The sequence below is a fragment of the Streptomyces sp. MP131-18 genome (assembly GCF_001984575.1).
Classification (GTDB): Bacteria; Actinomycetota; Actinomycetes; order Streptomycetales; family Streptomycetaceae; genus Streptomyces; species Streptomyces johnsoniae.
The window spans coordinates 1,258,581-1,313,656 of sequence record NZ_LZNS01000001.1; the positions used below are offsets into that span (position 1 = coordinate 1,258,581).

At 71.8% G+C, this 55,076-nt stretch carries 59 protein-coding genes and 1 pseudogene (2 of these 60 cut by a window edge); 38 read left to right on the top strand and 22 right to left on the bottom strand.

What is annotated here, in order from left to right:
• The 6 genes from STBA_RS05435 to STBA_RS05455 all read right to left on the bottom strand — a co-directional run.
• Positions 1–250, bottom strand: the 5' portion of a protein-coding gene (locus tag STBA_RS05435) for a hypothetical protein (RefSeq protein WP_143659431.1). It extends 38 nt beyond the left edge of the window; the window shows 250 of its 288 coding nt (coding positions 1–250); its start codon is at positions 248–250; the stop codon falls past the left edge of the window.
• Positions 251–475: 225 nt separating this feature from the next.
• On the bottom strand, positions 476–691 hold the full coding sequence (locus STBA_RS05440) for a hypothetical protein (RefSeq protein ID WP_077058148.1): 216 nt from the start codon (positions 689–691) through the stop codon (positions 476–478).
• Complete coding sequence (locus STBA_RS37050) at positions 688–915, bottom strand: hypothetical protein (RefSeq protein WP_143659432.1); 228 nt, start codon at positions 913–915, stop codon at positions 688–690. The genes STBA_RS05440 and STBA_RS37050 overlap by 4 nt, the downstream gene beginning before the upstream one ends.
• The gene (locus STBA_RS05445; protein WP_077058149.1) at positions 912–2,711 is read right to left on the bottom strand and encodes a hypothetical protein; all 1,800 of its coding nucleotides are present in this window, start codon (positions 2,709–2,711) and stop codon (positions 912–914) included. Before STBA_RS05445 ends, STBA_RS37050 begins: the two co-directional genes overlap by 4 nt.
• A gap of 41 nt (positions 2,712–2,752) precedes the next feature.
• Positions 2,753–3,580 carry an N-acetylmuramoyl-L-alanine amidase gene (locus STBA_RS05450; RefSeq protein WP_077058150.1) on the bottom strand — a complete coding sequence of 276 codons (828 nt, stop codon included), beginning with the start codon at positions 3,578–3,580 and terminating at the stop codon, positions 2,753–2,755.
• Positions 3,580–5,406 (bottom strand): hypothetical protein, encoded by a 1,827-nt coding sequence (locus STBA_RS05455; protein WP_143659433.1) that lies wholly within the window; start codon positions 5,404–5,406, stop codon positions 3,580–3,582. The genes STBA_RS05450 and STBA_RS05455 overlap by 1 nt, the downstream gene beginning before the upstream one ends.
• A gap of 2,245 nt (positions 5,407–7,651) precedes the next feature.
• On the opposite strand from STBA_RS05455, the gene STBA_RS05460 reads away from it, so the two are divergent.
• The 21 genes from STBA_RS05460 to STBA_RS05550 all read left to right on the top strand — a co-directional run bounded on the left by STBA_RS05460 (position 7,652) and on the right by STBA_RS05550 (position 19,744).
• A complete protein-coding gene (locus tag STBA_RS05460) occupies positions 7,652–8,167 on the top strand; it encodes a hypothetical protein (protein ID WP_143659434.1) in 516 nt (171 codons plus the stop codon).
• Positions 8,168–8,256: 89 nt separating this feature from the next.
• Complete coding sequence (locus tag STBA_RS37055; protein WP_143659435.1) at positions 8,257–8,499, top strand: hypothetical protein; 243 nt, start codon at positions 8,257–8,259, stop codon at positions 8,497–8,499.
• Positions 8,496–8,960 (top strand): hypothetical protein, encoded by a 465-nt coding sequence (locus STBA_RS05465; protein ID WP_077058153.1) that lies wholly within the window; start codon positions 8,496–8,498, stop codon positions 8,958–8,960. Before STBA_RS37055 ends, STBA_RS05465 begins: the two co-directional genes overlap by 4 nt.
• A 69-nt stretch (positions 8,961–9,029) precedes the next feature.
• Positions 9,030–9,257, top strand: coding sequence for a hypothetical protein (locus STBA_RS05470; protein WP_077058154.1), 228 nt, complete (start codon positions 9,030–9,032; stop codon positions 9,255–9,257).
• A 70-nt stretch (positions 9,258–9,327) separates the two neighbouring features.
• Positions 9,328–9,546 carry a hypothetical protein gene (locus STBA_RS05475; protein WP_077058155.1) on the top strand — a complete coding sequence of 73 codons (219 nt, stop codon included), beginning with the start codon at positions 9,328–9,330 and terminating at the stop codon, positions 9,544–9,546.
• Positions 9,547–9,548: 2 nt separating this feature from the next.
• Positions 9,549–9,782 carry a hypothetical protein gene (locus STBA_RS05480; protein WP_077058156.1) on the top strand — a complete coding sequence of 78 codons (234 nt, stop codon included), beginning with the start codon at positions 9,549–9,551 and terminating at the stop codon, positions 9,780–9,782.
• A gap of 68 nt (positions 9,783–9,850) precedes the next feature.
• Positions 9,851–10,102, top strand: coding sequence for a hypothetical protein (locus tag STBA_RS05485; RefSeq protein ID WP_077058157.1), 252 nt, complete (start codon positions 9,851–9,853; stop codon positions 10,100–10,102).
• A gap of 26 nt (positions 10,103–10,128) precedes the next feature.
• Positions 10,129–10,305 (top strand): hypothetical protein, encoded by a 177-nt coding sequence (locus STBA_RS37605; protein ID WP_171987649.1) that lies wholly within the window; start codon positions 10,129–10,131, stop codon positions 10,303–10,305.
• Between the two features lie 27 nt (positions 10,306–10,332).
• Positions 10,333–10,572, top strand: a complete 240-nt coding sequence (locus STBA_RS05490; RefSeq protein ID WP_077058158.1) for a hypothetical protein — start codon at positions 10,333–10,335, stop codon at positions 10,570–10,572.
• Between the two features lie 134 nt (positions 10,573–10,706).
• Entirely contained in the window at positions 10,707–11,132 is a 426-nt protein-coding gene (locus STBA_RS05495; RefSeq protein ID WP_077058159.1) for a hypothetical protein, read from the top strand.
• Between the two features lie 2 nt (positions 11,133–11,134).
• On the top strand, positions 11,135–11,347 hold the full coding sequence (locus STBA_RS05500; RefSeq protein ID WP_077058160.1) for a hypothetical protein: 213 nt from the start codon (positions 11,135–11,137) through the stop codon (positions 11,345–11,347).
• A gap of 74 nt (positions 11,348–11,421) precedes the next feature.
• Positions 11,422–11,631, top strand: coding sequence for a hypothetical protein (locus STBA_RS05505; RefSeq protein ID WP_077058161.1), 210 nt, complete (start codon positions 11,422–11,424; stop codon positions 11,629–11,631).
• A complete protein-coding gene (locus tag STBA_RS05510) occupies positions 11,628–11,864 on the top strand; it encodes a hypothetical protein (RefSeq protein WP_143659436.1) in 237 nt (78 codons plus the stop codon). Before STBA_RS05505 ends, STBA_RS05510 begins: the two co-directional genes overlap by 4 nt.
• A gap of 428 nt (positions 11,865–12,292) precedes the next feature.
• Entirely contained in the window at positions 12,293–12,985 is a 693-nt protein-coding gene (locus STBA_RS05515) for a DUF5753 domain-containing protein (RefSeq protein ID WP_077058163.1), read from the top strand.
• Positions 12,958–13,140, top strand: coding sequence for a DUF397 domain-containing protein (locus STBA_RS05520; protein ID WP_077058164.1), 183 nt, complete (start codon positions 12,958–12,960; stop codon positions 13,138–13,140). Before STBA_RS05515 ends, STBA_RS05520 begins: the two co-directional genes overlap by 28 nt.
• Complete coding sequence (locus tag STBA_RS05525) at positions 13,124–13,366, top strand: hypothetical protein (RefSeq protein WP_143659437.1); 243 nt, start codon at positions 13,124–13,126, stop codon at positions 13,364–13,366. The genes STBA_RS05520 and STBA_RS05525 overlap by 17 nt, the downstream gene beginning before the upstream one ends.
• Positions 13,367–14,129: 763 nt before the next feature.
• Positions 14,130–14,303 (top strand): helix-turn-helix domain-containing protein, encoded by a 174-nt coding sequence (locus STBA_RS39435; protein WP_366510918.1) that lies wholly within the window; start codon positions 14,130–14,132, stop codon positions 14,301–14,303.
• Positions 14,233–14,952 (top strand): hypothetical protein, encoded by a 720-nt coding sequence (locus STBA_RS05535; RefSeq protein WP_171987602.1) that lies wholly within the window; start codon positions 14,233–14,235, stop codon positions 14,950–14,952. Before STBA_RS39435 ends, STBA_RS05535 begins: the two co-directional genes overlap by 71 nt.
• Before the next feature lie 201 nt (positions 14,953–15,153).
• Positions 15,154–17,172 carry a recombinase family protein gene (locus STBA_RS05540; protein ID WP_077058168.1) on the top strand — a complete coding sequence of 673 codons (2,019 nt, stop codon included), beginning with the start codon at positions 15,154–15,156 and terminating at the stop codon, positions 17,170–17,172.
• Between the two features lie 413 nt (positions 17,173–17,585).
• Positions 17,586–18,428, top strand: coding sequence for a nitrilase-related carbon-nitrogen hydrolase (locus tag STBA_RS05545; protein WP_077058169.1), 843 nt, complete (start codon positions 17,586–17,588; stop codon positions 18,426–18,428).
• Complete coding sequence (locus STBA_RS05550; protein ID WP_253194540.1) at positions 18,425–19,744, top strand: aspartate aminotransferase family protein; 1,320 nt, start codon at positions 18,425–18,427, stop codon at positions 19,742–19,744. Before STBA_RS05545 ends, STBA_RS05550 begins: the two co-directional genes overlap by 4 nt.
• An 82-nt stretch (positions 19,745–19,826) precedes the next feature.
• Here STBA_RS05550 and STBA_RS05555 read toward each other — a convergent pair whose 3' ends face one another.
• The 4 genes and pseudogenes from STBA_RS05555 to STBA_RS05570 all read right to left on the bottom strand — a co-directional run bounded on the left by STBA_RS05555 (position 19,827) and on the right by STBA_RS05570 (position 22,525).
• Positions 19,827–20,714 (bottom strand): SAM-dependent methyltransferase, encoded by an 888-nt coding sequence (locus STBA_RS05555; RefSeq protein ID WP_077058170.1) that lies wholly within the window; start codon positions 20,712–20,714, stop codon positions 19,827–19,829.
• A 115-nt stretch (positions 20,715–20,829) separates the two neighbouring features.
• Positions 20,830–21,045, bottom strand: a complete 216-nt coding sequence (locus tag STBA_RS38650) for a hypothetical protein (protein WP_171987603.1) — start codon at positions 21,043–21,045, stop codon at positions 20,830–20,832.
• Positions 21,046–21,070: 25 nt separating this feature from the next.
• Positions 21,071–21,640: pseudogene (locus STBA_RS38655) on the bottom strand (DUF4037 domain-containing protein); the annotation flags it as partial.
• A gap of 57 nt (positions 21,641–21,697) precedes the next feature.
• Entirely contained in the window at positions 21,698–22,525 is an 828-nt protein-coding gene (locus tag STBA_RS05570; protein WP_077058173.1) for a methyltransferase domain-containing protein, read from the bottom strand.
• A 29-nt stretch (positions 22,526–22,554) separates the two neighbouring features.
• On the opposite strand from STBA_RS05570, the gene STBA_RS05575 reads away from it, so the two are divergent.
• Positions 22,555–24,066 carry a PLP-dependent aminotransferase family protein gene (locus STBA_RS05575; protein WP_077058174.1) on the top strand — a complete coding sequence of 504 codons (1,512 nt, stop codon included), beginning with the start codon at positions 22,555–22,557 and terminating at the stop codon, positions 24,064–24,066.
• Between the two features lie 14 nt (positions 24,067–24,080).
• Here the strand turns inward: STBA_RS05575 and STBA_RS05580 are convergent, their stop codons facing one another.
• Entirely contained in the window at positions 24,081–25,178 is a 1,098-nt protein-coding gene (locus tag STBA_RS05580; RefSeq protein WP_077058175.1) for an epoxide hydrolase family protein, read from the bottom strand.
• Positions 25,179–25,312: 134 nt separating this feature from the next.
• Between STBA_RS05580 and STBA_RS05585 the strand changes: the two genes are divergently transcribed.
• The gene (locus STBA_RS05585) at positions 25,313–26,287 is read left to right on the top strand and encodes a WYL domain-containing protein (RefSeq protein ID WP_253194542.1); all 975 of its coding nucleotides are present in this window, start codon (positions 25,313–25,315) and stop codon (positions 26,285–26,287) included.
• Between the two features lie 33 nt (positions 26,288–26,320).
• Here the strand turns inward: STBA_RS05585 and STBA_RS05590 are convergent, their stop codons facing one another.
• The 3 genes from STBA_RS05590 to pdxA all read right to left on the bottom strand — a co-directional run bounded on the left by STBA_RS05590 (position 26,321) and on the right by pdxA (position 29,111).
• Entirely contained in the window at positions 26,321–27,100 is a 780-nt protein-coding gene (locus STBA_RS05590) for an SAM-dependent methyltransferase (protein ID WP_077058177.1), read from the bottom strand.
• A complete protein-coding gene (locus tag STBA_RS05595; protein ID WP_077058178.1) occupies positions 27,097–27,972 on the bottom strand; it encodes a helix-turn-helix transcriptional regulator in 876 nt (291 codons plus the stop codon). Before STBA_RS05595 ends, STBA_RS05590 begins: the two co-directional genes overlap by 4 nt.
• Positions 27,973–28,070: 98 nt before the next feature.
• Positions 28,071–29,111, bottom strand: coding sequence for a 4-hydroxythreonine-4-phosphate dehydrogenase PdxA (gene pdxA, locus STBA_RS05600; RefSeq protein WP_077058179.1), 1,041 nt, complete (start codon positions 29,109–29,111; stop codon positions 28,071–28,073).
• 227 nt (positions 29,112–29,338) lie between these two features.
• Here pdxA and STBA_RS05605 point away from each other — a divergent pair, with 227 nt between their 5' ends.
• Positions 29,339–30,451 carry a histidine kinase gene (locus tag STBA_RS05605; protein WP_077058180.1) on the top strand — a complete coding sequence of 371 codons (1,113 nt, stop codon included), beginning with the start codon at positions 29,339–29,341 and terminating at the stop codon, positions 30,449–30,451.
• 54 nt (positions 30,452–30,505) lie between these two features.
• On the opposite strand, the gene STBA_RS05610 is transcribed toward STBA_RS05605, so the two are convergent.
• Positions 30,506–31,078, bottom strand: a complete 573-nt coding sequence (locus STBA_RS05610) for a hypothetical protein (RefSeq protein ID WP_077058181.1) — start codon at positions 31,076–31,078, stop codon at positions 30,506–30,508.
• A complete protein-coding gene (locus tag STBA_RS05615; protein WP_077058182.1) occupies positions 31,063–32,157 on the bottom strand; it encodes an alpha/beta hydrolase family protein in 1,095 nt (364 codons plus the stop codon). Before STBA_RS05615 ends, STBA_RS05610 begins: the two co-directional genes overlap by 16 nt.
• 424 nt (positions 32,158–32,581) lie before the next feature.
• Between STBA_RS05615 and STBA_RS05620 the strand changes: the two genes are divergently transcribed.
• Both STBA_RS05620 and STBA_RS05625 read left to right on the top strand, forming a co-directional pair.
• Entirely contained in the window at positions 32,582–33,184 is a 603-nt protein-coding gene (locus tag STBA_RS05620) for a class I SAM-dependent methyltransferase (RefSeq protein WP_171987650.1), read from the top strand.
• Between the two features lie 146 nt (positions 33,185–33,330).
• Positions 33,331–33,831, top strand: a complete 501-nt coding sequence (locus tag STBA_RS05625) for a methylated-DNA--[protein]-cysteine S-methyltransferase (RefSeq protein ID WP_077058184.1) — start codon at positions 33,331–33,333, stop codon at positions 33,829–33,831.
• A gap of 70 nt (positions 33,832–33,901) precedes the next feature.
• Here the strand turns inward: STBA_RS05625 and STBA_RS05630 are convergent, their stop codons facing one another.
• The 4 genes from STBA_RS05630 to STBA_RS05645 form a co-directional block, all read right to left on the bottom strand.
• On the bottom strand, positions 33,902–34,984 hold the full coding sequence (locus STBA_RS05630; RefSeq protein ID WP_253194544.1) for a Gfo/Idh/MocA family oxidoreductase: 1,083 nt from the start codon (positions 34,982–34,984) through the stop codon (positions 33,902–33,904).
• Positions 34,981–35,655 (bottom strand): ThuA domain-containing protein, encoded by a 675-nt coding sequence (locus STBA_RS38660; RefSeq protein WP_253194547.1) that lies wholly within the window; start codon positions 35,653–35,655, stop codon positions 34,981–34,983. Before STBA_RS38660 ends, STBA_RS05630 begins: the two co-directional genes overlap by 4 nt.
• A gap of 214 nt (positions 35,656–35,869) precedes the next feature.
• On the bottom strand, positions 35,870–36,418 hold the full coding sequence (locus STBA_RS05640; protein WP_077058187.1) for a snapalysin family zinc-dependent metalloprotease: 549 nt from the start codon (positions 36,416–36,418) through the stop codon (positions 35,870–35,872).
• A gap of 144 nt (positions 36,419–36,562) precedes the next feature.
• Positions 36,563–37,786, bottom strand: a complete 1,224-nt coding sequence (locus tag STBA_RS05645) for an alanine racemase (protein ID WP_077058188.1) — start codon at positions 37,784–37,786, stop codon at positions 36,563–36,565.
• A 52-nt stretch (positions 37,787–37,838) separates the two neighbouring features.
• On the opposite strand from STBA_RS05645, the gene STBA_RS05650 reads away from it, so the two are divergent.
• From STBA_RS05650 to STBA_RS05660, 3 genes are all read left to right on the top strand, one after another.
• Positions 37,839–39,149: a D-arabinono-1,4-lactone oxidase gene (locus tag STBA_RS05650; protein ID WP_077058189.1), complete on the top strand. Its 1,311-nt coding sequence runs from the start codon at positions 37,839–37,841 to the stop codon at positions 39,147–39,149.
• 167 nt (positions 39,150–39,316) lie between these two features.
• Positions 39,317–40,963: a glycoside hydrolase family 13 protein gene (locus STBA_RS05655; protein WP_077058190.1), complete on the top strand. Its 1,647-nt coding sequence runs from the start codon at positions 39,317–39,319 to the stop codon at positions 40,961–40,963.
• A gap of 134 nt (positions 40,964–41,097) precedes the next feature.
• On the top strand, positions 41,098–41,850 hold the full coding sequence (locus STBA_RS05660; RefSeq protein ID WP_077058191.1) for a 2OG-Fe dioxygenase family protein: 753 nt from the start codon (positions 41,098–41,100) through the stop codon (positions 41,848–41,850).
• An 18-nt stretch (positions 41,851–41,868) separates the two neighbouring features.
• Here STBA_RS05660 and STBA_RS05665 read toward each other — a convergent pair whose 3' ends face one another.
• Positions 41,869–43,206: a cytochrome P450 gene (locus tag STBA_RS05665; protein ID WP_077058192.1), complete on the bottom strand. Its 1,338-nt coding sequence runs from the start codon at positions 43,204–43,206 to the stop codon at positions 41,869–41,871.
• A 292-nt stretch (positions 43,207–43,498) separates the two neighbouring features.
• Between STBA_RS05665 and STBA_RS05670 the strand changes: the two genes are divergently transcribed.
• The 4 genes from STBA_RS05670 to STBA_RS05685 all read left to right on the top strand — a co-directional run bounded on the left by STBA_RS05670 (position 43,499) and on the right by STBA_RS05685 (position 45,989).
• Positions 43,499–44,902, top strand: a complete 1,404-nt coding sequence (locus tag STBA_RS05670; protein WP_253194549.1) for an APC family permease — start codon at positions 43,499–43,501, stop codon at positions 44,900–44,902.
• 87 nt (positions 44,903–44,989) lie between these two features.
• Positions 44,990–45,409, top strand: a complete 420-nt coding sequence (locus STBA_RS05675; protein ID WP_077058193.1) for a phage holin family protein — start codon at positions 44,990–44,992, stop codon at positions 45,407–45,409.
• Positions 45,406–45,726, top strand: a complete 321-nt coding sequence (locus tag STBA_RS05680) for a DUF3618 domain-containing protein (protein ID WP_077058194.1) — start codon at positions 45,406–45,408, stop codon at positions 45,724–45,726. Before STBA_RS05675 ends, STBA_RS05680 begins: the two co-directional genes overlap by 4 nt.
• Positions 45,723–45,989: a DUF4235 domain-containing protein gene (locus STBA_RS05685; protein WP_077058195.1), complete on the top strand. Its 267-nt coding sequence runs from the start codon at positions 45,723–45,725 to the stop codon at positions 45,987–45,989. The genes STBA_RS05680 and STBA_RS05685 overlap by 4 nt, the downstream gene beginning before the upstream one ends.
• Before the next feature lie 61 nt (positions 45,990–46,050).
• Here the strand turns inward: STBA_RS05685 and STBA_RS05690 are convergent, their stop codons facing one another.
• A complete protein-coding gene (locus STBA_RS05690; RefSeq protein WP_077058196.1) occupies positions 46,051–46,941 on the bottom strand; it encodes a DUF4231 domain-containing protein in 891 nt (296 codons plus the stop codon).
• 92 nt (positions 46,942–47,033) lie between these two features.
• Here STBA_RS05690 and STBA_RS05695 point away from each other — a divergent pair, with 92 nt between their 5' ends.
• The 5 genes in view from STBA_RS05695 to STBA_RS05715 are tightly spaced (at most 59 nt apart) and all read left to right on the top strand, a layout consistent with a single transcriptional unit that may run on beyond the window.
• Positions 47,034–49,820 (top strand): NACHT domain-containing protein, encoded by a 2,787-nt coding sequence (locus tag STBA_RS05695; RefSeq protein ID WP_077058197.1) that lies wholly within the window; start codon positions 47,034–47,036, stop codon positions 49,818–49,820.
• The gene (locus STBA_RS05700) at positions 49,817–50,749 is read left to right on the top strand and encodes a MoxR family ATPase (RefSeq protein ID WP_253194551.1); all 933 of its coding nucleotides are present in this window, start codon (positions 49,817–49,819) and stop codon (positions 50,747–50,749) included. The genes STBA_RS05695 and STBA_RS05700 overlap by 4 nt, the downstream gene beginning before the upstream one ends.
• Positions 50,746–51,777, top strand: a complete 1,032-nt coding sequence (locus STBA_RS37615; RefSeq protein WP_077058198.1) for a hypothetical protein — start codon at positions 50,746–50,748, stop codon at positions 51,775–51,777. The genes STBA_RS05700 and STBA_RS37615 overlap by 4 nt, the downstream gene beginning before the upstream one ends.
• Positions 51,774–54,077: an alpha-glucosidase C-terminal domain-containing protein gene (locus STBA_RS37065; RefSeq protein ID WP_077058199.1), complete on the top strand. Its 2,304-nt coding sequence runs from the start codon at positions 51,774–51,776 to the stop codon at positions 54,075–54,077. The genes STBA_RS37615 and STBA_RS37065 overlap by 4 nt, the downstream gene beginning before the upstream one ends.
• A 59-nt stretch (positions 54,078–54,136) precedes the next feature.
• Positions 54,137–55,076, top strand: the 5' portion of a protein-coding gene (locus STBA_RS05715) for a toll/interleukin-1 receptor domain-containing protein (protein WP_077058200.1). The gene runs 371 nt beyond the window's last position; the window shows 940 of its 1,311 coding nt (coding positions 1–940); the start codon lies at positions 54,137–54,139; the stop codon falls past the right edge of the window.

Here is a 55,076-nt window from a genome sequence, read left to right on the forward strand (position 1 = left end):
CGTAGTTTCGGGTCGCCCTGGAGGCGCCAGGAACATTGGCCATGCGCTCCAGGGCGGGGATCGCAGCAATCAGGTTCTGCATGTCCTCATCCGGCTGGGGCGAGAGGTTCAGGGCCTCAGGGCCGGGGCCCGCCCCCACGGCGGCCCCGGCGGTCACGGGTGTGCCCGGCTGGGCGCTGGGCTCACCAAAGCCCACGAGCGCGGACAGGTCGATACCCGGACCGGCGTCCCCGCCGGGGGTCTCCGACATGGGCGCAGCCTGCTGCATCGCCTGCGACTCCACACCGGAGCCATAGGACCCGCCCGTGGGGACACGGACGGGTTGGCCCCCCTGAGGGCCGTCAGTGCGCTGAGAGAGAGGGCCAGGGCCACTGACCGGCGCCCCTCGTTCGGGCTGCCGGTAGCCGCCCCGACCGGGGGCCGGGGTCGTCATCTACGCTCCTTGATCACTTTACGGATGCCCGTAAAGTGATGGTCAGTGAACCGGGTTGCTGTTCGCCGGGGCGGCAGCGGGAACAGGCTCCAGGAAGGACGTCCAGCTCTTGCCGATGTTGTCGGCCGCAGCCGTGCGGGGGTTGTCGTGGCTCACGCTCTCCAGCGGCATGAGCATGATGTCGTCCAGCGGTTCGCCCTGAAGGGACTCCTGCGGCCGAGCCGCACCGTCGTGGAAACCGTCTCCGAGGTGACTCATGATTTTCTCCTGGTCGTCTTGTGGCCTGAACAGAACTTGGCGGGCCGGGGGCCCTTGCTGACCATCCGGGGGTTCGTGCAGCCATCCTTGGCGCAGGTCTCCTGATCAGGCTTTTCCCCGGTGTCACGAAAAAGGTCGGCCTGCGACTGTCGTCGCGCCGGGCAGCCGATGTGATGCCCCTGGTGGCCGTTCTCGGCGGCCTTGCCGCATCGGTCGCAGCTCATGCGGGCACTCTCCTGGAGACAGAGGCGGACAGCTCAGGACTGCCGCCGGACGTCAGGCCGGCGAGGAGCTGCATCATGTCGGGGGCTCCGCCGGGCCCCAGCTGGGCCTGGCCCGGCGCTACGCCCGCGGGGCCGGGAGGTGCGCCACCCGGAGCGCCACCACCCATAAGGGCGGCCAGCGGATCTGCCGGCGCGGCCTCCTCTTCCTTGGGCTCAAACGCCTTGAGGTACGCCTCATGGAAGGGCAACTTCTGCCGGAGCTTGATCAGCTCCGCCGTCTGGCGCAGGACCTGCGTGGGGTCCATGCCCTGCTGCATCATCACGCCCAGGCTCGCGAGCATGGCGTACAACCCCTGCTTGAGGGCGTCTTCAACACCCTCGTTGTCCACCTGGCGCTGAAGCTCGGCGACGTCCACATCCATCGGCAGCTGGCGCTGCACGAAATCCCTCGGTACCAGCTGGTCGCCGCGGAGCTGGAGCAGGAACACCAGCGCGTTGTGTTGGTTCATGCCCGAGGCGAAGCCGTAGCTGCACGACACGCGATAGCTGCCCGCGATGTCCTTCGAGGGCGTGTACTTCTCCTCGAAAGGCGTTCCGTTGATGACGCCGGAAATCTGCTTCTCAGCGTCAGGCCAGAACTTCTCATCCATCTCAAAGGCCAGCTCAAGCGCCTGCTCCAGCGCATAGCCAATCATGAGCTGGCCCGTGGCGATCTGAGTGTCATAGCCGGCGCCCAGGGCCTCAACGCCCTTACCGGTGATGATGCTCGCGTCGATGTCGCCAGTGGCCGCGCGGGGCGTTCGCGTTCCCCGCTGAACCTCCTCGGCCAAGAGACTCTGCTGCTGCCATGCGGCAGTAGGCATGTCCTGGCCTACGCGGATAACGTCCCGGGGGGACCGGGTGCGGATTACCGCGTCATCACCGAAGGCGATCTTCGTGACATCCTCGGGTACCGCGAGAGGCGCCCTCACGGATTTCTGCGTGGCCTCCAGGCCAAACATCGCCATCTTGCTCTGGGCCAGGTGTGGATAGACCACGTCGTCATACTGGCCGCGCTCCTGGTCATCCCACTTGGGCTTTTCGGCAATGGCTACCATGACCTTGCCCAGCGGGTTCGGGGCCTGGAGAAGGACATGATCCCGGCGCTCTGGCATGTAGAGGACTCGGGTTTCCGAGTCCTCGTACCGCACGACCTCAAGTAGGGAATCCGGAGAGCAGCCCTTGTCAAAGGTGCTGGTTCCGTAGATGGCGGCAGCGTGCTCGGGGTACGCCGCGGCCAGCTTGCCCGCGGCCTCGCGGTACACCTTCACGTACGTGCGGACCTTGCCCCATCGGTCGCACTCGACGTAGGTGTTCATCGGGTTCTCGATGCGGAACCTGGGTGCGCCGACCGCGAAATCCGGTTCCACGATGATGGGCATGCTGGCGTAGGTGTTGTACCAGTCCGCCCCGGTGGGCAACTGCTTGCGCAGGCCGGAGTCGATGACGTAGGAGTACGCGATCTTCGTGCGCTTCGCCACGCGGCGCTTTGCGGACTCGGTGGTGGCCGTGCCAGAGGCGCAGTTGATGGACGGCAAAGCCGCCAGATTCTCCGCCAGCTGGCGCGCGGCGTTATCAATGGCGTTCGCTGTTATCGGGCGCGGCCACGCGTCCGGCAACGACCCCGGAGCGATGTTGTCAATACGCTGTGCGCGAGCGTCGGTGACCAGCTGGTGACGCGCATCGCGCTCGGAGTGCTCGCGCCGCAAGGCGTCAACTCGACTCGCTATGTGCTTGATGTCGCCGTAGCCGTCCATGTCACCACCTCTCAAAGCTCAAGCTCACTTGAAGTATGCCCTCACTCGGCGACAATGCGCACATCCAGCGCCGAGATTCGCTCCTCAATGCGCTGGATCAGGGCGTCCACGTCGATCGCCTCATCTCGGGAGGCGAGAGCCTGGACGAGTTCCCGAATGGTTTCCTGCTGCGCCTGGACCTGCTTCACGCGCCCGCGGACCTCGCGCAGCACATTGCCGGTGTCGGTGATGATGTTCCCAGCCGCCCAGTGCGGGTTCTGCGTGGTGCCCCAGGGCACGTCTATCAGGTGATCCTTCACCCACACGCGCTCGGCCGTCAGCTCGGCGAGCTTCTTCATTTCGGCTTCAGTCACCGGTTCCTCCTTGTCCGAGCGCGGCGCGCCGGCGCGCACCCACGCATACAGCTCAGGCCCCGGGCAGGCCGTGGCGTAGCCGTCCTTGTGTCCTTTGATTTCGCTGCCACAGGGCCCGTTCTTGCGGCAGTAGTCGATGGCGTCCCTGATGCCGTCCAGCAGCTTGGCCCCAGGCTCGCCGGAGTTGGTTCCGTGCAACCCCAGCACTGCATAGTGCTGTTCGTTGAGGCTGGTGTTGCCATTCGCGGAGTTCCGGCGCTTCAGGCCGCGGCCTTCGTAGACGGTGCCGTGCGTGCAGACCACGAACGAATAGCCAATGTCACTCCAGCCATTGCCGTTCATGTGCTGGTTCTGGATCTGGCGCACATAGGCGCTGCACTGGCTGTGCGGGCGGTCCGAGTAGGCCCCACCCAGGTAATGCACCTTCACGCCCTTCCGGGGGCGCGAATACTGGATGGCCCCGGAGGGCTGCCGGTAGGCCCTGGCGCCCCAGCCGGCGCGACTGACGTACTCCACTAGTTCCATCTCCCATCCCAGGCAGCCGACGAGCTGCCTTGGAGCATGAAGTCAAAGTCCAGGACGACTTGCGATTCTTTGTCTCGGGCGGACAGGAATTCGTTGGCGCCCAGGTGGAAGTCATTCCCCATAGTCGCCATCAGCTCCCGGCAGCGGATCTCCACGAACCATGCGGCCATGACCGTGTCCGTGAGTCCTTTGGTCTCGGGGAACCATGCGCACAGCTGCTCCACGAAGGCGCGAACATGCTCCGATTGCGCCTGGCTCGGCAGCCGGATGAGGTTGCTGCCGTCCTGCCACCCCTCGAACAGCGTGGCCATGCTGGCTACGCCGAAATCGCTGTCCCACTTCTTCGCGTCGGTGTGGTGCGGAGAGATCAGGCAGCCGAGAGCCGCCAGGCGCTGACGGATCTCCCGGTCCTGCACGATGCTCATCTGGTACGCGTTGCGCTCCACACGCCATTCCTGGATGCCGTACCGCTCGGTGAGGCGGAACATCTCCGCCCGCATCTCGTGCGGCGGCATAGCCCGCCGATTCACGATGTCCAGCACCCATCGTTCGCCAGTGCGGCGGTCCAGGCCCCACACCTGCATGGCGGTGAAGCCGGCGGCAGCGGGGTCCAGCCCCCCCAGAACGGTCAGGCCCTCCATCCCATGGCCGCGGTGCTGTGGTTGGCCGGCGAAGAGGCGCCCCGGGTAGCGGGCCCGATCGATGCAGCCAGTGACGGCGGCGACCTTGAATACGCTGTCGTCGCTCACCTGGTCCTGCATGTAGACCATGGACCAGTTCCGCGGCGTCATCTTCGCCCGCTTGCGGGCAAGAGCCGGTCCATCCCACATCGGCCAGCGGCCGTCCTCGTCCGCCTGGACGAGCCTGCGGGCCGCGATGGTCACCGGCGCGCGGTTGGTCTTCGGCCAGAACGTCACCCAGTCCGCAGGGTCCTCGGCGTACTCCAGAACCGCGGGCTGAGTCAGGTAAGTCCAGGGGCTCGTGCCCTCGTTGTAATACTCCCCCTTGCGGATCTCGGAGTAGAGATCCTGCGATTCCAGCCGGGTGCCGATGAGCACCATCTTGCCGCCGACGTCGGCCACGCGGGACTGGACCTGGTTCTGAATCCAGTCGATCTGTTTCACGTAGTCCTGGTGATTCGTGTGGTCAACGCAGTCATCCATGATGACGAGGTCGGCGCGGGCGCCGTAGATGTGCCCCTTGATGCCCAGCGCCCAGACGGTCGGGTCCTTCTGGTCCGAGCTGCGGCCGTTCACGTAGATCTTGTCTGCCGTCCAGGCGGCGGCGCCCTCGCCGCCGTAGCCTCCGGCGGGGCCGAAGTCCTCCTGGAGGCTGGCGAACTGGTCGGACTCGGCCAGGCGCTCCTTGATGGCAAGCAGCATTTTGCGGGCCATCTCCTGTGTCTTGGAGACGATGACCACCCGGACGTTGGGGTCCTGGACGATGCGCCACACCGTGTACCCCACGGTGAATGTGGTGGTCTTTGAGCCCTCGGGCGGGGTGTTGATCAGCAACATGTCCGGGTCGTTCGCCTCGAACATCTGCCGCGGGTGCAGCTCGCGGGGCTCGCGGCCCTCCAGGAGGTCAAACCACTGCTGGTGGTGCCAGAACAGCTCGTTGCCCAAATACTTTTCCGAGAACTCCGGAAAGTCGGGAACCTCGGGCCTGGCCCCCTCCCTCTTCGCGGTCACGGCCGCCAGGGCGGCATCCGCCGCGGCGCGGAACTCGGAGTCGGACTTGCGGTAGTACTCGTAGGTCTTGCGGACCTTGTTCACCGACTGGCACGCCTCAGCCACCGTGTAGCCGGTGCGGAGCATGGTAAGGATCGTCTTCTTCGCGTCGGCGGAAGACAGCCGGCTGGCCCGCCGGTCCCGGGAGGCAACTTTGCCTTCGGAGGGAAGTCTCACCCTCGCCATGCCGTCACCGTTACCTCCCGGGGCCCTGGGGGGCCCTCTGGGGGCCGCTCGCGGCGGCGAGGGTAACGGAGGTCGCACGCGTGTTCTAATCGCCTCAGAGAGGCGCACAGGGCCTCGGACTCAATAAGCGGAGGATTCTCCGCTTGGACTCTCGAAGGCGTGTTCGAGTAGGGTCGGTATCGCCGGGTTGAGCACGCTCCCCGGACCCCCGCTCGCACCGGGGAGTTCCCCGTCAGATGGGCGGTGGAACCGACGAAATTTCCAGTCGGCAGCGCAACGACCGACACCCCGGGATTGGAACCCCGAGAACCACGAGGGCCAGGCGTCCGGAGGTCGGAGCGCCGTGGCGGACATACACCAGACCTGAGCCCACATGCCGCGCTGAGCAGGAGTAACGCCCTGCTTCTCCCCCCAGAAGAGGGCTCCATGTTCCCGCCGGCACGGCGGGAGGAATCCGCGCCTCAGGCGCGCAGTAAAGGGCGGCTTCCAGGCCGCCCAGACCTCTCGCCCGACCGGGCGAAGGAGAGGGAACAGGTTCCCCTTGGAGCCGCTTCCGGCGGCTCCAAAAGAAAAGAGAATAGGCGGCCCTTCAGGGCCGCCATAAAGACTAGGGAGTTTGGGCGAGATCAGTGAATGGATACCATTCACTGGAGCGAGCTACGAATTTAAAAACCTGGGGTCAAAGACCCCAGAAATAGGACATAGAGGGCCATAAAGAGCTACTACGTAGCTCGCTCCAGTGAAATTCAGGGGACTCTCCGACCAGCAGAAACATGCTGGCCATCGAGTCCGAATACATGTGGCCTACGGCCACAGAACACGTACATATATGGGCTGGCCACAGGGCCAGCCCTATGCGTGTGCGCATACGCGCACGCATACGCGCGTACACGCGCGTGCGAATGGCTCGTTCCTCGCCGGATACACACACCCCCGCTCAGCGGCGGGTGTGCAGAGGGAATGTCTCTGCCGTCCCTCCGGACGGCTCTTGTCCGGCCAGCACTCAGGCCGGACAGAACACGCGCATGCGTGCGCGAGGGCACCTCTGCCACCTTCCGCACACCAGAGCCGCGCTCTGGGGGCTCTCGAACGCCTGCACGCCCCTGTGGGGCTCTTGCAGACACCTTCCGGCACTGGGCAGCCACCTGCCCCTGGGAGAGCTTCTGATGGGCCCTCAGGGGCCTTCTGTGCCCCTGCCCGTGCTTCGGCCGTGCGCCGGTGCGCCCCTGATGTCCCCTTGTGCCACGGAGGTGACACCTTGTGCCCCTGAGGGCGCATCCGTCACTTTGGGTAATTCCTCTCCGCAGCCTCTCCACAGGGCCGTCACGTCTGTGACCGGCATGAATGTGTCAAGGGGGCGTCCACCCAGTGGACATGTCAGCCCGTCAGAGTCACCACCGGTGATGGGGAATCGCGCGGAGACTCGGTCATGAAGAAAACTGTGTGCATCGCACAACCTTTCGGGCGCAGCTCGTTGACCTGCGGTGGAGCATGATTTTTTGCGGCTTTACCAACTCTTGACTTGACCGGGAACCCGGTCAAGCGAGAGGCTGTGGCCACTCCACCACGGAGCACCGCAACAGCGGAGGATGTGGGAGGTCCCGGGAGGTATCCGGTAACGGGTGCTGAACAGAGGACATGCGGAGTCGACAACTTCAGGCACCCGCCTCACGGCGGGGAAGCGGCGGCCGGTGAGGCCAGAACATCACCGGGCAGGCATGCGGAGAGCAGCAGCGCGAGCGATCAACCTCCGGTGACCGGTTCTGAGCGGTGAACACACCCGCTCCCGGATCTCACCCGACGCGACGACCACCAAAGCCCCGTGCCTGAATGCCACGGCCGTACGAGCGGCCTTAAGAGGCGTCCTGTCGGTGGGACCACCGATGGCGGTACGCCACTCGTCATGCAGGCAGGGAGAGTTGATGAACGGCGGGGCACACGCGGCTATCAACGTGAGGGGAAACCCAGAGCGATGCCACAGGGAGAGCGCGGACGCTACGGGGTACCGCGAAGAACCGTGCCAACGGAAGCCCATACCCATGTGGTGTAGAAACCCCTCACAAGGGGGTTTCCACGAAAAATGCCTAACACTCTCCCTGCCTGCTTGATGAGTTCATCGTGATCTTTTGGAGAGGGGATCATGAGCATGAGCATTGATGAGATTCTGGCGAGCGCGAGTGGCGAGCAGATCACCGAGGCTCGCGACTGGGCAAGCGACTGCCTGGGGATGGTCGGCGACACGGCAAGCGCCGAGCGCGCCGTCCGGTACGTGGAGAAGCACTATCCGGGCGGGTGGACGGCATTCGTCGCCGAATGCTGCAACTTTGTCATTGGTGAACGCACCAATGAGATTGTCCACTCCGCGGGCCGCAGTCACTCGCGAGTGATCAACGGCGTGCGGTACCACTTCGCACGCTCCGCCGGGCGACTCCTCGTGCAGCGCGAGAATAGCCACACCGGTGAGTACGTCATGGTCCACGAATGGACTGCCCCGGAGACCCGGACGTACCTCGCGGCCAACGGCCACCGGATGACGTATGCGATCATCCGGCATGATGTCGATGGTGAGCCGGTGCTCAGTCAGTGGGACGCGGAACACGCAGCCGACTGCCCGTGTCGCGACGTTGAGGATGGCGCCCCTTGGGGCCTGCCCGACTGGTGACCCTGCCGGAGTATCGAGCGGCCCGCAACTGCCATTGCGGGCCGTTGGCTTGCTCTTACAGGGAGAGCACGTGATCTAGGAGAGGGATCATGAGCGAAACCGACTACACCATTGTCATTGACAATGGTGACGGAGAGGCACCGTACCTGTACGTCGTGCGCGCTCCGTCACTGACGACAGCGAAAATAATCGCTTGGGCGGAACACATCGGCGCCGGTGAGGCGGAGATGGACGATAGTGCCGTTCGGGTTCAGGATCACCTGTGTCACGAGGGAACCCCTTCCGCTGCTGTGGGCTTTTGGAACGACTTGCGTGAAGGAGGCGCGGCGTGAACTCATACATCGCGCTCAGGGCGCTTGAGGCGGCTGGCCTCAGCTGCACCGAAGCGCAGGCGGAGGCATTGCGCCAAATCGCGGAGCGCGGATTCTGGCCGAACCGCGCACTCGATAGGCGCGTAGTTCGTAACCTACTGAGGGCAGAGCTGGTTGAGCCTTTCTGGTACAGAGGGCTCCGTCACCTTGAAGACTGCCTGCGCCTCACCCGCCGCGGGATGGCCGCTGTGGACCGCGCCAATCTATGGCCGTACGTCGCGGAGGTGGATAGCGACATGGGGTGCAGACAGGTAGGGAGTGCACCGCACCCGCGCGTGGCCGCTGAGCTGCTGTGGAACCCCGCCCTGGCGGCAGGGCTCTATCAGAGCGATATGTCCGGCCACTTGAGGGACTTGGCCTTGGGCCACGCGGTGATGGCCGAGGATGGCACCACCTTCCGTGTCCGTCAGGCAACGGCCTGACCCTGCCGGACCTGAGAGCCTACGGCCACGCCGTAGGCTCGACTGGCCTTACAGGGAGAGAGGGAGAGCATGAGCGCTCTGGTTGACATGAACAACGAGTACGAGAGCCTGACTGGTGAAGAGGTCTACCTCTACGCCAGCACCCCGGGCGACAACCTGGGGACCCGCTACGTCTTCGTGGACGGCACGGTGTTCGGGCAGGCAAAGGCGGAGGGGTACATGCAGGCCCTGTTGGATGCCGCCAGGAAGGGCAAGAGCCACAGCGATGCGCGGCAGGCAGTGACACTGCCGCGCTGATCCTGCCGGATCATCGGAGCCACGGGTCACCGTGGCTCCTGTTGGTCTTACAGGGAGAGGGAGACTGATCATGAGCACGTACACGCTCGGAACGCCGGAGATGCTGGCCCACGTGATTCGTGAGCTGCCGGAGAGGTACGAAATGAGCCTCACCCCCACGGACATGGAGGTGATCGTCACGGTCCTTGCCGCCCAGGCGGGATTCGTGGAGATCTCCGAGGACATGCAGGACAGGGCCGCGTCGATGTTCGCCAACATCGCCGAGATGCTGGGCATTGAGGGGGTCTGATCATGGGCGTTGAGTTCAGGGTGTGGAACGAGGGCGGCGATCTGCTGGGGGAGTTCGACAACCAAAACGATGCCGAAGCATTTGCCGAGCGAGAGCGTAAGGCGTGCTCTGCGAAGTGCGGAATGGGCGAAGATCGCGACCGTCTTTGCGGCGCCGTGAATCCGCACGGCATCTCCGTGCAGATCGTTGAGGACGGCCAGGACGTCACGGGGCACGACCACGGACAGTACCGCTAGCCTGCCGGACCATCGGGCGCACACCTTGATGTGCGCCCCCTTGGTCTTACAGGAGAGGACAGATCAGCATGAGCACGAACATGACCGATGCGCAGCGCGAGGCGCTGGAGAGCGGACGCAACCGCGGATGGGACCACGCGAACTACTCGGAGAACGTGACCGGAGAGGATGCGGACCCCCTTGCGGGCCCTTCGTCCCTGGACATTCCGGGGTACATCGCGAGGGATGCGGTGGACTTCTTCAAGTCCGGATGGGAGGAAGGCGTCCGTAACTATCTGGAGGGGCTGTCATCGGACGGAACGCCTCAGGATGACGACTGACATCGGTCACCAGGGAGAAGCAAAACATGGAGACCATCACCGCAACTGAACTCGCTCGCAACTCTCGCGTGATCATCGAGCGCGGCGAGCAGCCCTATCTAGTGGATGCGGTCGCCGACATGCCGAACGGCGCCGTCCGTGTCACCTATTCGTCTGGCGACACCATCGAGTACGCCGCCGACACCGAAGTGACGGTGCTCTGACGCACTGCCGTAGCGAGGGGAGAGGGAATGACCGAATGGAACGCGCCCCCGGGCAACGCCATCTGGTACGTGGAGGTCATTGCCGGTCGGGACGTGACTGACGCGGAGATTAACCCCACCCACCAGGTGGGCGAATGGTTGGGGACAGAAACAGAGAGCTTCGACGGATACACCATGCAGGAGGGGAGGCCGACCCTGGCGGAGCGTGACGAACTCCTTCCGGAGGGATGGGTTCGTATTGAGAGCACCGTGAAGCGCCTCCGTTAGCCCTGCCGTAGCGACTTGGCCCCCGTACCCCCACGCGGGGGCCTTATCGCTGCTACAGCGCAGCACAGAGGGTCCGGGATGGCAGTCCACGGACCCTCTGATCGAACGACTCATGACCTTTGGAGAGGTGAGTCATGAATGAGGGTAGCAAGGTCAACCTGACCAAGTGGCCTCACGAGCTGGTTACGACCAGCAACGACGCTTGGCACTCGGAGGGGATCACCAGCGTCACGGTCTATGCGACGGAGGGGTTGGCCGTGGCCGCCCTGGCGAAGCTCGGGAAGGCTACGCCGGGCAAGGGGGCGTTCGTTCGCTGTGCGCCCCAGTGGGAGGTCTCTCACGAGTGGGTTGACGCCTCTTGGCCCATGCTTCGGGTGACCGTACGTGGGCCCGGCTGGGCCCGTGACCGGGAGTTCAGCGCCAAGGCGGTTGGTCGCGCACGCAAGGTGGCGCGGGAGGACGGGTTGCGCGCGGCGCGCATCAGCTCCGGCGCGACGGTCACCGATCGTGGTGCTCGGGTTGAGCACCGATTCGTCTACGCAGTCCGGGCGGGTGAGTGAACATGGCCGAGGTCATCAACATGGCAGCAATTCAGGCGATGAACAGAGGGCTGATCCCCGGCCAGAGCATTCGCGTCGAGCTTGTCTCACCGGCCGGAGTGGAGCTGGTTGGCTCGTTGGTCGGTGCTGGCAGCAAGCTGGCCATTCAATCGTGGGGGGCCCTCGTGGAGGATCTTCCGATTGGCTGGGTTCGCAGCGTAGTGGTGGTGGATTGACCCTGCCGCATCAGACTGCCGGGCACCCTAACCCCCTGGGGTGCCCGGCTCTCTGGAGCTACAGGGAGGGAAGCATGATTACTGAGGTTACTTGGCGCCACCGCAAGGAGATTAATAAGGGCCAGCTTGACGCCGACTTGGTCCGCGCCGCGGAGCGCGGTCTTTCTGTGCACGACCGGACCGACCGCGACCCCAGCGGGCAGCCCGTTCGGGTCGTGTGGGTCGCCGGTTCGCAAACAGGCGTTCTCGTCGGCGCTTACGAGATCACGGGAGAGGACTCATGAACGAACGCAGGATGGATGAGGGCACCGCCGCGCTCGCTCGGGCGACGGCGGAGCACGCAAGGACGTTGCTGGACCAGTGGCAGCACGAATATCCGAACGTGGCGGACTACCGCATCAACGACGCCCTGAGCGGCCTCAGGCTCGCCGTGAAGGCGCTGGATCACCTCTATAGGGATGAGCAGTACCCGGAGCACGTGGCGGCCCGCCAGGCGCTCGCTGAGCGCCTGAGCTGACCTGTTGGCCCAGACTGCCCCAGCGTGTCACACCTCCTGGATACGCTGGGGCTCCTTCTCCGTGGCGTCAGACGCCCGTACATGCGGTTGCAGGCTCCCCGCCTGCCTCTCCCTCCTCTCCCAGGTGGGGCGCCTCCTGTATGTGCGGGCATCTGAACTCATGAGAGAGGAGAGGATCGTGCCCACCGTAATCGGACTGCGCTTGGCCCCGCTTCTGCGGGGATGGCCCCCGCCAAGGCGGGGGCTTCTTCATTTCTGAAACCCCAGACACCCCCGGCCGGCGGTGGGATCATCCTGTCAGCCGGGGGTCACGGCAGGCATATGCCTGTGCACGATCGCGTGAAGGGTGTAAGCCAGACTGACAACAGTCTGGCGTGAGGGAGTAACTATCTGCTACATCTGACTGGCTCTACGGAGAGGAGAGTCACATGAGTGTGCATGCACGCGCCCAGGCGCTACGTGCAGACGATCAGCGCGGCATCTGGCGCACGGAACGCCTTGACACCGTCGACAGCACCATCAATCGGTTGATCGACCTGGAGGCCGCGAGCGACATCGTCAGGTCGTACGATCTGCGATTCGTTCCCGGTCTATTGCAGGTCCCCCACTACAGCCTTGGGGTCATCCGAGGCACGAACCGCCGTCTGTCCATGCAGGTCGCACGCGAGCGCATGTACATGAAGAGCATGCGCACCGAGGCGTTCCTTCAGCGGCTGCGAGAGCTGCCACGAGAGACGAGCGACCCGCACGCGCGCTTCATTGTCGGTGAACTAGCGCTCACCCAACCGTGGAGCATCGACTCACACGAGCAGCAGCTTCGCCACTTGCTACATCTGGCCACATACCCGCAGGTCCGGCTACAGGTGCTACCGCTGCGCACACGCGCGGCTGCGAGCAGCGCGCACTTCACCCTCTACTCCGGGCTGCACGGCGACAGGCGACAGTACGTCGGCTACTCCGAGGTTGATGCCGGAGGGGTGATCCATGCCCACCCGGACGATACGATTTGCCTGCTGGGGGTCTTTGCGGACCTGTCCAGCGACGCCCTGGGAGAGGGCGAGAGTATGCAGGTCATCCAGAGGGAGCTAGACAGATGGACCGTAAAAGCACGACGTTCGTGAAGTCGTCCTACTCTGATCATCAGTGCGTTGCCGTCGCCCGAGAGAGCACGGTTGGCGTCATCGACACCAAGGACGAGACCGGCTCCGTCCTGACGGCTACCCCCGCCGCCTGGCGGGCGTTCCTCGCGGGGGTCACGGGTGAGCGGCAGAGCTAGCCTGCGCCCCCTGCCCGTCATTGTGGCGTGGGCGGCTGTCATGGCCGCCCTGGCGGCCCTCGCAGGGGCCGTGATGTCCGTGGCGGACAGCGATCCGGCGGCCGGCGTGATGCTCGTGCTAGTCGCCGGATTTCTGCTCCTCGTGGCTCGTGCGGGCTGGCGTTCAGCTCGCGGCGAGCAGCAGGAGCCGGGGCTCCGCCAGGAGCCCGGCCGCCCCTGGCGGTGATAACTGCACAGATCAAGGCCCCCGTTCGCGGGGGCCTTCTTCGCGCCTAGGCCCCGCTCCCTTCCGGGGGCGATGGGCGTCGCGCCGGGCGCTCCTCCCGACGTTGGCTCCGGCTTGGCACCACCGGTGACGCGAAACGGTGCCACATGGATGGAGAGGTGAGCGTAGACGGTTCGATTCCGTCAAGGGGTGGTTCCCGGTCCGGGTTCGATTCCCGGTTCGCTGAGGCAGACCAATAGGGCCGACGGGCCCGCGCAGAGGGGTTCGACTCCCCTCCCATCCACGAGGGGCCCAGCTCCGCCGGAGGAGAGTGCAACCCTCGCAACAAAACGCCGCATGCCTCCGGGGGTCGGCCGCTTGACCCGCAGGAGCGGTCCTCTGCGCCCGGAGGGTGAACGGGTACCCGTAACAGGGCTGGGTCTGGTCCACCCGGAACGGACCAACAACACGTCCGCCCCAGCCCCACACCGGGGCGGGCTAGACCATCCCCACAGCACCCAGATCATCACGGGGAGGTGATGCAACCAGCCGATCGGCGTCAAGAGTCGGCCAAGAGAGTGACGCACTAGGGGCCCGCTGCACCACGCGAGCCGGCACAGCGCCATACTCAGGCAACCCTTACCGACGCTGATCTTCACAACTCAGGAGTCCCCCGATGCCGCCACGACGACGGAGGCGCGTTTTGTCCGCAGAGGAGCGTGCGGCGCTGCTCGCACGCATCGAGCTGAAGCACCAGATCTTCCGGGACTCCGAGGAGTCCGCTATGCAGGAGATCGTGCAGGGCTCCGAGGACCTATCACAGCAAGAGATTGCCGACCGACTGGGGGTGCCAAAGAGTACGGTCGGCGACTGGATCAGGAGATGGAATGGCAGGCAGGGCGGCGAAGGCCGTGGCGGATCTGCTGACGGACCCGGAGAACGACCGCCGGACAGCTGAGGAGCTGGCCGAGCTGATCGTAGGAGCCCTTCGAGAGGGCATCGAAGCGGAGCTTGAACGCCGCTTCGCTCCACGCGCTCTGCGACGCGAAGCGAAGGCCGTGTCCGAGGTCATCAGGATGGGCCTGGATGACAACCTCTCTCCCGAAGAGGTGGCCGGCGAGGCGACGGAGAAGATACGAGAACTGGACAGTCAGACCGACCGTGTCATGGTGGTTGGACAGATCCAGGAAGGCCCCAGGCCGCCGCTCACGGTGGCACTGGGGCCCTTCTCGTCCCGAGGCAAGATAGACAGCCCTCAGGCGTTCCTGAGGGCCACAGCGGGCGGCACGGCCGCCCGAGCGGCAGCCGAGGGCCTGGCCTGGAACCCCTCCACGAAGCTAGGGAAGGGGCGCTTCATGCTCGCGCCGATCTTCCGCAGCCCACGCGAAGCGTGGGCGTTCTACAGCCAGCTCCCCGTCGAGGGGCGGCCTGCCGAGTCCGATCTGTACGCCGCAGCGCGGGAGATGACCGCGTGGGACCCGGAGGCCATCGAGCCGGCGTGCGTGTGCGGGCTCACGCATCAGCATCCATGCCCGACGTGCGGCCAGCTGGCCGCGCACTACTGCCACAAGCACCAAAGAGGCGAGCAGCACAGCTGCCGCCGGTAGCCCAGGCTCACGTCTGGGGCGGGGAGGTAGCACCATGCAGGACGGGGAGCGAGACAGAGCCGACATAGCAATTGAGTGGCTGCATGATAATGCCGATGCGGCCACGCGCATTCAGCTCTCCAACGAGCCCGTGACAGACGTCGACTACAAGCGGATACTGCACATCCTCTTCGGTCCGCAGGAAGTGCAATAGGGGAGAAAATGGCTACCCAGCGCCTGGAACTGCTGGACAACACTAGGCCGAACTTGCGCGCGGCGGGATATCTCAGGGTATCCACTGAGGATCAGCTGTTGGGGCACGGACTTGCTTACACGGAACGCAAGGTCAAGGACTATGCGTCTCGCAAGGGCTGGGGATATGTACAGACGTTCGCGGATGAGGGCGTGTCCGGCACCCTCCCAGCGGAGGAACGCCCGGACCTCTCCCGGTTGATTGAGCACGTGCACCGCACTCCGCGGCCGTTTGATGTGGTCGCGGTCGTGGAGGGGCGACAGATAGGCCGCAACGGCCGGGCATTCTGGCCCTGGGTGTGGCGCCTGGAGGATCTAGGCGTATTCACCGCTATCACGTCTCTCCAGATCGACAACACCACCGAGCGCGGGCGGGACGCCATGCGCGAGGAGGCGGACTACGCCGAACGGGAGTGGAACCGGCTCCGCCGGCGACTCCAGGGCGGAATCCAGGAAGCCGCCGAACTCGGCGGATACCCCGGTGGCACCATCCCATTTGGCTGGCATGCGCCGAAGCTGGAAAAGGGCAAGCTGACCCGATATGAAATCCACATCAAGGAGGCGGCCTGCATCAGGAGGGCGGCTGAGCTTTACCTATTCGAACGCTCCTGGGAGCGCACGGCCAGGATGCTCAATGCCGAGGGGCATCGCACCCGCGGCGATGCCCTGTGGACGAGGAAGAACCTCAAAATGCGCATGCTCGGGCATGCCATCCAGTCCAATGAGGTGATCTGGCGTGGAAAGGGCGCTCTCGTGGACCACGCTGGCGAGCCCGTTTTTGGTCGGCAAGTTGTCATCAAGCTCCCCGTGATCCTCGATGCCGATACAGCCAGGGCGCTGCGCGAGACGCCAGCGCGCAAGACCTGGCGACAGCCCGAGAGGTTCCGGGTCTACTCCCTCACTGGACTCATGACAAGTCAATGCGGCAGGCGCTACAGCGGCACAAACAGGCGTGACGACTACTACGATTACGTCTGCTCTGGTCGCAGTCTCCCCTTCGGGGAGCGGTGTAAGTGCCGACCTGTACCGGCGGAGGATACCGAGAACCGCGTCTGGAGTGAAGTGCGGCAGCTGGTCACCGATGCCGACCGCATGGAATCCATGGCTCGGGACTGGCTCAGCGCGGCCCCGGAAGTGGATTACGCCTCGCGCATTGACGATCTCACACAGCAGATTGAGCAGCAGGAGGCCGCCATTGCGGCAAGCACCGCCGTGGCCGCGAAGATGGCGGCAGCTCGGGGGCTCCTCGGGCAGGACGCGGAGCGAGCGGTGGAGAAAACCACCACTCCCCTGTTCCGCGAGCTTGAGGACCTGGAGAAGCTGCGCCGAGAGGCGCAGGGGTGGCTACGAGACCGCCAGGAGGCCGCTGAACGGCTTGAAACGCTCCGAGCCATGGCGGACAAGGCCCGGAGCCGTCTCGGCTCTCTCGGCCCCGCTGAACAAGCAGAGATGCTGTCCCTTTTCGGTGTACGGGTTCGGGTATTGGAGCCGCCAGCGTCGAGACGGGGAGTCCCGTGCGACCTGCGGGCCTGGTTCGTCGAGCACAAGCGAGACGTGCCAGTGCTGTCTGATGCAGCCTGGGTGCGGGCGTGGCCCATCTTGTGCGTTCCTCAGCTCACGGAGGAGCACGGTCGCCTTCTGTTGGGGGCGATGCTGTACAAGGCGGCGAACGGCGGCCGATGGGTGGACATCGGTCCTCGCTTTGGCGCCCGCGGCGGCCGACTCCAGGTGGCCGCACACCGCTGGCGCAAGAGCGGGCGATGGGATCGCGTCATGGAGGCGCTGCGGGGTCTACCTGCGGTTCCGGTCTGGTCCGGGCCTCCGGCCCGGCTGGAGATCACCGTTCGTCCACTGGGTGAGTTCAGTAGTGAAGATGGGGAATGCAGCGGTTGCTCATGGGGTTCCCGATGCAGATCTCGGTGCGCTCGCCGAAGCCCTGCCGTGCGCTCTCGCCCGATATCAGCTGCGCCTTGGCGCCGCAGTTCTTGATGGCGGCGGCCAGTTCGAGCAGGGCGAAGACGTCGTTGCGGCCGACGGCGCCTTCCGGGCCGGCGTCCCGGCCGACCACGAGCAGGCACTCGGAGTTCTCCGGCAGCCCGAAGAAGGTCTGGAGGCGGCGCAGCGAACGGTCCCGCCGGTGGGCGTGGAGGAACCAGCCCAGCAGGAGCGCGGCCACCGCGGTGGCGGCCACGGCGATCAGGAGCGAGCGGACGTCGTCAGTCATGGCCGGGAATCTACCGGTGGGGCGGTCGGCGGACGAGCCCCGTGCCGCCGGTCCCGGCGGCGCACGCGGGCGCCGATCCGGCGACGTTGCGCCCACACCCTTGCCACGGAGCGTGACGAATCCTACCGTTCCTCCTGTCGATCCACCTGTCGATCCCACGCGAGTACGGGAGCAGTACATGGCAGAAGCAGTGCGTGCCGCGCTGGTACAGACGACCTGGACCGGTGACACGGAGTCGATGATCGCCAAGCACGAGGAGTACGCGAGGGAGGCCGCCCGCCGGGGAGCGCGGGTGATGGGCTTCCAGGAGGTGTTCAACGCACCCTACTTCTGCCAGGTGCAGGAGCCGGAGCACTACCGGTGGGCGGAGGAGGTGCCCGACGGGCCGACGGTCACCAGGATGCGGGCCCTGGCCAGGGAGACCGGCATGGTGCTGGTGGTGCCGGTTTTCGAGGTGGAACAGGCGGGCCACTACTACAACACCGCCGCGGTCATCGACGCGGACGGCACGTTCCTCGGCAAGTACCGCAAGCACCACATCCCGCAGGTCCGCGGCTTCTGGGAGAAGTTCTACTTCCGGCCGGGGAATCTGGGCTGGCCGGTCTTCGACACGGCGGCGGGCCGGATCGGCGTCTACATCTGCTACGACCGGCACTTCCCCGAAGGCTGGCGGGCGCTCGGCCTGGCCGGGGCACAGTTGGTGTTCAACCCCTCGGCGACCTCGCGCGGCCTGTCGGCGCACCTGTGGCAGCTGGAGCAGCCCGCCGCGGCCGTCGCGAACGAGTTTTTCGTGGCCGCGATCAACCGGGTCGGGCGGGAGCCCTACGGGGACAACGACTTCTACGGCACCAGCTACTTCGTCGACCCGCGCGGGCAGCTCGTGGGCGGCGCGGCGAGCGATACGGAGGAGGAGCTGGTCGTGCGGGACCTGGACTTCGGCCTGATCGACGAGGTGCGGCAGCAGTGGGCGTTCTACCGGGACCGGCGCCCGGACGCGTACGAGGGGCTGGTGCGCCCGTGACCGGCGAGGGCGGCCCCGAGAAGCTGCTGGCGCGGCACCGGGCGGTGCTGCCGGACTGGTTGTCGCTGTACTACGAGCGGCCCGTCGAGCTCACGCACGGCGAGGGCCGCCACGTGTGGGACTCCGAGGGGAACCGGTACCTCGACTTCTTCGGCGGCATCCTCACCACGATGACGGCGCACGCGCTGCCGGAGGTCGGCCGGGCCGTCGCCGAGCAGGCGGGGCGGCTCCTGCACTCCTCGACGCTGTATCTGAACCGGCCGATGGTCGCCCTGGCGGAGCGGATCGCCGCGCTCTCCGGCATCCGGGACCCGCGGGTGTTCTTCACCACCTCGGGCACCGAGGCGAACGACACGGCGCTGCTCCTCGCGACCGCGTACCGCCGTTCCAACCAGGTGCTCGCCCTGCGCAACAGCTACCACGGCCGGTCCTTCTCCGCGGTCGGCATCACGGGCAACTCCGCCTGGTCGCCGACCAGTCTCTCGCCGGTGCACACGCTGTACGTGCACGGCGGGGTGCGCACGCGCGGGCCGTTCGCCGCGCTGCCGGACGCGGCGTTCACTGAGGCGTGCGTCGCCGACCTGCGGGATGTCCTGGCGCAGACCCGCGGCGGGGTGGCGGCGCTGATCGCCGAGCCGGTGCAGGGCGTGGGGGGCTTCACCTCGGGTCCCGACGGGCTGTTCGCGGCGTTCCGCGAAGTGCTCGACGCGGAAGGCATCCTGTGGATCAGCGACGAGGTGCAGACCGGCTGGGGCCGGACGGGCGAGCACTTCTGGGGCTGGCAGGCGCACGCGGGCCAGGGCCCGCCTGACGTGCTGACGTTCGCCAAGGGCATCGGCAACGGCATGTCGATCGGCGGCGTCGTGGCGCGCGCGGAGGTGATGAACTGCCTGGACAGCAACTCGATTTCGACGTTCGGCGGCAGCCCTGTCACGATGGCGGCCGGCCTGGCCAACCTGGAGTACCTGCTGGCGCACGATCTGCCGGGCAACGCCAGGCGGGTGGGCGGACTGCTGATCGAGCGGCTGCGGGCGGTCACGGCCGGGCTCGGTCTGGTGCGGGAGGTCCGCGGGCGCGGCCTGATGATCGGCATCGAGCTGGTGCGCCCCGGCACGGACCTGCCGTACCCGGCCGCGGCCTCGCGGGTGCTTGAGGCGGCCCGCGCGGGTGGCCTTCTGCTCGGCAAGGGCGGCGGCCCCGGCGGCAGCGTGCTGCGGATCGCGCCGCCGCTGAGCCTGACGGCCGCGGAGGCGGAGGCGGGGGCCGAGGTGCTGGCGGCTGCGCTGCGGGCGGCGGACGCCGAGCCGGCCGCGTAGCGGCGGCCGCGCCGGGTGTGCCGCGCGCCGCCCCCGGCCCGAGGCGCGGGCCGGGGGTGGCGGGAAGGTTCGTGCGCCGCGGCTACTCGCCGGGGCCCGGCTTGCGGGCGACGCCGCCGACCATGAGCAGGCCGCTGTGGTCGAGCGGCTCCGGCACCGGGGCGTCGGGGCGCCACAGCGGGAGCGGAACGATCCCCGGCTCGATCAGGTCCATGCCGTCGAAGAAGGTCGCGATGCGCTCCTTGCTGCGCAACTGGCCGCGGCCGAGGGACTGGATGAGGACGTCGTTCAGCTCCCTGGCCTCGGGGAAGGAGTTGCAGAAGTGCGTGATGAACAGGTAACTGCCCGGCACCAGACGGGCCTTGTACGCATCGACGATCCCGTTCGGGTCCTCCTCGTCCAGCAGGTGGTGGATGACGGCCACCATCATCAGGCCGAGCGGTTTGGAGAAGTCGATGAAGCCCTGGACGCCGGGGTGGTTCAGCACGTGCTCGACATCGAGCATGTCCGCGGTGATGACGCGCGTGCGCTCGTCCTGGGCGAGCAGCGCCCGGCCGTGAGCGAGAACGATTGGGTCGTTGTCGACGTAGACCACCCGCGCATCCGGGTTGATCGCCTGGGCGACCTGGTGCGTGTTCTGCGCGCTGGGCAGCCCGGAGCCGAGGTCGAGGAACTGGTCGATGCCCTGCTCCGCGAGGTGGCGGACCCCGCGGATGAGGATGTCACGGTTGACGCGGGCACTCGCCACGCCCGCCGCCGACACCTTCCGGCCGGCCTCGACGACCGCCGCGTCCACCTCGTAGTGGTCCTTGCCGCCGATCGCGGCGTCGTAGACCCGGGCGATGCTCGGCTTGGTGGTGTCGATCTCCACCGGCTCGTAGTCCGGCAGCGCCCCGCTCCAACTCAGGCCGTAGTCACGGCCCGTGCCCTCGCCGGACCCCGCCGCGCCGCTTTCTCTTCGGTCGGCCATCTCTTTGCTCCGCTCCTCGGCATGCCGTCACCTTCGGGAAGCAGTTTCGCATGACGTGCCGAAGGGACCCGCCCCCGCCGGGACTTGCCGCCGCCCGCGGCCACCGCCCCGCGGATCAGGGCCGCAAGCGGCGGAAGAGGCCGATCCGCCGCCGGTGGTACGCGCGGCCGGCCGCGCCCGGCGCGCGGCCGTCCCCCGCTCCTCCCCCGCCCGCCTCGACGTGCACCGCCTCGCAGCGCAACCGGCGCCGGATCAGCTGCGCCAACGCCTCGTCGTCCATCCGTCCCGCCGTGCCGCCCGCCGTGGCGTACGCGTCGGCGAAGCGCCGCACCCCGCTCAGGTCCGTGGCCCACGGATCGCCGAACCTCGTCCGGGTACCGGGCCAGCCGCCGCCGCGCGGCGTCGAGCGTGCCGAGCCCGTCGTGGAACACGGCGCCCGTGGTCACCTCGGCGAGCCGCTGCTGCGGAATGGACAGCCAGTCGGCCGTGCCCGGTTCCGCCGCCGAGGGGTCGGTCCCGAGGTGGCCGCGCAGCCACGCGCCCAACTCGTCCACCGAGACGCGGTGGTCGACCGGGCCGGTCGTCGGCGCCATCCGCCCCACCGGGTCGGCCGGGTCGGCGTTCCGCTCGAAGCGGGTGGGCCAGCCCTTCACCCGCTTCGGCAGCCGCCGGGCCAGCGGCGCGTGCACCGACGCGCCGTGCGCGGCGGCGTCCCCCGGGGAAAGGAACAGGTTGAGCCGCGGCCCCCATTAGTGGTCGGCGGACCGTTCGGTGTCGAAGCCGGGCACCTCGGAGCCCGCGCCGATCCGCGCCGCCGAGTACCGCAGCTCGGGGAACTCCTCGGCGAGCAGGGGCCGCACCGCCTCCTCGTAGAGGGCGCGGGACAGCTCCAGGCCGGGCAGGAAGGCGGCGGGTGATGACGTCATGGCCCCGGCCTCCTGTCCGCGGACGGCGCCCACCACCGAATTTCCCGGTGCCGCGCGTCAGTCCTCGCCCCTGATGGCGCGGGCCTTGAAGAAGGTGTAGTGGAACGTTCCGCCGTCCTCGGCGGTGCGCCTGAGGTCCGCCAGGCCGCGGTCGAGGTCGGGCGCGGTGATCAGGCCCGCGGCCAGCGCCTCGTCCCTGATCGACTCGATCATCGCGACGAACGTGTTGCGGGTGAATCCCTCGGTCAGCGCCGGGCGGGTGCCGTCGGCGTACACGGTGCGGGGCCGGACCTCGACGTCCGCGTATCCGGCCTCGGTGAGCAGCGGCTGGAGCCGCCGTCCGATCAGCGCGTCCCCGCCCGCGGCCGACTGGAGCTGCACCTGGCAGTCGATCGCCGCCTGCGCGTACGCGCTGTGCGGGTGGAAGAAGGCCGATCCGTGGTCGCCCTCGATCACGGTGATGGTCCCGCCCGGCCGCAGCACGCGCCGCAGCCCGGACAGCGCGAGCCGCGGGGCCCGCAGGTGTTCGAGGACGAAGCACACGAAGAGGTGGTCGAACGAGGCGTCGGCGAACGGCAGCGCGAACAGGTCCGCCCGGCACCACGTCACGCCGGGCAGCCGGGCGCCGGCCTGCGCGAGGGAGCGGCCGGAGACGTCCACGCCGACGATGTGCGCCCGCGGTCCTGCGGCGACCAGATGCGCCGTCTGCGCGCCGACCCCGCACCCGACGTCGAGCACCCGGCTGCCCGCCGGGTACGCCGTCCCTCCGTGCAGCAGACCGGCCAGCGTGTCCGCCTGGTCGCCGAGCCTGCGGGACTCCCGTTCCGAATAGCCGTGCACGTAGCCGGGGCGGATCACCGTGCGCGGAATGGTCCTCGTCTCCATGGCAGCGACCCTGCCGCCACAATGGTCCGGTGAACAGGTCCAATGGGCGCGACTTGGACTGGTCCGAAACGGCCGGTGCCGACTTCCTCCAGCTCGACAGGAGCCAGGCTCCCCCCGGTGGCCTCTCCGACTGGCTGGCCGGGACACTGCGGCAGGCGGTGTCCGACGGCCGCCTGCCGGTCGGCGGCACGCTGCCGCCCACCCGGGTGCTGGCCGCTGAGCTGCGCGTGTCCAGGGGCGTGGTGACCGAGGCGTACCGGCGGCTGGCGGAGGACGGACACGTCGAGGGCCGCGGGCGGAACGGCACCGTGGTGGTCGCCGCGCCGACCGGCGCGGCGGACCGCGCGCCCGCGTCCCCGCGCGCCGCCCCGGCGCCGCGCGCGCCGTTCGCCGGGCCGCCCGGCCACGACGTGTGGGACACGCTGCGGGCCGCGCCCGCGCGCATCGACCTGACACCGGGTGTCCCCGATCTCGCGGCGTTCCCCAGGACGGCGTGGCTGCGCGCCGAACGCGCGGTCCTCACCTCGCTCTCGGCCGCCGGCCTCGGCTACGGCGACCCCCGCGGCACGCCAGCCCTGCGGCGCGCCGTGGCCGACTGGCTCGCGCGCGGCCGCGGTATCAGGGCCGATCCGGCCGAGGTGCTGATCGTCGCGGGCACCGCCCAGGCCCTCGCGCTGATCGGGCAGGTCCTGCGCCACGACGGCATCCGCCGGATCGCGGTGGAGGACCCGGGCGCGCTCGGGGCCCGCCAGCAGCTGCACGGCCACGGCCTGGCCACGCCGCCGGTGCCGGTGGACGCGGCCGGGCTGCGCGTCGACGCGCTGCGCGCCGTCGGCGCGCCGGCCGTGCTGCTGACCCCGGCGCACCAGTTCCCCACCGGGGTGGTCCTGGCCGGTGAACGGCGCCGCGCGCTGATGCGGTGGGCCGGGGAGGGCGGGCTCGTCGTCGAGGACGACTACGACGCGGAGCACCGCTACGACCGGCCGCCGGTGCCCGCCCTGCGGGCGATGCTCGCGGAGCGCGTCACCTATGCCGGCAGCGTCTCCAAGCTGCTCGCGCCCGCGCTGCGCGTGGGGTGGGTGGTCGCGCCGCCGCGGTACCGCGACGACCTGATCGCCGCCAAACGCCTCACCGACCTCGGCAACGCGGCGCTCCCGCAGCTCGTCCTGGCGCACCTGATCGAATCCGGCGCGCTGGAACGGCACCTGCGGCTGCTGCGCACCCGTCACCGCCGCCGCCGCAACGCGATGACCGCGGCCCTGGCCGCGCATCTGCCCGACGCGGTCGTCCACGGCGCCGCGGCCGGCCTGCACCTGCTCGTCACGTACGACGCGGCCGTCCCCGACACCGAGTTGGCCGCGGCGGCCCTGACGCGCGGGGTGAAGGTGCAGCCGCTGTCCTGGCACGCGCAGCGGCCGGGCCCCGACGGTCTGATCCTCGGCTATGCGGCGAGCACCCCTGACGACATCGCCGAGGGCGTCGCCACCGTCGCCGCCGTGCTGCGCGGACGGCGCCGGGGCGCGGGGCCGGGCCGCGGGTGAGCGCGGCCGCCGCGTCAGCGCACCTTGGCGAAGAACGCGCGGATGTCGGCGGCGTGGCCGTCCGGCTCCTCCATGGCGATGAAGTGGTGGCGGCCCGGGTTGCTCTCCGGCCAGTGGACGATCTTGTTGTGCCGCTCGGCCAGCCGGCGGATCGCGGGCGGCCCCACGTAGACGCCGGTCGGCACCGCCGCTTGTCCCCTGGGCCAGGAGAAGGGGCCGGTGCTCTCGTACATGAACCACGAGGAGCTGCCCGAGGTGCCCGTCAGCCAGTAGAGGGTGGCGTTGGTCAGCAGCAGATCGCGGTCGATGACCTCGTCCGGCAGCTCACCTGTTGTGCCGAACTCCTTGAACTTGTGGAGCAGCCAAGCCAGTTGTGCCACCGGCGAATCGTGCCACCCGTAGCTGAACGTCTGCGGCGCGGCGCGCAGCAGGGCGTGGTGGTCGACGCCGTTGGCCCACTCCCCCACCTGCGCGAACTGCTCCCGTTCCGCCGGTGTCGGGCCCGGCAGGTCGGCCTCCTCGGGGAAGCCGATGCCGCCGTCGATGTGCACGCCGACGACGTGCTCCGGATCGGCCTGCGCGACCTCGGGCGCGACATAGGCGCCGAGGTCGCCGCCCTGGACGCCGTAACGGTCGTAGCCGAGGCGGTGCATGAGCGCCACCCACGTGCGGGCCACCCGCGCGGCGTCCCAGTGGGTACCGCGCGGCGGCGCGGAGTACCCGAATCCGGGCACGGAGGGCACGACGACGTGGAAGTCCGCGGTCAGCCGGGAGATCAGCGGGGCGAACTCCACGAACGTGTTCGGCCAGCCGTGCGTCAGGATCAGCGGCAGCGCGTCCTGCCGTGCGGAGCGGACGTGCAGGAAATGCACGTCCTGCCCGTCGATTCCGGTCATGAACTGCGGGAACCCGTTCAGCCACGACTCCTGCCGCCGCCAGTCGAAGCTCTCGCGCCAGTAGTCGGCCAGCCCCTTCAGATAGCCGACCGGCACGCCGCGGCTCCAGCCCTCGCCGGGCAGCTGCCGCGGCCAGCGAGTGCGCGCGAGCCGGTCGTGCAGGTCGTCGAGGTCGGCCTGCGGCTCCCCCGGACTTCGTCCGGGAGGTGCCCCCAGATACGGAAAGGGCGGCTATCGGTACTCGTGTTGCTCATGGCGCTCCCCAGGACGACGCGTGCGTGCTGACGAGAACGACGCCAGACGCCATATAGGCCGCACCCTGTCCTACATCGCGCGGCATGATGGATGGTGTGAAGGACACCCCGGCGCGGCTGCTCGCGCTGCTCTCGCTCCTGCAGTCGCCGCGGGCCTGGCCCGGCAGCGAACTGTCCGGCCGCCTCGGCGTCAGCCCGCGGACGGTGCGCAGGGACGTCGACCGCCTGCGCGAACTGGGCTACCCGGTGGAGGCCACGAAGGGCGCGGCCGGCGGCTACCGGATGGCCGCGGGCGCGGCCATGCCGCCGCTGCTGCTGGACGACGAGGAGGCGGTCGCCATCGCCGTGGGCCTGCGGACGGCGGCCGGGAGTCCGGTGGCGGGCATCGAGGACGCCTCGGTGCGGGCGCTCGCCAAGCTGGAACAGGTGCTGCCCGCGCGGCTGCGGCGGCGGGTCGCGGCGCTCGGCACGGCGACCGTTCCCCTGGCGGAGCCGCCGGGGAGCAGCGGCGGGGTGCGCTTCGACCCCGAGGTGCTGACCGTGATCGCGGGGGCCGTCGCGGGCCGCGAACGGCTGCGGTTCTGGTACCGGGCCGCGGACGGGCCGGCGGAGCGCGGGCGGCTCGCCGAGCCCTGCCGGCTGGTCGCGGCGGGGCGGCGCTGGTACCTGCTGGCCTGGGACAACGACCGGGAGGACTGGCGCATCTTCCGCGTCGACCGCATCCGCCGGCCGTTCGCCACCGGCGTGCGCGTGCCGCCCAGGGACCCGCCAGGAGCCGACGCCGCCGCCTACGTCCGCAGCCGGCTGTACGCGCTGGCGCCGACGTACCGGGTACGGGCCACGCTGGGGCTTCCGGCGGACGAGGCCGCGCGCCTGCTCGGCGCGGCGGCCTCGGACATCACCCCGGCCGGGCCTGGGCACTGTCTGCTGGAGGGCCACGCGGACACGGTGGAGTGGCTGGCGGCCAGGCTGCTCATGCTGGGCTGCCAGGTCGAGGTGCACGAGCCGGCCGAACTGCGCGCGTATCTGCGCGCGCTGGGGACCCGCGCCCTGCGGGCCGCCGGGGAGTGACGGCCAGGACCAGGACCCCGTCCCACGGCCGGGTCATGGCTTGCGCGCCAGCAGACCCCACTGGTAGGTGAACTCGCCCGGCGTCTCCGTGCGCCACTCGTTCAGCGGAACGACCCCGGGCGGCAGGATTTCGAGCCCCTCGGCGGTGGCGGCCAGCTGCTCCTCGGTGCGGCAGTGGTAGGGCACCGCGCCGGTGGCGGCGTAGTCCTCGTTGAGCTTGATCATCTCGGGGGCCGCGATGGAGTCGCAGGTGGCGAGGAAGCTGCCGGAGGGCAGGCGCCGGGTGTACTCCTGGACCAGCAGCGCGGCCTCGTCCGGCAGGATGTGGCCGAGCATCGACATCAGCATCAGGGCCACGGGCTTGTCGAAGTCCAGCGTTTTCGCGGCCTCCGCCAGCACGGTGTCCGGGTCGCGCACGTCGGCCTCGACGTAGTCGGTCGCGCCGTCCGGGTGCGTGGTGAGCAGGGCGCGGGCGTGGACCAGGATCAGCGGGTCGTTGTCCACGTACACGATCCGGCTCTCGGGCGCGGCCCGCTGGGCGACCTCGTGGGTGTTGTCGGCGGTGGGCAGGCCGGTGCCGATGTCGAGGAACTGCCGCACGCCCTCCTCGGCGACGAGGTGGGTGACGACATGGCCGAGGAAGTCGCGGGAGGCGCGCGCGACGTTCAGCGCCTCGGGATAGTGCTGCTCCAGGTGTTCGCCCAGGCGCTGGTCCGCCTCGAAGTGGTCCTTGCCGCCGAGTATCCAGTTCCAGATGCGGGCCGAGTGCGGGACGCTGGTGTCTATCTGGGGCGGGTGGTTCTGCTGGGTCATCGCTCGCCTCCGCAGGTGAGTGGGATGGGGATGGGCGCCGTGGGGCGCGGCGCCGCCAGACAGGCCGTGTCCATGGCCCGGTTGAAGGCCCGCACGGCGTCGATGTCGTCGGTGATGGTGGCGGCGGCCTGGTGCAGGCCGCGCACCACGAGCCGGTCGGCGAGGTACCGGTGGTCGAAGCGCACGATCTCCACCGCCCCGCTGGCGAGCATCGGATGGGGCGGCGTGGTGAGCGGCATGATCTGAATCTTGATCAGCGAGGCCAGGTCGCCCGCGATCGCGTTCAGATGGTCGAGCTGCCCGCGCATCACCTCCGCGTCCCCCACCACGCGGTGCAGCGCCGCGTGCTCGATCAGGCACCAGTAGCGCAGCGGCCGTTCGCGGTCGAACGCGGCGCGCTTGCGTGCCTCGGCCAGCCCCACACGGCGGTCGAGGCACCGCTGGTCCTCCCGCGGGTGCTGCATCCGCAGCAGGGCGCGGGCGTAGTCCGCGGTCTGGAGCAGGTCGGGCACCAGGCCGGGCGCGTAAGCGCGGATCAGCGAGGCCGAGGACTCGAAGTCGAGCCGGTCGGCCTGGTCCTCGGTCAGCAGATCGCGGTAGTCGTGCCACCAGCCCGGGGTGTTCGCCGCGGAGAGCCGGGCCAGGATCTGGTCGACCTCCTCCTCGGGAACCCCGTAGATCCGCAGGAGGTGGGCGACGGTGGCCGGTTTGAACGTGTGCTTCGCCGCTTCGAGTCTGCGGATCGTCGTGGGATGGACGTCCAGCTTCTCGGCCGCGGTGGCGATGGTCACGCCTGCCGCGACCCGGCGGGCACGCAGGTCCGCCGCGAGCAGACGAAGGGCGGACGTGGCGCCAGAGCGGGCTCGTGACATGCCCCTCCTGCCGGATTGGCGAGCGGGTCGAACTTCCCGGCCATTAAATCACTTTGTGCGTGTTGCAAAGTGCCGCGGACAGAGTGGGCCCGATGGGCTCAGGAACCGTAGGTGCGGCGGATCAGGGGGACGGCGGGGCTGTAGTCGACGGCGGCGCGGTAGGCGGAGAGCATGGTGCCGTGGTCCGCCGTGCCGGTGCCGGCGATGTCGAACGCCGTGCCGTGGTCGACGGAGGTCCGCAGGATCGGCAGGCCGACGGTGACGGAGATGGTGCCGTCGAAGTCGTAGGTCTTGGCCGGGATGTGGCCCTGGTCGTGGAAATGGGACAGCACGCCGTCGTACCGGCCGGTGAGGCCCTGGTGGAAGACGGAGTCGGCGGGGACGGGACCGGTGACGTCGAGGCCCTCCGCCCTGGCCGCCTCGCAGGCCGGGCCGATGTGCACGATCTCCTCGTCGCCGAACGCGCCGTTCTCACCGCCGTGCGGATTGAGGGCCGCGACGGCGAGCCGCGGCTCGGGGACGCCGAAGACGCGCAGCGCGGTGGCGGCCTCGCGGATGGCGCGCAACACGTTCTCCCGCGTGATCCGGTCGAGAGCGCTGCGCAGGGAGAGGTGCCTGGTGGTGAAGAAGATGCGCAGGTGGTGCCCCTCGGCGGCGGTGTTGCGCACGACGAACATGGTGTCCTGGCGGGTGACGCCGGTCAGCTCGCCCAGCATCTCGGTGTGGCCGAGGTGCTTCGAACCGGCTTGCCAGATGGCCTCCTTGTTGATGGGCCCGGTGACGACGCCGGCGACGGCGCCGTCGAGCGCTGCGCGGGTGGCGGTCTCGATCGCGGCGACGGCGGCGCGGCCGGCCCGGGCGTCGACGGTGCCGAACGGCGGCAGGTCGTCGCCGAGCACGCCCGTGTCGAGCACGTCGATGACGCCGGGCCCCGCCGGTGCGGTGCCGAAGTCGGTGATCTCGCGCACCTCGGCGGCCACGCCCGCGGCCCTGGCGCCGCGGCGCAGTGCCTCGGCGTCGCCGACGGCGACCCCGTGGTGGCCTTCCTCACCCGCGACGGCGGCGAGGGTGCCCGCGGTGATCTCCGGGCCGATGCCGGCGGGGTCGCCGAGGGTGAGGGCCAGAACGGGACGGGTCATACGTTCCTCCGCGGGGCTGGTGGACGGAAACCGGCGGTCATGATGCCCCGGCGGAACCGCGCCGAACAAGCGGCCGGGCCCCGGACACCGCGGACCGCGCGGTCCGGCGGCACGGTACGCGAGCGGCACGACCAAAGTCTTCGGCGGGTGGACGGGTGTCGTCCGAAGGTCTCGGATGCGCGCCGGGCGGCTCCGCGCGGCCCCGGTCGGCCGTAGATTCGGGAGTCATGCGCCGCAAGCTGACAAACTGGCTGGTCGACGCCGCGTTCTGCCTCTTCGCGGTCGTCTTCTCGATACTCATCGCCGACTCGGTGCTGCCCGCCGACCTGTCCGATACGGCACGCGCGGTCGAGGACACGCTGTGGGCGCTGGCCTGTGCCGCGGTGTTCGTGCGGCGCAGGTGGCCGGTCGCCCTCGCGGTGGTGCTCGTGCTCGCCGGCACCTGGGCGCACCTGCTGACGGGGCCGACGCTGGTCGCGCTGTTCACGGTGGCCGCACACCGCCCGCCCCGGGTCACGGCGTGGGTGGCCGCCATCACGATGGCACCGGCCCCGCTGGTCGTGGTGCGCCAGGTGCTGGAGCCGGAGCCGGACCGCTTCGCCCGGGGCGCCGTCTACTTCTTCCTGATCCTGGGGTCGATCGGCTGGGGACTGTACATCCGCTCACGCCGTCAGCTCATCGCCTCGCTGCGGGAGCGGGCGGAGCGGGCCGCGGTCGACGCGCGGCGGCAGGCCAGGGAGGACATGGCCAGGGAGATGCACGACGTGCTGGCACACCGCCTGTCGCTGCTGAGCGTGCACGCGGGGGCGCTGGAGTTCCATCCGGGGGCGCCGCCCGCCGAGGTGCAGCGGGCCGCCGGGGTGATCCGGGAGAGCGCCCATCAGGCGCTCCAGGATCTGCGGGAGGTCATCGGGGTACTGCGCCGGCCGGAGAACGGGGACCGCCCGCAGCCGGTGCTCACGGATCTGGAGCGGCTGGCGGCGGAGTCGCGCGCGGCGGGCATGAGCGTCGCCCTCGACCAGCGGGTCGGTGCGCCGGACGAGGCGCCGCCCGTGGCCGGGCGGACCGCGTACCGCATCGTGCAGGAGGGGCTGACGAACGCCCGCAAGCACGCCGGGGACGCCCCGGTGACCGTGACGGTGAGCGGCGGCCCCGGCGCGGGACTGACCGTGGAAGTGTGCAATCCGGCCCCGGGCGGCAGCCCGCGGGGGCCGATCCCGGGCGCGGGCCAGGGGCTGATCGGGCTCGCTGAACGGGCATCGCTCGCGGGCGGGCGCCTGGAACACCGGCAGGCGGGCGACCGTTTCCTGCTGACCGCCTGGCTGCCCTGGCCCGGCTGATCCGGGCTCGGGCCGCGGGGATACGGGGCCGCGGTCGGGCCTGGCCAGGTCAGGTCAGGTCACCGGCCGGCTCCAGCGGGGGGCGATCTCGGCCCACTCCCGGTCCCAGCGCGCGAAGCGGCGCGCGTCGAGGTGGGCGCGTACCGCGATACGGGCACCGGCCGCCGCGAGGCCGACGCAGACCGCCGCGGCCGAGCCCGCCGTCGTCGCGCCGAACCACGCCTCGGCCGGTGCGGCCGGTGAACCGGTCGGCCTGCCGCGGCCGTCCACCCACACCGTCACCCACGTGCCCTGCTCCGTGCCGTCGGCCACCCGCGCCTGGTCCACGCGCACGGTGCCGTCGGGTTCGGTCCAGCGGACCACGGCGCGCATCCGGCCCGCCGCGACCGCCGCACCCGTCACGGCCGGCACGGGGGCGCGTTCGAGTACGACCGCACGCTGCTGGCGCGCCTCGCGTCCCTGCTCCAGCAGCGCGTCGCCCACCGCGACCGCGGTGGCGACGCCCGCCGCGGGCGCGCCCACGGCCATCACCGCCACCGCCGCGAACCCGACCCACGCCTCCGCCACGTCCGTTGTGCGCCGCAGCGGGTTGCGCCGTCGGCGCCACCGCCTCACCGTTCCTGCCATCGCCTCGTCCCTTCAGCGCGCCCGGGGGGAAGGTGCCACGACCCGGGTACCCAGGCGGGGACGGCATGGTCGGCCGGCCCGCGGGTGTTTCCGGCCGAACCGGCGCCGACGGCCTCGGCGAGCAGGGGCAGGGAACGGGCGAACTCGCGTTCCCAGTAGCCGTAGTGGTGGCGGCCCGGGCCGTACAGGGAGGCGGTCACCGCGAGACCGTGCCCGCGCGCCCGCGCCACGTACTCCTGTGCCATGCCGCCGAACTGCCGCTCCAGCCGGTCGTGCCCCGCGGCCGGCGGGTCGAGCGGGCCGGGGCTGCCGTCCCCGCTGGAGACGTACACGGGGAAGCCGCGCGGCAGGCGGTCCAGCACCTCGACGGGGTTGTGGGCCGACCAGATCCCGGCCTGTGCCTCGGGGTCGCCCCACATGGCCCGCGGGTCGTGGCCGAAATCCTCCAGGCGGCGCATCACCGCGACCGCGTCGGCCCTGGTGTCCAGCCGCCCGCTGTAGGAGGCCGCGGCGCGGAAGAAACCGGGGTGCCGCCCGGCGTACTCCAGCGCGCCCGTCCCGCCCATCGAGGCGCCCGCCACGGCCCGCGCGCTCCCCGCGCGCACCTCCCCGGCCAGCAGGCGCGGCAACTCGACCAGGTGGAACGTCTCCCAGGCCGGCGGCCCGCCCCGCCCAGCGTTCCACCAGTTCGTGTAGTAGCCCACGGGGCCGCCCTCCGGCATCACGACGAGCGCCTCGGTGCCCGCGGTGAGGCCGGCCACGTCGGCGGAGGACGTCCAGTCGTCGAAGCCCGGCCCGCTGCAGCAGCCGTGCAGCAGATAGATCACCGGCCACACCCGGTCCGGCTGATCCGCGTATCCCGGCGGCAGCAGGACGCGGGTCTTCACCTCCTCGGCCAGCGCCGGCGAGTCGATGGTCAGGTCCAGCGTCCGCTGGCCACTGCGTTCGCGCGCCACGACGGTCGCACCGTCGGGGCGGGCCGCGGCGGCGGAGCTGCCGCCGACCGCCGGCAGGGCCAGCAACACCGCGCAGAGCAGCGCGCACCACGGGCGGCTGAAGCGTGCATGCCTCGGATTCATTCGTCCCTCGCGGTCGCATGGCATTCCCCGGAAGGGAACGCCGATGCCTTACGGGTTCCGCATTTTGTGCCCCGCACTCCCGGCCATCAAGATGGTCTTCGCGGAAATCCCCCGCCCGGGGGAACGCCCGGGCGCCGCCCGGCACATCCGATACCGCGCGGGGGCGCGCGGAGCCGGGGGGACGACGTTCGGCATCCCCTGTGCACGCGTAGGTTTTCCGCCGTGTTCCGCAGGCACGGTGCCACCGTTTCCGGGGCGACGTTAATCTGAAGTTCCACCTCGGACGCAGGAATCGGAGCGGGTCATCATGTCTTCAACGGAGCCGAATGCGCTCACGCTCGCGGATTTGTACGACGGAGTCGCAGAATTGTACGACGAGTGCAGCGCCGCGCTGGAGGCGTCCCGGGCCCCGTTCAGTACCTGGATGTCCGCCCATCTGCCGCGCGGCAAGCGGGCGCTCGACATCGGCTGCGGTGCGGGGCGTCACACCACCACGCTGGCCGAGCTGTTCGACGAGGTGGTCGGCACCGATCCGGCCCCGACGATGATCGACATCGCGCAGCGCGACCGGGCCCGGCCGAATGTGACCTACCAGGTGCGCGACGCCTTCGATATGACGCCGGAAAAGGACGGCACCTTCGACTTGGTGTTCGCATTCAGTTGTGTGTTCCTGATGGGCGAGCCGCGGCAGATTCTTCCCCATCTCGCCGCGCTCGTCGCCCCGGGCGGCACGCTGGTCATCTCCGATCCGGAGAACATGATCGAGCCGGACCGGCCGGACATGCAGGCGGATCTCGCGTTCAAGTTCGCGCGCGTGGCCTACGACGTGACCGGGCGGGTGGAAAACTCGGTGAAGGCACTGCAACTGTTCATGCACGAGAACTGGGGCCGGATCAGCGAGCAGAGCACCAAGCTGAGCCATACGGAGTTCGTGCGGGAATACTCCACGGCGCTGCCCGGCGTGGAAATCCTCGACGATGTGTGGCCCGGCATGCAGACGGCTCGCTGGCACAAGCCCGCCGTCTGAGCCCCCGACCGGCAGGGGCCGGGTCCGTCGGACGGTCGGCCTTGGTGGATAATTCCTGGCCCTCCCGGCGTTCTCCCTGAAGGCGATGGCGACCTGCGCGCAGGGCCGGGGAGCGGCACGCGGGGGACAACCGGGAGGAAGGCGCCATGAGTACGACACATACGGTGATCGATTCACCGCTCGGCGAGCTGACGGCGGTCGCCGTGGACGGCGCGCTGACCGGGCTGTACTTCGAGGGGCACCTGCGCATGCCCGCGGTGTCCGCGTTCGGGGAACGGACCGACGCGGGTTTCGAGGAGGTGCGGGCGCAGCTCGCCGAGTACTTCGCGGGCGGGCGGACCCGCTTCGACCTCTCCCTCGCGCCGCAGGGCAACGCCTTCCAGCAGCGGGTGTGGCGGCTGCTGGTGGACATCCCGTTCGGGGAGACGCGCACCTACGGCGCGCTGGCCGGGGAGTTGGGCGATCCGGGGCTCGCGCAGGCGGTCGGCGCGGCCAACGGGCGCAACCCGGTGTCGATCGTCGTGCCCTGCCACCGGGTGGTGGGCGCCGGCGGGGCGCTGACCGGGTACGCGGGCGGCCTGGAGCGCAAGCGTTTCCTGCTGGACCTGGAGGAGCCGGCCCGGGTGCGGGAGGAGCGGCTGTTCTGACCCGGCCCGCCGCACGCGCACGCGGACCGGCGCGTGCGGCGGCGCGTGCGCGTGCGGCGGAGCGTGCCGTTCAGCCGACGAGGTCGGGAACGGCGCACTCCGTGCGGATCTCCACCCGCCGCCCCGCCGCGGCGGATTCGAGGAGCGCCTGCATGGTGTCCAGCACGTGGAGTGCCAGATCGCCCGAGGCCCGGTGCGCGGTGCCCGCGGCCAGGGCCGCGGCCAGGTCGGCGAGGCCGGTCCCGCGGCCGGCGACGCGGTAGCCGTGGGTCGGCGGCAGTTGGCGCCACTCCCCCGTGCCGGCGGCGTGCAGCGCGACCGGTCCGTCGAAGCCGTTCGGGTCGGGTACCGACAGGCTGCCGCCGGTGCCGTGCACCTCGATCCTCGGCAGGTGGGCGGCGTGCGTGTCGAAGCTCATCAGCAGCGTCGTCAGCGCCCCCGAGGCGTGCGTGAGCACGCCGGTGACGTGCGTGTCGACCTCGACGGGGAACGTGTGGCCCGCCCGCGGCCCCGAGCCGATGGTCCGCAGGTCGGTGGGCCGCGACGCCGCCCCGGTCACGGCGGTGACCGGGCCGAGCAGGTGTACCAGGGCGGTGAGGTAGTAAGGACCCATGTCGAACAGCGGGCCGCCGCCCGGCCGGTAGTAGAACTCGGGGTCGGAGTGCCAGACCTCGTGTCCCGGCGTGGTGAAGAACGCGGTGGCGGCCACGGGCCGCCCGATGTGGCCGGCGGCCACGGCCGCGCGGGCGGTCTGCACGCCGCTGCCGAGCACCGTGTCGGGGGCGCAGCCGACGCGCACGCCCGCGGCTCGGGCGGCCGCGAGCACCTCGGCGCCCGCGGCGCGGTCGAGCGCGAGCGGCTTCTCGTTGTAGACGTGCTTCCCCGCGGCGATCGCGGCGTGCGCGACCTCGGTGTGGGCGGCGGGGACGGTGAGGTTGAGCACGACGTCGACGTCGTCCGCCGCGTACAGCTCCGCCGGGGTGCGGACCTGGACGCCGGGGCGGCCGGCCGCGGCCTTGGCGGCGCGTTCCAGGTCGAGGTCGGCGACGGCGGTCAGCGCGAGGCCGCCGTCGCGGCCGTGGGCGTCGAGGTGGCCGAGGTACGCGCGGCTGATGACACCGGTGCCGACGACCCCGACCCGCAGGGGGCTCACCGGGCCGCCCACAGCAGACCGCGTTCGGTGAGTTCGCGCACGGTGGGGTCCTCCAGGTCGTCGGGTTTGTGGCCGATGGTGCTGACGAAGACCCGCCCGAGCCCCCAGGTGCGGGTCCAGACGGCGGCCGAGGTGGCGCCGCGGGCCGGGGCGGGGATGCCGTCGGCGTCGGCGAAGGTGGTGGTGGCCAGCACGTCGACGGCGGGATCGGTGTGGACGAGGTACTGCTCGGTGTGCACGCGGATGGCGTCCGGCAGGCCCTTGACGATCGCGTGGCCGGCCCGTTCGGGCACGATGTCCACGGTGTGGTCGACGAACTCCGGCGGGTGCATGACGAACTGCCCGCCGGTCAGCCACTGGTAGCCGGTGTCGGAGCGGAACGCGTCGCATATGCCGCCGTGCCAGCCCGCGAGACCGGTCCCCGCTGCGACGGCCGCGGCCAGCCCCGCCGACTGCTCGCGGGTGATCTCGCCCATGGTCCAGCACTGGACGACGAGGTCGGTGGCGGCGAGGGCTTCGGCGTCGAGGTAGGCGTCGAGGGTGTCGGAAACGGTCAGGTCGAAGCCCTGCTCGCGCAGGAACGGCAGGAAGAGGTCGGTGGCTTGAACGGGGGCGTGGCCTTCCCATCCGCCACGGACGATCAGGGCGTGACGGACCGGTGGGGAGTTCAAGATGCGGCGCCTTTCGGCTAGCGGCGTGAATACCCATGCAAAGCCGGGCATTTGTTCGGGCGGCATGCTAGGCAGACCGGGAGAAGCAGGTCAATGGTGCGAAGCTCCTCCGCTCCGCCACACCCGCCGCACCCGCCACACCCGCCACACCCGCCACGCCCCGCCGCCCCCGCCGACCGGTCGGCGGGGGCGGCGGGATCGGCGCCGGGGTCAGTCAGTTCCGGTGGAAGCGCGGCCCGTGGGCCGCGGCGCCCGCGAGGGCGGCGGCGAAGTTGTCCTCGACCTCCGCGCGCTCGGCGGCGTCGGGGTAGGGATTGGTGCACGAGACGCCGCCGGTGGAGCCGGACATCAGGCTGCTGCACGGGCCAGGCTTCATGTCGGGCAGACCCAGGATGTGGCCCAGCTCGTGGGCGGCGATGCGCGTGGTGTCGTAGCCCTGGTCGACGGCCTGCCGCCCCATCCACACGGTGCCGTTGCCCAGGCTCGTGGTCAGGGCGCGCGGCCAGCCGTCGTCGGCGATGATCTCGACGTTGGCGTCCTCGCCGGGGGCCGCCGGTTCGAGCCGGACGTTCGCCACGCTTTCGTTCCACACCGCGGCGCCGCTGTGGACGGCGTCGACGAACTCGGCGGCGCGCGAGGTGTCGTACGTCACGACCACCGCGGCGGCGGACGGCGCGGCCGATGCCTGGCCGGCCGTCCAGGTCAGGGCCAGGACGGTCACCAGCGCGGCGACCAGGGCGCGGGCGGCGGGCTTAAGTCTCACGGTCAACCTCCTGTGGGGGGACGGTAGATCATGTCCATGACATGAACAAGGAAGGGAGCCGAACGGAAACGAACGGGAACAGCTGTCATCTGCCCATCCGCCGCCCCCGCCAATCGGCCCGCCCGGCGGCCCCCGAGCACGCCCTCACAGGAACGCGAAACCCTCGCCGCGGTAGGTGGGCATCTCCCCCACCACGCGGTCGCCCGCCACCAGGTGGAACACGTTGACGTGCTCGGCCAGCTCCCCGGCCTTCGCGTGACGGAACCACACCCGGTCCCCGATGCCGAGCCCGTCCGCGGCCCGGCCCGTGAGCGGCGTCTGCACCTCGCCCGCGCCCTCCAGACTGCGGTACGAGAGACCGGCGGGGAAGGCGGGCCGCGGCAGCCGGTCCCAGCCGGGCACGCCCGAGGCCACCCACCCGCCGCCGAGCACGGTCGCCACCGCGCGCCCCGGGCGCCGCACCACGGGCAGCACGAAGTACACCGCGGGCCGCGGCCGGAAGCCGCGGTAGGCATCGAACAGCACGGGCCCGTACAGGCCCGAGCCCGCCGCGATCTCGGTGACGGCGGGCTCGGCGGCCGTTCGCTCGACGCTGCCGGTGCCGCCGCCGTTGACGAACTCCAGGTCCACGACGGACCGCACGGCCGCCACCGCCGCGGCGCGGCGCCCGGCCAGCTCGGCCGCGGACCTGCGCTGCATCGCCCGGACCGCGAGGCCGCGCAGCGGCGCGCCGGGCGGGGCGTCGCCGATGCCCGCGATCTGCGATTCGTACGCCATCATCCCGGCCAGCCGGAACCCGGGCCGCGCGGCGACGGCCCGGGCCAGCGCGAGCGCGTCGGCCGGGCTGCGCACCGGGGAGCGGCGGGCGCCGATGTGCACCCGGCCGCCGAACAGGCGCAGCGAAACGTCGAGTTCCAGGCACAGCCGCAGCGGGCGCTCAGGAACGGGCGCGGCGGCCGACCGCAGGAACTCCAGGTGCTCCACGGAGTCGACCATGAGCGTCACGCGCCGCGCGAGGTGCTCCTCGCCCGCCAGGCGCCGCAGCGCGCTCCTGTCCGCCGTCGGGTAGGCCACCACGATGTCGCCGCCACCCGCCTCGTCCTTCCCCGCCAGCCACAGGGCCTCGGCCAGCGTGTAGGCGAGCACGCCGCGGAAGCCGGGCTGCCGCCCCGCCTCGTTCAACAGGCCCGCGCAGCGCAGTGACTTGCTCGCCACCCGGACCGGCTTGCCCAGGGCCCGCCGGGTCAGCGCGTCGGCGTTCGCCCGGAAGGCGGCGAGGTCGACCACCGCGAACGGCGGCTCGAGCGCGGCCGTCGCCCGCGCGAGCCCGGGAAGGGCCGTGAGGCCGGACGCGGTCGGCGCGTTCATACGACAGCACGGTAATTGACGAGTGCCCGTGCTGGTAAGACACTTGCGCACCATGACGGCAGCCGGGTGGCGCAACTGGTCGGGAACGCGTACCGCCCATCCGGTGCGCACCGAACGGCCGGGCAGCACCGAGGAGGTGGCGGACTCCGTCGCACGCGCCGTGCGGGACGGGCTGCGGGTCAAGGCGGTCGGCAGCGGCCATTCGTTCACCGGCGCCGCCGTGACCGACGGCGTGCACCTGCGGATGGACGCGCTGGACCGCACCGTCCGTGTCGACGCCCGCTCCGGCCTGGTGACGGTCGAGGCGGGCATGCCGCTGCACCGGCTGAACCGGGTGCTGGCCGCGCACGGGCTGGCCATGACGAATCTCGGCGACATCGACCGGCAGACCGTCTCGGGCGCGATCTCCACCGGCACCCACGGCACCGGCGCCCGCTCCGGCAGCCTGGCCGCGCAGGTCGTGGATCTTGAGCTGGTCCTGGCGGACGGCTCGGCCGTGCGCTGTTCCGCGCGGGAGCGGCCCGAGCTGTTCCGGGCCGCCCGCATCGGTCTTGGCGCGCTCGGGGTCCTCACCCGCGTCACCCTCGCCTGCGAGCCCGCCTTCGCGCTGCGCGCCGTCGAGGTGCCGATGCGGCTCGGCCGCGTCCTCGGCGGCCTGGCCGAACTGACCGCGGCGAACGAGCACTTCGAGTTCTACTGGTTCCCCCACACGGACCGGACGCTGACCAAGCGCAACAACCGGCTGCCGCCCGGCGCGCCGGTGCGGCCCCTGGGCCGGGGGCGTGCCTGGTTCGATGACACGTTTCTCTCCAACACCCTCTTCGAGGGCGTCAACCGCCTCGGGACGGCCGTGCCGCGCGCGATACCCCGCCTGAACGCCGTCGCCGCCCGGGCCCTCGCGCCCCGGGTCTACAGCGACGCCTCGTACCGCGTCTTCACCTCCCCGCGCCGCGTCGTCTTCCGCGAGCTGGAGTACGCCGTGCCCCGGGAGGCCCTGGCCGGGGTCCTGACGGCCGTGCGCCGCTGGGTCGACCGTTCCGGCGAGCACATCGCCTTTCCCGCCGAGGTGCGCTTCGCCCCCGCGGACGACCTCTGGCTGTCCACGGCGTACGGCCGGGACACCGCCTACATCGCGGTCCACCAGTACCACCGGCTGCCCCACGAACGGTACTTCCGCGCGGTCGCGGCCATCGCCGACGCCGTCGGCGGACGACCGCACTGGGGGAAGCTGCACTGGCTGACGGCCGCAGAACTGGCCGGCAGATACCCGCGCTTCGAGGACTTCCGCCGGGTGCGCGCCGCCTCGGACCCGGACGGCACCTTCGCCAACTCCTACCTCGACCGGGTGCTCGGCACCCCCTGAGTCCGAAGTGCCCCGCGGCACGGACTTCTTCCCGCGAGGCCGCCGTCTCCTGGCTGCCCGGGCGCAGTGAAAGGCTGGCCCCGGGGGGACCGCCGCGCGCGGCAGCACGGCGCACACCCACCACACCGCACTTCCGGCACTTCCCACACTCCCGACGAGAGGAAGCCGTGACCCAGAGCACGACCGCAGACTGGTGGCGCGAATCGGTCGTCTACCAGATCTACGTCCCCAGCTTCGCCGACGCCGACGGCGACGGCATCGGCGACCTGCGGGGCATCGCCGACCGCCTCGACCACCTGGCGGACCTGGGGGTGGACGCCGTGTGGCTCACCCCGTTCTACCCCTCGCCGTGGGCCGACGCGGGGTACGACGTCGCCGACCCCCGGGACGTCGACCCGCGGCACGGAACGCTCCGCGACTTCGAGGACCTGCTCGCACGGGCCCACGGCCTCGGGCTGAAGGTCATCATCGACATCGTCCCCAACCACTTCTCCGACCGGCACCCCTGGTTCGCCGAGGCGCTGGCCGCGGGGCCGGGCTCCGACGCCCGCGCCCGGTTCGTCTTCCGCGACGGGCGCGGCCCCGACGGCAGCCTGCCGCCCGCGGACTGGCAGTCGAAGTTCGGCGGCAGCGCGTGGACCCGCGTGCCCGACGGGCAGTGGTACATGCACATCTTCGCCGCCGAACAGCCCGATCTGAACTGGGACCACCCGGAGGTCGCCGCGGACTTCGAGAAGACCCTGCGGTTCTGGCTCGACCTGGGCGTGGACGGCTTCCGCGTCGATGTGGCGCACGGGCTCTGCAAAGACCTGACGCCGCCGCTGCGCGACACCTCAGGCCGCGACACCGCCCCGCTGAACGCCCCGCCGGAGGGCGAGGACCACCCGTTCTGGGACCGGAACGAGGTGCACGAGATCTACCGCGCCTGGCGGAAGGTCATCGACGGATACGAGCCGCAGCGGATCGCCGTGGCGGAGGCCGGGGTGAGCGCCCACCGGCTGCCGCTGTACACGCGGCCCGACGAGCTGCACCAGGCGTTCAACTTCTTCTACCTGCGCTGCCCCTGGGGCGGCCCCGCCTTCCGCGAGGTCATCGACACCTCGCTGGCCGCCGCGCGTTCGGTCGGGGCCCTGCCGACGTGGGTGCTGTCCAACCACGACGTGGTCCGGCACGTCAGCCGCTACGCGCTGCCGCCCGGCACGGACTACGCCGCCTGGCTCGCCACCGGCGGGCGCTCCCCGGCCCCAGAGCCGGCCACCGGGGAGCGCCGGGCCCGGGCCGCGGCGCTGCTGACGCTGGCGCTGCCCGGCACCAGCTACCTGTACCAGGGCGAGGAGCTCGGCTTGCCGGAGGTCGCCGACCTGCCCCCCGGCGCGCTGCGCGACCCCATGTGGGAAAGGACCGGGCACGCGGTCAAGGGCCGGGACGGGAGCCGCGTCCCCCTGCCGTGGACGCGGTCGGGGCCGACGTTCGGCTTCGGCGCGGGCGGGACCGGCTGGCTGCCGCAGCCCGCGGGCTGGGGGGAGCGGTCGGTGGAGGCGCAGCGGGGGCGGCCCGGCTCCTTCCTTGAGCTGTACCGCACGGCGCTGCGGCTGCGCCGCACGCGGCGCGGCGCGGCCTCGTTCGACTGGCTGCCGACGCGGGAGGGGGAGCTGGCGTTCCGCCGCGACGGCCTGGTGTGCCGGGTGAACTTCTCGCCCGCGCCGCTGCCGCTGCCGGCCGGCGAACGGCTCCTGCTCGCCAGCGGGCCGCTCGACGACGGCGCCCTGCCCGAGGACACCGCCGTCTGGCTGACTCCCGAGGCGGCCGGGTAGCCGCGCCGCGGGGCGGGCGCCCGGTACCCGCCCGGTACCGCCCCGCGGCTGCCGCCCGTCCGGATGCGATCAGCGGGCGGCGGCCCGACCATGGGAGGCGCAGGACGAGCCACCCGTACGGACAGGTCGATGCCATGAGTGACGTGATCGAGGACGCCGGCAGCGGCACCGGGGCCGTCCGGCGGGCGCTCGCCACCACCGGCGCCCACCTGATGCCGCCCGCGGCGGTGTCCGCGGCTCTCGGCGCGGGGCCCGCGGACTGGGACCGTTTCGCCGCCCACTGGGAGGAACTGGGGCGGGACCGGTACGCCGCCGAGGGCGGCACCTGCCGGCTGCGCCGCTACGGCGACTTCACCCTGACCGGCGACGGCGAGCTGTCGGCGGAGCCGCATGTGGCGTTCGTGCAGCCGAAGGACACCAACCCCCTGTTCGTCGAACGGGACCGGCACTTCGAGCCGCTGACCGACGCCTTCGTGGCCGACCCGCTGCTGCGTTCCCTGCTGGCGCTGCTGTCCGACGTGGCCGCCGGACTCGCCGACACGGCGGAGTGGCGGGTGAAGGTCCACCCGTTCCGCGTCGTCGCCGCGGCCGGCAGCGAGGGGCGGCCGACGCCGGAGGGCCGGCACCAGGACGGGGTCACGCTGGTGTCCTCGCTGCTCATCGGCCGGGAGAACGCGACCGGCGGCCGAAGCGCGGTGTTCGACGAGGACGGCGGGGAGCTGCTGACCACGACGCTCGCCGAACGGGGGGCCCTGCTGCTCGGGGACGACCGGCGCACCTGGCACGCCGTGTCCCCGATCCGCCCGGCCGATGCCACCGCGTCCGCGCGGCGCGACGTTCTGGTGGTGACCCTCACGGCGACCGGGCAGGCCCCGCCGGCCGGCTGAGCGCGCCGCCGCGCGCGGTCAGCGGCGCGAGCGCAGCCGCAGGCGCAGGTCCTGCGGGCTCAGCACGCCTCTGATCACCGGCTGGACCTCGGCGCCCGGCAGCGGCTGAGTCGTCCAGCGGGAGGTGATGGCCGCCAGGGCCAGGACGACGTGGGTGAACGCGAACCGTTCGGCGATGCACTTGCGGGCGCCGCCGCCGAAGGGGATGTAGGCGGACCGCCCGGGGGGCGAGTCCTGCCACCGGTCCGGGTCGAAGCGCTCGGGGTCCGCGTACAGTTCCGGCCTGCGGTGGATGATGTAGGGGCTCCAGGCCACGGTCGTGCCCTCGGGCAGCCCGACGCCGCCGAGGACGGTGTCCGCGGTGACGCGGCGGGTGGTCAGCCAGCCGGGGGGATACAGGCGCAGCGTTTCGTTGACCACGCGGCTGGTCAGGTCCAGGTGCGGCACGTGCGCCGCGGAGACCGGCCCGCCCGCGAGCACGGCGTCGGCCTCGGCCCGCAGGCGCTCGGCGATCCCGGGGTGGCGCGTGAGCAGGTGCAGGGCCCACGCGAGGGTGCTGGCGGTGGTGTCGGTGCCGGCGGAGAGGAACGTCACGACCTGCTCGGCCAGTTCCGCGTCGGACAGGGCGTGGCCCTCCGCCGCGCTGTCCGGGTCCTGCGCGCCCAGCAGGGAGGCCAGCAGGTCGCCGTGGTCGGCGTCCTCGGCACGGCGGTCGGCGATGATGCCGCGGACGGTGCTCCGCAGGTGGCGGCGCGCCCGCGCGTAGCGCCGGTTGCCCGGGGTCGGCAGCCGGGTCAGGGCGGCCGGGGTCAGCATGCGCCGGAAGACCGCGGCGGTGAGGAGGCGGAAGTCGTCCGCGATGGACGCGGCCGTCGGCGGCCCGAGCCGCGTGGAGAACATCGTCTCGACCGCGATGCGCAGCACCACGGACGTGATCTCGTGCACCACCTCGATCTCCTCGCCGTCCCGCCAGGTCTCGACCTCGGCGTCCCACCGGGCGGCCATGGCCTCCGCGTGGCCGGGACTCCGGTCGCGGTGGAAGGCCGTCTGGCACAGCCGGCGCTGGCGCCGGTGCGCGCTGTGCGGGCAGGTGGCGAGACCGTCGCCCGTCACCTCGCGGGCCCGGTGGATGAACGGCCCGCCCTTGTCGAACGTGCGGTCGTCGACGAGCACCTGGCGGGTCAGCTCGGGGTCGCACACCACCACGACGGCGAGCGGCCCCAGGCGCATCCGCACGAGGTCGCCCAGGGCGGGCAGGGAGGAGACGAAGCCCAGCGGGTCCCTGAACAGCCGCAGGGAATGGCCGAGGAACGGAATCGGCCTGCCCGCCTGCGGAATCGTCACTTCGGCGCTCATGTGCTCAACTTTCTTTCTTCGAACTGCGGTGGCCGTGTGCCGGGGTGAACGAACCGCCCCGGACCCGGCCGGGGCGTGCCATCACCCGCCCCGGGGGGCACCAGGTGCACCCTGTCCCCCCGCCGCCCCGGCCAATCAGCCCGCGCCCGGCCTGCGCGAAGCACGCGCGGGAGCGCGCAAAAAGAGGAGCGCGCCGTACCCAGGTACCGGGCGGTCGGCCGAACATTTCCGCGGGCCGGTGTTCCCCGCCCCGTGCGGGCTAGGGCGGTGCCGAACGGGCAGACAGAGCGCCGTGACCTCTCCGGATAGGCCCGCCGGCCGGGAAACGCCGCCGCTGAAAAAGGCGCTGACCACACCGCTGCTCTTTCTGTTCATTCTTGGCGATGTGCTGGGCGCCGGAGTGTACGTGCTGGTGGGGGAGGTGGCCGCGGAGTCGGGCGGTGCCGTGTGGGTGCCGATGCTGGTGGCCCTGGCGCTCGCGCTGCTGACGGCCGCCTCCTATGCCGAACTCGCCACGAAATACCCGTCGGCCGGCGGCGCCGCGCATTACACCGGCCGCGCGTTCGGCCCCTTCGCGGGTTTCTTCACCGGTTTCTGCATGCTTTCCGCGGGCCTGGTCGCCGTTGCCGGGCTGGCCCGCGCCTTCGGCGGGGACTATCTGGCGGCCTTCGTGACCCTGCCCGCCACCGGCGTGGCCGTGGTGTTCCTGGGCGCGCTGGCGCTGCTGAACCTGCGGGGCATCTCCGAGTCCGTGCGCGCCAACGCCGTGGCCACCGTGGTCGAGGCGGGCGGCCTGCTGCTGATCGTCGGCCTCGGGGCGTGGATCGCGCTGCGCGGCGACGGGCACTACGCGGATCTGACGCGCCTGGGCACGGAGGGGAACGGGGCGGCGGCGGCCGTGCTCGGCGGCGCGGTGGTCGCCTACTACTCGTTCGTGGGCTTCGAGGGCTCGGCCAACCTCGCCGAGGAGACGCACGATCCGCGGCGTTCCTATCCGCGGGCGCTGTTCGCCGCGCTGGGCACGGCGGGCGTGATGTACGTGCTCGTGGGCCTCGCGGCCGGGATCGCCCTGCCCACGGCCGAACTGGCCGGGTCGAGCGGCCCGCTGCTCGAAGTCGTCGACGCGGCGGGCGGCGTCCCGCACCGGCTGTTCAGCGCGATCGCCCTGGTGGCCGTGGCCAACGGGGCGCTGCTGACCGGCATCATGGCCTCGCGGCTGGCCTACGGCATGGCCCGCGACGGGCTGCTGCCCGCGGGCCTCGCCCGGGTGCTGCCGCGCCGGCGCACGCCGTGGGCGGCCATCGCGGTCACCACCGTCCTGTCGATGCTGCTCGCGCTCACGGGCGATGTCACGACCCTGAGTTCCACGCTGGTCCTGCTGCTGCTCGTCGTCTTCACGGGCGTCAACTCCGCGGTGCTCGCGCTGCGCAAGGACCGGGTCACCGCGGATCACTTCCGGGTGCCGCGCGTGGTGCCCGCGCTCGGCGTGGTCTCGTGCGTGGTCCTGGCCACCCAGGTCGAGGCCGACGTGTGGCTGCGCGGACTGCTGGTGATCGGCGCCGGAGCGCTCCTCGGCGGCCTCGCGGCACGCCGCCGCGGAGCGCTCCGGGGCACCGGGAAGGCGGGGCACGCCGGCGGGAAGGTACCGGGCCCGCGGGACGACGAACCGAACGCGCGACGAGGTACCCCGTCATGACGGCACGCCGGTTCGCCCCGCATCGGCATGACCGCGGCGGCCATGGGTACGCGGAAGCGCCAGAGAAGGAACGTGGGTGAAAGGGAGATGACCAAGACCGAGCAAGAACCGGCCCGGAGCCTCGACGAGGAGTCGACCGGGGCACTGATCTCCAGGACGTCCCGGCAGCTCTCGCAGCTGATGCGCGAGGAGATGCAACTCGCGCAGGCCGAAATGATCGCGAAGGGCAGGCGGTTCGGGAAGGGCGGCGGCCTGTACGGCGGTGCGGCCGTGGTGGCGGTCGTCGCGTTCCAGGCCCTGGCGGCCACCGCGATCGCCGCGCTGGCGCTGGCACTTCCCGTGTGGGCCGCCGCGCTGATCGTCGCCGCCGCGCTCGCGGCGTGCGCCGCGGTGCTGGCCGCCCTGGGCAGGAGGCAGCTGCACGGGGCCGCGCCGCCCAGGCCGGAACAGGCAATCGACAGCGTGCAGGCCGACGTGGCCGAGATCAGGGAAAGGGCACACCGATGACGAGCAACGCCAAGGTCACCGAAGAACTGCGGGCCCAGGTGGACGGGACCCGCGAACAGCTGGGCAGGACCGTGGCCGCACTGGCCTCGAAGGCCCACGTCAAGGACCGCGTCGCGGGCAAGGCGGCCACCCTGAAGGGGCAGGCCACCTCGCTCAGGGGGCAGGTGCAGGGCAAGGCGGTCGCACCGGCCCGCAGGCAGGCAGGCCGGGCCACTCATCTGGTCCGCAGCTCCCCCGTGCCGGTCGCCGCGGTGACGGTGGCCGTCGCGACCGCGGCGTTCCTCGTGATGCGGCGCCGCAGCCGGAGGAACCGGTGAACGCGACCAAGGCCGCCTACCGGCCCGTCGGGCTGATCAGCGGCACGCTCGGCGGGCTGGTGGCCGGGGCCGTCTTCAAGCAGGGGTGGAAGAGCCTGCGGCACGAGGAGCACACCTGGGGCGCCACCGACCGCGACCGTTCCTGGCCCGAGATCTGGCTGGCCGCCGCGGCCCAGGGCGCGGTCTTCGCCGTGGTCAAGGCCACCGTGGACCGCGCCGGTGCCAAGGCGGTGCACCGGGCGACCGGCACCTGGCCCGGCTGATGGCGGCAGGCGGGCGACCGCGGCGGGCGAGCGGCCCGCCGTCCGCCCGGCGCCGCGGCGCTCACTGCGCCGTCCACTTGGTGACCCACTCCTCGTTGACCCCCGCGATGGCCGCCTCGCAGCGCCGCACGAACGCGTCCTCGGCCTCCGGGCCGCGCGCCGCCGGCCCGGCGGACCACTCGTCGAGCAGGCGGCGCAGCGCATCGGCGGCCCGCACGAACACCACTTGCTGCGACTGGTACTTGGCCGCGAGGGAATGCGCCGAGAGGGTGGCCGCCACGGTCGCCGTGACGGCGACCCAGGCCGCCGCCTGCTCCGCGCCGAAGGCGCCCGCCAGCGCACCGAGTGCCGCGCCCGCGATGCCGAGCGTCAGCTCGGCCCGCCGCACCAGGACCAGCCTGCGCCGCATCAACTCGGCCCTGGGCCGGTGGTAGCCGTCGATCTGCCGCAGCAGCCGGTGCTCCAGATAGGAGCCGACATCGGTGACGGGCGGCGGAACGCGCGGCACCGGCCGCAGGCCCAGCGTCTCCGGCAGCAGTTCCGACGCCTCGGCCCGCAGCTCCTCGACCCGGCGGCGCAGCGCCTCCGTGGCGCCCGCGCCCCGGTAGGGCGAGACGCCCGCGAGGAACGTGTACCCCTCGTTCTTCATCGCCTCGCTCACCGAGCGCAGCCGCGTCCACCGCTCGATCGCCGCGGGCCCGGCCCGCCCGGCCAGCAGCGGGGTGACACCGGCAGCCAGCGCGGCGCCGAAGGCCAGGGCGCCACCCAGGAGTTGGCTCCATCCCATGAGCTGCGCGGCGGCGGTGCCGAACACCGCGGCGGCGATCCCGAGGGCCAGCGCGCCGGAACGCGCCCGGTCGATGCCCCGCTTGAGCCGGTCCGCCGCCTGTGACCACACGCTCTGCTCGTCCCACACGGCCTGCGCGGCCGTGTCGCCCCCAGGATTCGTCACCCCCGGATTGTCGCGGACGCCGGTAGGGGGGCGCAAAGCGCCGATAGAATGCGTCACTTGGCGTTTCGCCGGCTCACAGGGAGGGGTGCGCCGTGGCCGCGCAGGAGGGCACGAGCGGGGTGGAGGGCACGAGCGGGCGCGCCGTCGTCGTCCGCGCGGGCGAATCCGACTCGACGGGATTCCTGCTGGCACCGCGGCTCGTGCTGACCGGCTACCTGCCGCGGGCGGGCACCATCCGGCTGACCCTGCCGGGGCACGCCGAGAACGTTCCGGCCGAGGCCGTCTGGTCGCAGGCCGACGAGGGGCACGACGCGGCCCTGCTGCGGGCCGAACGGCCCCTGCTGTCGGACGAGGAGTTCGCCGCCCGCGGCCCGCTGATTCTGGCGCCGGTGCGCTCGGCCGCGGCCAGCGACATGCGCGTCGAGCACTACGGCGGTGAACCGGGCGGCGAGCCGCGCCTGTTCGGCGACGCCTGCGAGTTCGTCCCGCACTCCCCCGGGGCCGACCACCTCTCGCTGCGCGTGCGCCGCTGGCTCGGCCTCGCGGGCATCATCGGCGCGCCGGTGCTGATGGGTGCCGCGCTGGTCGCCCTGGTCGGGCGGCACCGTTCGGCGCAGGGTCACATCGTCACGGCCGCCGCGACGCTGCTGCGGGACGCGGGCTTCGTCCGGCAACTGGCCGAGCACGGGGTGCCGGTGACGGACCCGGCCCTGCGCACCGCGTTCGAGCAGCGCTGGCGCGACGGCGTCGTCGCGCGGTACGGGGACCTGACGGTGAACGGGTCGGCCGGCGGCGCCCACGCCGTGCCGCTCGACGCCGTCTGGCTGCCGCCCGAGGTCCTCGGGCGGCGGAGAGCGGCCGTCGAGGGGATCGAGCAGGTGCTCGCGACCCGGCACCGGGTGCTGCTGTGGGGCCCGGCCGGATCGGGCAAGACGGCGGTCGTGCAGCGCCTCGCGGTGGCCGCCGCCCGGCGACAGGGCCCGTTCGCCGACAGCGTGCCGTTCGTCCTGCCGCTGCGGGCGCTGATGCGCTCCGGCCGCCCCCTGCCGCCGCCCGAGGACTTCCCGCGGGCCGCCGAATTCGGGGAGGCGCCGGCGGGCTGGGCGTCCGAGGTGTTCGCCGCGGGGCGGGCGCTGGTGCTGGTCGACGGCGTGGACGAGGCGCCGCCCCGGCAGCGGGACCGGGTCGGCGCGTGGCTCCAGGACCTGCTGGCCGCCTTCCGCGGGAACCGCTGGCTGGTCACCTCGCGGCCCGACCCGGCGTTGTCGTCCTGGGCCGGCCGCTACGGCGTTTTCGCCGAACGGTCCCTCGGACCGCTGTCCGCCGCCGCCATGGGGGACCTCGTCCGCCGGTGGCACCGGGCCGCGGGGGCCGACGAGGACACGGCCGAGGCACTGCTGGCCACGCTGCGCCTGCGCGGCGATCTGACGCGCCTGGCGACGAACCCACTCATGTGCACGCTGCTGTGCGCGCTGCACCTGGAGCGGGGCCGCCTGCTCCGCGGCCGGGCGGCGCTCCTGGACGCGGTGCTCGGCCTGCTGCGCCGCCGGGACACCGAACGCGGCCTGACCGAGAACTCGGCTCCGGCGTACGAGGCGCAGACCGAGGTGTTGCAGCGCCTGGCCTACTGGCTGGTGCGCAACGGCTCGTCCGAGATGCCCTGGGAAAGCGCCGTGCGCTCGGTCGAAACGGCGCAGAGCCGGTGGTCCGGCATGCCGCCCGCGGAGGAGTTCCTGCGTCTCCTCATCGTCCGCAGCGGGGTGGTGCACCGGACGGCCTCGGGGAACGTCGCCTTCCTCGACCGCGCGTTCCTCGACCACTTCGCCGGCCGCGCCGCGGTGCTGGAGAACGACCTGCCGATGCTCGTGGCGCGGGTCGAGGAGGAGGCGCCGTGGGAGGACGTGTTCCGTTCCGCGGTCGCGTTCGCCCGGCCGCGCGAACGTTCCCTGCTGCTGGCGGGCCTGGTCGAGCGCGGCGGCCGGGCCGGGGACACCGCCCGCGGCGTGCGGCTGCGGCTGCTCGCCCTGTCCTGCCTCGCGGAGGCGCCCGAACTCGACCCGGAGGTGCGCACGGACATCCTGCGACACTCCGCCGGGCTGGTCCCGCCCGCGAACGAGGAGGGCGTCGCCCTGCTGGCCGCCGCCGGGCCGCTGGTACTCGAACTGCTGCCCGCGCCCGAGGACGTGGACGGGCCGACGGCCCTGCTGATCCGCGACCTGGCCGCGCGGATCGGCGGGCCCGCGGGAGCCGCCCTCGCGGAGCGGTTCGCGGAGCGGGCGCGGCGCGCCTCGGCGGGCAGCGGCCCCTGGCTGCCCGACCGGCCGCTGCCCCCCGGCTGGCTGCCCGACCGGCCTGCCGCCGATCCGGCGAGCGCCGCCCCGCCGGACCAACCCTTCGCGCCGGACCCCGAGGTGCTCGTGCTGTCCGCGGGGCAGCCCTGGACCGGACTCGGCGCAGCGGCGCGGGTGCACACCGTCGTCTCGTTCGGCGACCGGGCCAGGTTCGGCGCGCTCGCCGGGCTGCCGGACCTGCGCTCCCTCGCGCTGATCGGCAACGGCGTCGCGCAGGAGGCACTGCGCCGGCTGCCCGGCCTGCCGCGGCTGCGGTCGCTCGTGCTGGACCGGTGCCGCCTGACGGACCTGTCCGTCCTGGCGGCCACGGGCGTGATGTTCCTCGAACTGCGGCCCACCCCGCCGTTGAATGTGCTGAGTGGGCTGGCCGGGGCCGACTGGCTGCGCGTGCTGTATCTTCCCGACGCGAAGAACCCGTTCGAGGTGCCCGATGCCCGGGCCGCGTTGCCGACCGTACTCGTCCTGCACCGCCCCGGCGGGCTGGTCGACGAGACCCACCCTCAGGAACCTGCGGAGGTGCGCCCGTGAGGCCGGACGAGTCGGGCGGGGGGCAGCCGGGGGACGACATGCTGCGCTACGCCAAGGAGTTCGACCCGGTCCGGGACACCGGCCGGGCCACCACCGCGAGCGACGCGGACGACGGCTACGCCGAGGACGACGAGGTCTACGTCTTCGACGACGAACGGCTCGTGCTCGCCGTCAACGTCGCGCTGAAGACCGGCCGTCCGCTGCTCCTCTACGGGCCTCCCGGCTCGGGCAAGTCCTCGCTCGCGCCGAACGTGGCGCGCATCCTGGGCTGGCGGCACCGCTCGTTCGTGGTGACGGCCCGCACCGAGCCGGAGGACCTGATGTGGCGCTTCGACGCGCTGCGGCGGCTGAACGACGCGCAGGCCAACGCGCTGTCGGAGGACATGGCGGTCTACTACCCGAAGGGCCCGCTGTGGCTGGCCTTCGAGGAGGCCCGCGCCTCGCGGTCCGTCGTCCTCATCGACGAGATCGACAAGGCGGACCCCGACCTGCCCAACAGCCTGCTGGAGCCGCTGGGTTCGCTGTCGTTCCCGGTGCCGTGGGACAGCGGGCGGCGGGTGACGGTCACCCCCGCGCAGGCCCCCCTGGTCGTCATCACCACCAACGACGAACGCGAGCTGCCCCGCCCGTTCCTGCGCCGCTGCATCGTGTTCGAGCTGAGCGCGCCCTCGGAGGAACACCTGCTGCGCGTGGCGCGCAAACACCTCGGGGCGCGGTACGACGAGACGCTCGCCCGGCAGGTCGCCGGGGCCCTGCTCAACTTCAGGGACCGGCTCGACGACGGGGCGGCGGGGCCGAGCACCGCCGAATTCCTCGACGCGCTCAAGGCCGGGCAGCAGCTCGGGGTGGTCCCCGGCACGCCGGAGTGGCAGGTGCTCGAAGCCGTGGCGCTGCGCAAACGGCGTGACGCGTGGGACCACCGGGCATGAGCGGGCGCGGCGAGATCTTCCTCGGCGACCTGGTCAGGGCGCTGGCCGCGCTGCGGCCCGCCGACCGGGCCACCGCGGGCGCCGTTTGCGAACTGCTGGGGCTCGCGGGCCCTCCCGCGCCGCGCGGGGCGCGCGACGTTCCGCGCAGCGCCGCGGCGCACCCGCGGGCCGTGCCGGGCACGGGCACGGGCGCGGGCGCACGCGGGGCGGGCGACCGGCCGACGGGCCCGGCCGGCGGGGACGCGGGGGCGGCGCGGCGGACGGCCTCGCCCGCCGACGCGGACCGGCCGACGCCGCCCGTTCCTGCCGCGGCCCCGGCGTTCTCGCTGACCGTCACGGAACGTGGCGGCCCCGGGCCGGCCGGGCGGCCGTCGCTGCCCGAGCCGCTGTCCGCCGCGGGGCAGCTCTCCGCGCTGTCCTACGAGCCGCCGTGGACGCCCGGCTGGGCGCGCGGCGTCATGTTCGCCGTGGTCTCCACGCCGGTGGAGAGCACGCGCGTCGACCAGCGGGTCCTGATGCGGAAGGTGTCGCGCCACCAGGCGGTGCGTTCCGTGCCGCGCCTGCGGCGGCCGAGCACCAGGCAGGGTGTGCAGCTGCTCATCGACCACGGCCCCGGCATGGCCCCGTTCACCGAGGACAGGGACTGGCTGCGGTCCCTGGTCGGCGGCGTCGCGGGGCGGGAGCGCGTGGAGACGCTGCGGTTCCGCGGCTCCCCGGCGCGGGGCGTGGTCGGCACGGACCCGCTCGCCCCGCAGCCGCACCGGCCGCCGACGCCCGGCACGCCGGTGGTCCTGGTGTCCGATCTCGGCCTGCTGCGCCCGCCGTTCGCCGGTGCCGCGGTGGCGGCCGCGGCCGAGTGGACGCGGTTCGTGGACTCGGTGCGGCACGCCGGGTGCCCGGTCGTGTGCCTCACCCCCTACCCCGCGGAGCGCCACCCGGCGCCGCTGCGGCAGCGGGTGACGCTGATCCCGTTCGACCGCGGCCTGTCGGTCACGGTGGCGAGGCGGGCGCGGAAGGCCGGGCCGTGAGCACCGCGGGCCCCGCGCGGGAGGCCACGCCCGAGACCGGCCCCGGCGACTCCGGCGCCTTCGGCGACTTCGGCGACTATCTGGCCCGGCTCGCGCGGGAGCGGCCCGACCTGGTGACGCTCGCGGAGTCGCTGTCGCTCGCGGCCACCGTGGACCGGCCCCTGCTGCGGCGCGCGCGGCTGCGCTTCGTGCCGCGCTCGACGGCGGGCCTGGAGGCGGAGCTGTGGTTCTCGCCGCTGGTGGAGGCGGTCGGCGACAGGGCGCTGCTGTTCTCGCCCGAGGCCGCGGCGGCGCTGCGCGCCCGGCTGGCGGAGCGGCCCGCGGCGCACCGGCTGGCGGTGCGCACACTGATCGACGAGGCCCACGCGAGGGCCCCCGGCATCGTGCGGGTGTGCGAGGACCTGCTGTGGGCGGACGTGGCGCCCGCCGCCGTCGCGGAAACGCACCTGTCGCGGCAGGTGGGGCGGCTGCTCGCCGCGGTCGCGGACGAGGGCGAAAGCGGCGACGACATGGGGCGCTGGGCGCTGTACTACCTGAACCGGCTGCCGCCGGGCGTCCGTTCCCGCCGCGACGTGTGGCAGGTCCAGGTGGCCTCGGCCGAACGGCTGGGAACGGAGCCGCCGGAGAACCCGCACGGCCACCCGCCCGCGGTCGCCTCCGCGGCCCGCGCCCTGGTGCACCGCGAGGTCGCCCTCGGCGTGCGGCTGCTGTCCGACGGCCTCGTCCTCAGCCGCCCGCCGCGGCCGGGCGACCGGGTCGTGCGCGTGACGGGCGGACCGCGGACGCGCCTCGACGTGCGGCACCTGCTGAGCCATGTGGACGAGCCGCGGCGGATCGAGCTGCGCGAGGGGGACACCGCGCACCTGCCGTTCACCGTCGTCCAGATCTTCGACCGGGAGGGGAACGCCGTGCTGCACGTGGCGCACCCCGGGGCGACGGGCGAGGTGGCCGTGGCGCGCGAGCCCGGCGGCCGGGCCCGGGTCGCGGTGCTGCTGCCCGACGGGGCCATCGCGCTGCACGACGACTCCGGGGCGGAGACGGACCGCATCCCGCCGGGGAGCGGGCGGCGGCAGCCGGCCCTGTCGGACGAGGGGCAGATCCTCACCTGGCGGGAGAACGGGCGGCCGGTGGTGTGGGACCTGCCGACGATGCGGGAGCTTGGCGGGCGCGCCATGCTCTCGGACGCTCTGCTGCTGCGCCCGGTGTCCGGGGCCGGGGACCCGGAGCTGTGGCGGCTGCTGCCCTTCCACGTCACGCACCACGCGGACGCGGGCCGGGGCACGTGGGTGGCGGCGGGGACCGGCGGTCCCGTGGAGATCCGGGCCGAGGACGGTTCCGCGTTCCTGCTGGCACCCGAGGCGTTCACCCCCGAGGAGACGCCGGGGCTGCCGCCGTGGAGCCGCGGCTGTGTCCTCGCCGAGGTGCCGTGGGGCGCGGCGGACGTCGCCGGGCTGCCCGCCCGGCTGCCCGCCCTGGCCACCGCGGGCCTTGACGGCATCGTGCTCACCGATGCGTGGCCCGGGGCGGACGGGGCGCTGCTCGAACTGCTTCCGCACGCGCGCGCCATGGGGCTGCGCCTGCTGGTCGATGTGGTGGGTGGTTCCGCGCACCCGGCCGACCTGCTCGACCACGTGCGGCGGCTGCTCGACCGCGGGGCCGACGGAGTGCGCCTGTCCGGTGGCGGCGGACGCCTGCCGCCGCCGGCGGATCTCGGGCACCTGCTGGCCGCCTACCAGGACCGGGCGCTGATGGTGCGCCTGCCGACGTGGCCGCGTTCCGCCCGCAGGCAGACGGCGGCGACGGTGTCGGGCGCCGAGGAGTACGTCGCGTCGGTCATCCTGCACCTCGCCCCCGACTCCCAGCTCAGCCTCCCCCTGCCGCAGCCCCCGGACGCCGGGGTCACGGGCCGGGCGGCCAAGCGGGCCGCCGCGTTCGCCCTGTCGCTGCCCGGTTCACCGGCGCTGCCGCTGCCGCTCGCGACGGCCGGCGCGCTTTGGCCGCTGCTGCGCCAGCGGCGCAACCAGCTGGCGCTCTCCCGCGGGGACTGCGAGGTGATCCGCGCGGACGACAGCGTCCTCGGGCTGCTGCGCCGCCACGGGGACGAGCGAGTCCTGTGCCTGGTCAACATGTCCGGTTCGGAAGCCGGCTTCGCCTTCGGGGACGAGCCGCCGGCCGGGCGGCCGGTCGACCTGCTCGGCGAGGGCCGGGACCTGCCGCGCGACCGGCTGCCGGAGCGGGTGGCCGTTCCGGGGCACGGGGTGCGGTGGTTCCGGCTGCTGGCGCCCGCGCCGGACGACTGAGCCGCCGCGCCACCGTCCGCCGCCCGCACCCGACCCGCACCTCCAGGGAGCCGCCCGACATGGCCCGCCCGCGCATATTCGTCAGCCACAGTTCCCGCGCGTGCGCCGACGCGTCCTGCGGCTGCTCCGGGTACCTGGAGGCCGCGCTGCGGCTGGTGGAGGAGGCAGGCTGCACGCCCGTCTCCGACCGGGACGTGCTGGCGGCGGGCGACGCCTGGCACGGGGTGCTGATGCGGGAACTCGGCAGCTGCCAGGGCGCCGTCGTCCTGATCTCGCCGCACGCGCTCGGCTCGCACTGGGTGCTGGAGGAGGCGATCGTCGCCGCCTACCTGTGGGAGGTGACGGACGGCGCGTTCCCCGTGCTGCCGGTCCCCCTGCCGGGGGTGCGCCGCCATCAGCTGCGCGGGTCGAAGCTGGAGAAGGTGGGCCTCGACCGGTTCGACATGCCCGACTGGGGCACCGAGGACGATCCGAAGGCCCCGCCGCACCGGCTGCGGGAGACGCTGGTGCGGCTGGCGCAGCGGCACGGGTCGCTGCCGTACCCGCGGGTGACGGAGCTGATCGCGGACCGTGTCGGCGTCCTGTCCCCCGTCGTGCTCACAGATGTCGCGGAGCTGCTCGGCGTGACGGTGCTGCCGCAGGCGCCCGCGCACATGGGCTACGTGGTGTCGGCGGGGCTGCTGAGCGAACGGCCGGTGGCCGCGCTGGGCGCGCACTGCGCGATGCGCAAGGCGCTCGGCCGGTTCCTGCACCTGCTGACGCAGGAGGAGCACCGGCAGGAAGTGGTCGACGTGGTGGTGCCGTTCGCGCGGGTGCCGGGTCTTGCGGCCGAGCAGCTGAACGGCCTGCGCGGCGCGGGGGGCGGGCGGACCGCGCTGCTGCGGGCCCGCTGGCCGGGCACGGCCGATATGTACGTGCGGCGGGCCAGCGAGCATCCGCGGCCGTGGCCGCTGCACAAGCCGGTGCCGCGGCCGGGCGGCGGGTTCGTCGACGGCCTGG

What these genes read in the sequence shown, in the direction of transcription:
- STBA_RS05440 (WP_077058148.1), bottom strand. Translation starts at nt 691, where the DNA reads ATGAGTCACCTCGGAGACGGTTTCCACGACGGTGCGGCTCGGCCGCAG.
- STBA_RS37050 (WP_143659432.1), bottom strand. Translation starts at nt 915, where the DNA reads ATGAGCTGCGACCGATGCGGCAAGGCCGCCGAGAACGGCCACCAGGGG.
- STBA_RS05445 (WP_077058149.1), bottom strand. Translation starts at nt 2,711, where the DNA reads ATGGACGGCTACGGCGACATCAAGCACATAGCGAGTCGAGTTGACGCC.
- STBA_RS05455 (WP_143659433.1), bottom strand. Translation starts at nt 5,406, where the DNA reads ATGCTCCGCACCGGCTACACGGTGGCTGAGGCGTGCCAGTCGGTGAAC.
- STBA_RS05460 (WP_143659434.1), top strand. Translation starts at nt 7,652, where the DNA reads ATGAGCATTGATGAGATTCTGGCGAGCGCGAGTGGCGAGCAGATCACC.
- STBA_RS37055 (WP_143659435.1), top strand. Translation starts at nt 8,257, where the DNA reads ATGAGCGAAACCGACTACACCATTGTCATTGACAATGGTGACGGAGAG.
- STBA_RS05470 (WP_077058154.1), top strand. Translation starts at nt 9,030, where the DNA reads ATGAGCGCTCTGGTTGACATGAACAACGAGTACGAGAGCCTGACTGGT.
- STBA_RS05475 (WP_077058155.1), top strand. Translation starts at nt 9,328, where the DNA reads ATGAGCACGTACACGCTCGGAACGCCGGAGATGCTGGCCCACGTGATT.
- STBA_RS05480 (WP_077058156.1), top strand. Translation starts at nt 9,549, where the DNA reads ATGGGCGTTGAGTTCAGGGTGTGGAACGAGGGCGGCGATCTGCTGGGG.
- STBA_RS05485 (WP_077058157.1), top strand. Translation starts at nt 9,851, where the DNA reads ATGAGCACGAACATGACCGATGCGCAGCGCGAGGCGCTGGAGAGCGGA.
- STBA_RS37605 (WP_171987649.1), top strand. Translation starts at nt 10,129, where the DNA reads ATGGAGACCATCACCGCAACTGAACTCGCTCGCAACTCTCGCGTGATC.
- STBA_RS05490 (WP_077058158.1), top strand. Translation starts at nt 10,333, where the DNA reads ATGACCGAATGGAACGCGCCCCCGGGCAACGCCATCTGGTACGTGGAG.
- STBA_RS05495 (WP_077058159.1), top strand. Translation starts at nt 10,707, where the DNA reads ATGAATGAGGGTAGCAAGGTCAACCTGACCAAGTGGCCTCACGAGCTG.
- STBA_RS05500 (WP_077058160.1), top strand. Translation starts at nt 11,135, where the DNA reads ATGGCCGAGGTCATCAACATGGCAGCAATTCAGGCGATGAACAGAGGG.
- STBA_RS05505 (WP_077058161.1), top strand. Translation starts at nt 11,422, where the DNA reads ATGATTACTGAGGTTACTTGGCGCCACCGCAAGGAGATTAATAAGGGC.
- STBA_RS05510 (WP_143659436.1), top strand. Translation starts at nt 11,628, where the DNA reads ATGAACGAACGCAGGATGGATGAGGGCACCGCCGCGCTCGCTCGGGCG.
- STBA_RS05515 (WP_077058163.1), top strand. Translation starts at nt 12,293, where the DNA reads ATGAGTGTGCATGCACGCGCCCAGGCGCTACGTGCAGACGATCAGCGC.
- STBA_RS05520 (WP_077058164.1), top strand. Translation starts at nt 12,958, where the DNA reads ATGGACCGTAAAAGCACGACGTTCGTGAAGTCGTCCTACTCTGATCAT.
- STBA_RS39435 (WP_366510918.1), top strand. Translation starts at nt 14,130, where the DNA reads ATGCAGGAGATCGTGCAGGGCTCCGAGGACCTATCACAGCAAGAGATT.
- STBA_RS05535 (WP_171987602.1), top strand. Translation starts at nt 14,233, where the DNA reads ATGGCAGGCAGGGCGGCGAAGGCCGTGGCGGATCTGCTGACGGACCCG.
- STBA_RS05540 (WP_077058168.1), top strand. Translation starts at nt 15,154, where the DNA reads ATGGCTACCCAGCGCCTGGAACTGCTGGACAACACTAGGCCGAACTTG.
- STBA_RS05545 (WP_077058169.1), top strand. Translation starts at nt 17,586, where the DNA reads ATGGCAGAAGCAGTGCGTGCCGCGCTGGTACAGACGACCTGGACCGGT.
- STBA_RS05555 (WP_077058170.1), bottom strand. Translation starts at nt 20,714, where the DNA reads ATGGCCGACCGAAGAGAAAGCGGCGCGGCGGGGTCCGGCGAGGGCACG.
- STBA_RS05570 (WP_077058173.1), bottom strand. Translation starts at nt 22,525, where the DNA reads ATGGAGACGAGGACCATTCCGCGCACGGTGATCCGCCCCGGCTACGTG.
- STBA_RS05590 (WP_077058177.1), bottom strand. Translation starts at nt 27,100, where the DNA reads ATGACCCAGCAGAACCACCCGCCCCAGATAGACACCAGCGTCCCGCAC.
- STBA_RS05595 (WP_077058178.1), bottom strand. Translation starts at nt 27,972, where the DNA reads ATGTCACGAGCCCGCTCTGGCGCCACGTCCGCCCTTCGTCTGCTCGCG.
- pdxA (WP_077058179.1), bottom strand. Translation starts at nt 29,111, where the DNA reads ATGACCCGTCCCGTTCTGGCCCTCACCCTCGGCGACCCCGCCGGCATC.
- STBA_RS05605 (WP_077058180.1), top strand. Translation starts at nt 29,339, where the DNA reads ATGCGCCGCAAGCTGACAAACTGGCTGGTCGACGCCGCGTTCTGCCTC.
- STBA_RS05610 (WP_077058181.1), bottom strand. Translation starts at nt 31,078, where the DNA reads ATGGCAGGAACGGTGAGGCGGTGGCGCCGACGGCGCAACCCGCTGCGG.
- STBA_RS05615 (WP_077058182.1), bottom strand. Translation starts at nt 32,157, where the DNA reads ATGAATCCGAGGCATGCACGCTTCAGCCGCCCGTGGTGCGCGCTGCTC.
- STBA_RS05620 (WP_171987650.1), top strand. Translation starts at nt 32,582, where the DNA reads ATGTCCGCCCATCTGCCGCGCGGCAAGCGGGCGCTCGACATCGGCTGC.
- STBA_RS05625 (WP_077058184.1), top strand. Translation starts at nt 33,331, where the DNA reads ATGAGTACGACACATACGGTGATCGATTCACCGCTCGGCGAGCTGACG.
- STBA_RS05645 (WP_077058188.1), bottom strand. Translation starts at nt 37,786, where the DNA reads ATGAACGCGCCGACCGCGTCCGGCCTCACGGCCCTTCCCGGGCTCGCG.
- STBA_RS05650 (WP_077058189.1), top strand. Translation starts at nt 37,839, where the DNA reads ATGACGGCAGCCGGGTGGCGCAACTGGTCGGGAACGCGTACCGCCCAT.
- STBA_RS05660 (WP_077058191.1), top strand. Translation starts at nt 41,098, where the DNA reads ATGAGTGACGTGATCGAGGACGCCGGCAGCGGCACCGGGGCCGTCCGG.
- STBA_RS05665 (WP_077058192.1), bottom strand. Translation starts at nt 43,206, where the DNA reads ATGAGCGCCGAAGTGACGATTCCGCAGGCGGGCAGGCCGATTCCGTTC.
- STBA_RS05675 (WP_077058193.1), top strand. Translation starts at nt 44,990, where the DNA reads ATGACCAAGACCGAGCAAGAACCGGCCCGGAGCCTCGACGAGGAGTCG.
- STBA_RS05680 (WP_077058194.1), top strand. Translation starts at nt 45,406, where the DNA reads ATGACGAGCAACGCCAAGGTCACCGAAGAACTGCGGGCCCAGGTGGAC.
- STBA_RS37615 (WP_077058198.1), top strand. Translation starts at nt 50,746, where the DNA reads ATGAGCGGGCGCGGCGAGATCTTCCTCGGCGACCTGGTCAGGGCGCTG.